Origin of the sequence: Cytobacillus oceanisediminis 2691 (genome assembly GCF_007678455.1) — a bacterium.
Taxonomy (GTDB): domain Bacteria; phylum Bacillota; class Bacilli; order Bacillales; family Cytobacillaceae; genus Mesobacillus; species Mesobacillus oceanisediminis_A.
On the sequence record NZ_VEEP01000001.1, the window covers coordinates 1 to 56,872 of the forward strand.

Consider the following 56,872-nt stretch of genomic DNA (forward strand, 5'->3'; position numbering starts at 1 on the left):
AGGTTGATAGGTCAGAGGTGGAAGCGCGGTGACGTGTGGAGCTGACTGATACTAATCGTTCGAGGACTTAACCAAATACGAAAAGCGTAGGCGACTGTACAGCCTCGACAAGCGCTGGAGGGCCAGCAGTTGAAGTCGTTCTTTGACTTCGGCGGATGGACCGAAGCGACTCGAGAGGCTAGGAGCCGGAGCTGGACAATGATCATTCGATTCTCTTGAATTCTTCTTACACATTATCTAGTTTTGAGGGAATAAAGATTTTTACGTAGTGAAATATCTTTAAAATTTCTCTTGCAAAATGCACTAAAGACAGTATAATAGATATTGTCTTGAAAAAATGTCTGGTGGCGATGGCGAGAAGGTCACACCCGTTCCCATACCGAACACGGAAGTTAAGCTTCTCAGCGCCGATGGTAGTTGGGGGTTTCCCCCTGTGAGAGTAGGACGCCGCCGGGCAAGATGCATTTTACATCTTGTTTCAAAGATACGGATCGTGTATCCAGGTCGGAGAAATCATTACTATTCCGCAGTAGCTCAGTGGTAGAGCACTCGGCTGTTAACCGAGCGGTCGTAGGTTCGAATCCTACCTGCGGAGCCAATTTGGAGAGCTGTCCGAGAGGTCGAAGGAGCACGATTGGAAATCGTGTAGACGGTCAACGCTGTCTCAAGGGTTCGAATCCCTTGCTCTCCGCCATAGAAACTTAAATAAACGGCCCCTTGGTCAAGCGGTTAAGACACCGCCCTTTCACGGCGGTAACACGGGTTCGAATCCCGTAGGGGTCACCATTTTCTTTAATAAGTAACATAACAATGGAGGATTAGCTCAGCTGGGAGAGCATCTGCCTTACAAGCAGAGGGTCGGCGGTTCGATCCCGTCATCCTCCACCATAAGTTTTTTGATGCATTATTACCGTCGCGGGGTGGAGCAGTCCGGTAGCTCGTCGGGCTCATAACCCGAAGGTCGCAGGTTCAAATCCTGCCCCCGCAATCATGAAGTGCTTTTCAAGTTAATCACTTGAAAAGATTTTGGTCCCGTGGTGTAGCGGTTAACATGCCTGCCTGTCACGCAGGAGATCGCCGGTTCGATCCCGGTCGGGACCGCCAGTATATGGCTCAGTAGCTCAGTCGGTAGAGCAAAGGACTGAAAATCCTTGTGTCGGCGGTTCGATTCCGTCCTGAGCCACCATTTAAAATTTCCTGGTTAATCAGGAAATTGAGTAAATGGGTTTTTTAACATCGGAAATGATGTTATAATGGAGGGGTAGCGAAGTGGCTAAACGCGGCGGACTGTAAATCCGCTCCCTCAGGGTTCGGCGGTTCGAATCCGTCCCCCTCCACCATTTATCATAGGGGTATAGTTTAAAGGTAGAACGAAGGTCTCCAAAACCTTTGGTGTGGGTTCGATTCCTACTACCCCTGCCAATTTTATAATGGCGATTGTGGCGAAGTGGTTAACGCATCGGATTGTGGTTCCGACATTCGTGGGTTCGATTCCCATCAGTCGCCCCATTTCAAATCACATATTCAATCAGTATTGAATATAATATATTGGGCTATAGCCAAGCGGTAAGGCAACGGACTTTGACTCCGTCATGCGTTGGTTCGAATCCAGCTAGCCCAGCCATTTGCGGAAGTAGTTCAGTGGTAGAATACAACCTTGCCAAGGTTGGGGTCGCGGGTTCGAATCCCGTCTTCCGCTCCAATATAATATGGCGGCATAGCCAAGTGGTAAGGCAAAGGTCTGCAAAACCTTTATTCACCGGTTCAAATCCGGTTGCCGCCTCCACTAATTATTTAGTGGTATTGCAGTATTTGAAATCTTCATATGCCGGTGTGGCGGAATTGGCAGACGCGCACGACTCAAAATCGTGTTCCTTCTGGAGTGTCGGTTCGACCCCGACCACCGGTACCATCTTTATTTTAAACAGGATCTCCTGTTTTCTTTATTTTCATAAGATATGTATGCGGGTGTAGTTTACTGGTAAAACCTCAGCCTTCCAAGCTGATGTAGTGGGTTCGATTCCCATCACCCGCTCCATACATACGTGACTAACGCAGCATTTCGTTTCTTGAAAACGACGTGCTGCGTTTTTTAATTTTTTTTGCAGATTTATGATTGATCGGGGATCTCTGGCATGCAGGGAAGGACAGAGATTGTATTAAAAAGGGGATGCATCAGCATCCCACGAGTTTAAATGTACCAGTTCCTCCATGAATCTGGGTGAACATATTCATGAGTGATTCGGTCATCTTCTCCATTTCTGTTGACGGAGAAGAAGGCCTTAAATAGACAATCTGCAACGCATTTCTTGTTTCTTCTGTCACTGCGGTCCTTTCAGAATCGACAAAAGGGCTTCCGAACGGTCCTTTATCGTCTGCAGATATGATCAAGTTAGCAAGATTATTAGTTCTGCCATTCAGACCTCCGTACTCTTCATTTTCTTCGCCAACTTTAATTGTGATATTCCCCTGCAGTTTGTCACTGTCGTAAATACCAATTGGAATTTGATATTCAAGCGAGAAGAAATTATTCAGATCTATCGCACTATGTATGGTTTGAAGGTAATTCTGCTTAGAGATCCTTCGGTAAAGGGCTTCGGCCGAATGTCTATATCGGTTAGGATCCTTCCCCGTTGCTTTGAAGATTCCTCGCCACTCTTTGATTCCTTCAAGCTCCGTAACGTTTTTTTCCAAAAGGTCAAAGTATATTGATTCCTGGAAGAGCTGCAGTCTGCCTTTCAACATTTGAGGAGACTCGCCTACTTGTATGTTCTTATACTCGATCATTCCGATTGTGAATCCGGGATTGAGATTGCATATCATCCTGGAAACTTGAATTTCCATTGATTCCACCTCCAAATCTGCTTTAAAATAGTTTATCATAAAAGAGATTTGCTTTTAAATTTATGGGATTCATATATAGATATCAAAATAGGAAGGGGGTATCCGCAATGGATATGGCAAGTTTGAAGAAGGAGATCATAGCTTACAGCAAAACGATCGGCATCGATAAAATTGGTTTTGCAGCACCATCGACCTTTGAAGAGATGAAGGTCCGGTTATACATGCAGCAGCAACTTCACTATCAATCAGGATTTGAAGAAAAGGATATTGAAAAGAGAACGGAGCCTGCCCTGATTTTTGATCGTCCTAAATCAATCATTTCGATTGCTCTCGCCTATCCTTCAAAAATGAAAACGAAAGTGATCAGCAAGAAGGGGGAAAGGCGGGGAATCTTCTGTCGGGCGTCATGGGGGACTGATTACCACGCGGTCCTGAGGGACAGGCTGAAAAAACTCGAGGAATTTATTGCTTTGAAAGTTCCTGAAGCCCGCTTCAAATCGATGGTCGATACGGGTGAACTGGTGGACAGGGCAGTTGCGGAACGAGCGGGCATCGGCTGGAGCGGCAAAAACTGTTCGATTATCACACCCGAGTTTGGATCATACGTCTATCTAGGCGAAATGATTACGAATATACCGTTTGAGCCTGACCATCCCATGGAGGATCGTTGTGGCAGCTGTAACAAGTGTGTGGATGTCTGTCCTACAGGTGCGCTGGTACAGGGCGGTCAGCTGGATGCGCAAAAATGTATTGCTTTTGTGACTCAAACTAAGGGGTTTTTAGCGGATGAGTTTCGGGATAAGCTGGGCAACCGATTATATGGCTGTGATACTTGCCAGACAGTTTGCCCAGAAAACAAAGGGAAGGATTTTCATTTCCATGAAGAAATGGAGCCAGACCCTGAAATTGCAAAGCCGTTGCTGAAACCTTTATTGACCATCAGCAACCGGGAGTTTAAAGAAAAATTCGGACATGTTTCAGGTTCATGGCGCGGAAAGAAGCCTATCCAGCGTAATGCGATTATTGCCCTGGCTCATTTTAAGGATGATACAGCGATACCGGAGTTGATAATGGTCCTGAAGGAGGATCCAAGACCTGTTCTCAGAGGAACGGCAGCATGGGCGCTTGGCAAAATTGGCGGACACGACGCGTTGGACGCATTGCAGCATGCTTCTTCTTTTGAGAAGGATGAAGAAGTATTGCAGGAAATCAGTAAAGGCTTGGATTTTTTTAATGAAAAGGAACAGTCTGATATCCCAATTTAGGACAGAATGGATTTTTAATAATCCATTCTTTTTTTATGCCTTAAATCCCTTGCTCCTTCATAAACATGATAGGTGAAGGGAGAGATGAGTATGCGTAAACAACTGCAGGAGCTGCTGGAACAGCGAGTCCTTCAATGTGTATCCATGCCTCGCAATCAATTGCATGAGTGTGCGGGCATTGAGTTAAAAAAGCAGAGCTTTGCAAACAGGTCTGCTGAGATTGTAAAAGCAAAGGCAGATGGCAGGATCAAGCAAAGATTTGAAGATAATGAGAATGCATCTGTTTTATATGATGTTCACTTTCAGTATTTGATCAAGCAAAGAGGTTTATTTTACATGGAGGAAGAAGTGGAAAAGAGGCGGGCCGAATTCTACAAAGGGATCCTGGTGAACGACGAGAAGTTGAATGAAAATGAACCCACGGAGAAAATTGAAGAGGCTTTGCCTGTCTTTTCGCATGAGGTGGACGGACAGGAGAGGAAGGGCTTCAGATATGATAGGTTAAAGGCTGTCCAGTATGCTGAACGCTGGTGGAATGACTATAATCCCGCATATAAGAAGTTCGAAGTGGATTGTACCAATTATATATCGCAGTGTCTGCATGTTGGCGGGGCACCGATGAGAGGCTATCCAAACCGAAGCAATGGCTGGTGGATGCAGAATAATAACTGGAGCTTCAGCTGGTCGGTTGCTAATGCGTTGCGCTGGCATATTCCTGGTTCAAAGTTTGGGCTAAGGGGCAGAGAGGTGAGCAGTGCTGAAAAGCTGAAGCTCGGCGATGTGATCTGCTACGATTTCCAGGGAGATGGACGATTCGATCATACGACCATTGTAACCGGGCATGACGCGGACGGAATGCCGCTTGTCAACGCCCATACGTATAACTCCCGAATGAGGTACTGGGCATATGAGGATTCGACGGCCTATACCCCGAATATAAAGTATAAGTTCCTTATGATTACTGATGACCGTGATGAGTGAATAGAAGGGCCGTTTCTTTTGCTGTGAAGGAGTGTAATGGTATAATAGCTGTAGTTTTGATTAGAGGTGAAAGTCATGGCATTGCATGTTGTATTATACCAGCCGCTCATTCCAGCCAACACTGGCAATATCGCGCGCACATGCGCTGGTACCGATACCGAGCTTCACTTGATCAGGCCGTTGGGATTTTCAACGGATGATAAGATGCTGAAGCGTGCCGGGTTGGATTATTGGGAACACGTAAAGATCCATTACTATGATTCGCTGGATGATTTTTATCAGCAAAACGAGGGCGGAGAATTTTTTTATGTGACCAAGTTTGGCAAGAAGGCGCATTCTGCTTTTGATTATAGTGCAACCGATCAGGAGTACTTCTTTATTTTTGGCCGGGAAACAACCGGACTTCCTAAAGAAGTGATTGAAAACAATATGGACAGATGCCTGAGGCTGCCTATGAATGAAAATATTCGTTCATTAAATCTGTCCAATACAGCCGCTATCCTGATTTATGAGGCATTGAGGCAGCAGGATTATCGCGATTTGCGCAAATATTAGGAGGCCTTTTCAGGTCTCCTTTTTGGCATTGCCATTATATTAAAGGAGATGAGAGAAGAATGAACCAGGTAATCGAAACCATTTTAAACCATCGCTCAGTAAGGAGCTTTAGGGATCAGACGCTGGACCGGGAACAGATAGAAGCGATTGTAAAAAGCGCACAGGCAGCTTCTACTTCCAGCTTCGTCCAGGCTTATTCGATTATTGGCGTGACGGACCAGGAGAATAAGGACAGGCTGTCTGAAATTGCCGGGAATCAGGCATATGTTGCAGCTAATGGCCATTTCTTTGTGTTTTGTGCGGACCTTCATCGCCATAAGGTCTTGGCTGAGATGGAGAATGTTGATTTGAATGATTCAATTGAGAGTACGGAGAAATTCATGGTTGCATTGATCGATGCGGCCCTGGCTGCGCAGAATGCTGCAATTGCTGCTGAGTCAATGGGTCTTGGTATTTGCTATATCGGCGGAATCCGCAATGACCTGGAAGCAGTAAAAGAAGTTTTAAAGACGCCTGAACATGTTATTCCTCTGTTTGGCATGGCAGTAGGTTATCCTGATAAGGAGACGGATTTAAAGCCTCGTCTTGCAATGGAACATGTCTATATGGAAAATGAGTATCAGCAGGACCAGAGCTTGTTTGAGAAACAGCTGCAGGATTATAATGAAACGACCTCGCAATACTACCGTGAAAGAACGGGTGGGAAACGTGAGGACACCTGGACTGGCCAAATGGCCAAGATGCTAGGCCGTAAATCGCGGATGTATATGAAGGAATTCGTGGAAAAACAGAATTTGAAAAAAAAATAATGATTAAAAAGTAAAAAAGCTGCCAATCGGCAGCTTTTTATTTTTTGGTGATCCCCGGCTTATCATCGTAACCTGAAGTGAAGATTGCAGATAAGAATGCAACTGTGACGCCCAGAATTAGAATTAGTTTCATGTATGTAAGCCTCCCTTTTACTGGATTTTGTCCATATAGAATTTATTATAGCCTATTATCTTCGAACTGTGAAGGAGAGGCTCTTAGTTTTTGCATCAGGAATTAAAAAGGACAATCAGGATGGACCAACGATTACGCATGTTCAAATTGTTTGCTGCATAGAATTTATTAATCGTCTCTTGATAACGCTACATGGGGAGGTCCATATGGATATTTTAAAAAAGATTGAAATGTATCGCCAGGATGAAGAGAAGCTTAAGTGGGAAGGGACGTTCAGGGAATATCTTGAAATTGTAAAGGAACAGCCTTGGGTTGCTCAATCGGCACATTCGCGTGTATATAATATGATCAAAGACGCAGGAATTGAAAACGAAAAAGGAAAAAAAAGGTATTCCTTCTTTAGTTCCCAATTGTTTGGTCTTGAAGAGGCACTGGAAAGGCTTGTTGAAGAGTATTTTCATCCGGCGGCTAAAAGGCTGGATGTGAGGAAGCGGATCCTGCTGTTGATGGGCCCGGTAAGCGGCGGAAAATCCACCCTGGTCACCATGCTGAAAAGAGGGTTGGAGGCATACTCGCATACTGATAGAGGGGCGATCTACGCAATTAAGGGATGCCCTATGCATGAAGATCCGCTGCATATGATCCCGCATCATCTCCGCAAGGATTTTTATGATGAATATGGCATCAGGATTGAAGGCAATCTGTCGCCGCTTAATATGATGAGGCTTGACCAGGAGTATGGCGGCAGGATTGAAGATGTCATCGTTGAGAGAGTCTTCTTCTCAGAAGACAAAAGAACAGGGATTGGCACATTCAGCCCTTCTGATCCTAAATCACAGGATATCGCGGATTTAACCGGAAGCATTGATTTCTCCACGATTGCCGAGTATGGTTCTGAATCCGATCCGCGGGCATATCGCTTTGATGGTGAACTGAATAAAGCGAACCGGGGCATGATGGAGTTCCAGGAAATGCTGAAGTGTGACGAGAAATTCCTCTGGCATTTGCTGAGCCTGACGCAGGAAGGCAATTTTAAAGCGGGAAGATTCGCATTGATCAGTGCGGATGAATTGATTGTTGCCCATACCAATGAAACGGAATACCGTTCATTCATTTCGAATAAAAAGAACGAAGCGCTACATTCACGTATAATTGTTATGCCGATACCGTACAACTTAAAAGTGTCCGAAGAAGAGAAAATTTATGACAAGATGATCAGGGAAAGCGATGTGAACGATGTCCATATCGCGCCGCATACCCTAAGGGTTGCTGCAATGTTCACGATCCTTACACGCCTGAAGGATCCGAAAAAAGGTGATATTGACCTGATAAAGAAAATGAGGCTGTACGACGGTGAAAGTGTAGAGGGTTATAACCGGGCAGATGTTGAGGAATTGAAAAAAGAGCACCAGGATGAGGGGATGAGCGGAATTGATCCTCGCTATGTTATCAATCGGATTTCCTCCACAATTATCAGGAAAGAAGTCAAAACGATCAATGCACTGGATGTATTACGGTCATTGAAAGAGGGACTTGACCAGCACCCTTCGATCACTGCAGAAACAAGGGAACGTTATCTGAATTATATTTCCCTTGCCCGGAAAGAGTATGATGATATCGCCAAGAAGGAAGTTCAAAAAGCATTCGTGTACTCATATGAAGAATCAGCTAAAACCCTTATGGATAATTACCTTGATAATGTTGAGGCCTATTGCAATAAGGCGAAGCTTCGCGATCCGCTCACTGGAGAGGAAATCAATCCGGATGAGAAGCTGATGCGTTCGATCGAGGAACAGATTGGCATTTCCGAAAATGCGAAGAAAGCGTTCCGTGAAGAGATTTTAATCAGAATTTCTGCTTATGCGCGTAAAGGCAAGCGGTTTGATTATAATTCCCATGATCGCCTGCGTGAAGCGATCCAGAAAAAGCTGTTTGCTGATCTGAAGGATGTTGTGAAAATCACGACTTCCACGAAAACTCCTGATGAGACCCAGCTGAAGAAAATCAATAATGTTGTCGCAAGGCTAATTGATGAGCATGGCTACAACTCCACTTCCGCCAACGAATTGCTGCGGTATGTTGGAAGCTTATTAAATAGGTAGACAGCGGGGGCCTGCAGATTGCAGGTCCTTTTCAACTTGGGTTAAGAGTTTATTTAGCATCCATAGAGGGAATAGTACAGGCAAGAGGTGATAAAGATGGCAAAAGAAGAAGTACAAAAAGACTTAGCAAAAAACTATGTCCCTAAAAACAGTTCCATGGCCCGCAATGAAGATGAAATGGAAAATCTGGGCAAGCAAATGGAACATCGCCGCAGTGGCGAAGTTTTAAAAGAGGAATATGATAAAGTACCAGATCCAATTCAATTTGATAAAGCGAATGAAAAGAAATAACCTTTGCGGATAATGCAAAGGTTATTTTTTTGCCAAAAAAAGGTGAGCGTGTTATTGCGATATATAGTGCCTAACCTCAGCCCCTAAAAATAAATTCAATATGTAAAATGGGCTTGTCCTGCACTAGGAGAAAGCGGTAATTGTCAAAATTATTTGTAAATTATTTTGTCTTCTTGCATAAGATAGAGTAATTACATCTCCCCTGTGGTTTACGGCCATCGGGATATTGTATGAAAGTAGTTTGTATTATGTTACTCAAAATGAAAATTTCAAAGGAGGGGTTGAAAATGACCGATGAAAGCAGTCACCAGTTTGTGATTTCCCAGGAAGATTGGTCCCTCCACCGCAAAGGACATGATGACCAACAGCGCCATCAGGAAAAGGTGCAGGAAGCAATCAAGAGCAATCTGCCTGATTTGATCACAGAAGAGAACATTATCATGTCCAACGGCAGGGATGTCGTAAAGATTCCGATAAGGTCACTGGATGAGTACAAAATCCGTTATAACTATGATAAGAACAAACATGTAGGCCAGGGCAACGGAGATTCAAAGATTGGGGATGTTGTCGCCCGGGATGGCTCAGGCCAACAGCAGGGACCAGGCAAAGGCCAGGGTGCAGGAGACCAGGCCGGGGAAGATTATTACGAAGCAGAAGTATCGATGATGGAGATTGAGGAGGCCCTATTCAAGGAGTTGGAGCTTCCGAACCTCAAGAAGAAGGAAGAACAGGAACATCTTGTCGAAAACATCGAATTCAATGACATCAGGAAGACAGGGCTCATGGGGAATATTGATAAGAAGCGCACAATGATGTCAGCTTATAAACGAAATGCGATGACCGGAAAACCAGCTTTCCATCCAATCTACAAGGAGGATCTGAAGTTTAAGACCTGGAATGAGGTTGTGAAGCCAGACTCGAAGGCTGTAGTGCTTGCGATGATGGATACGAGCGGAAGTATGGGACTTTGGGAAAAATATATGGCGAGAAGCTTTTTCTTCTGGATGACCCGTTTCCTTCGCTCTAAATATGAAACAGTCGAAATTGAATTCATTGCACATCATACCGAAGCAAAGGTCGTAACCGAGGAAGATTTTTTCTCAAAAGGAGAAAGCGGCGGTACAATTTGTTCGTCCGCCTATCGAAAAGCTTTAGAACTTATAGAATTGAAGTACAATCCAAGCAAGTTCAATATTTATCCATTCCACTTTTCCGATGGTGATAACCTGACCTCCGACAATGCCCGCTGTGTAAAATTAGTTGAAGAACTGATGAAGGTCTCCAATATGTTTGGCTATGGAGAAGTCAATCAGTACAACCGCCACTCGACCCTAATGTCCGCGTATAAAAACATTAAAGATGAACATTTCAGATACTATATCCTCAAGCAAAAAGCCGATGTATTCCATGCCATGAAGAGCTTTTTCAAACAAGAAGAAAATAAAATGTACGCTTAAACAAAAATCGGCAGGGTAGAATCCCTGCCGATTTTTCCTATTATCCTCTTAAACTGTTACTTTTCGATGCCTATTGCCTGGCTGCCCATTTGAATCCATGCTTGTTCAAATGCTTTGCGTGAAACAGTCTTGTAGCCTGTAACATCAAGAGGGTCGTTGATGTATAAGTAATTTTCGTCATAGCCGACGATTAATACACTGTGTTCTCTGTATGTAATCTTGACATCACCGGTATTGGTTTTCCAGGTTGTGAACTCGGATTCTGGCAATGGGGCAAACGTCGAATTAATGATGACCCAGACCGGCGAACCGCTGTCAAGCAGCTCAGTTACTGCCTTAAACGGCTGTCCAGTCACATCCTTGACCTTTCCTGGAAGGAAGGTTTCTGCAAGGTTGGCGACTGGTCCATGATAAACACCGTAACCAGATTTGCTGAATGTATAAATATCGCCAACAAATCCATCATACGGGTTGCCTCTGACATAATTCGCGTCACGGAAGGGAATTTTATGTATTTTCTGGGCTAAAGTCATCTTATCCACTGCAATTCCTTCATATTGCAGCAGCATGGACAAACTGGTTACTTCACACCCTCGCTGCAATTCGGGGAGCTGGCTCACGTGTGGGACCCCGTCAATGAGGATTTTTTCTTCTTTATTCGTAAAATTTTTAAGAAGTGTTTTATTTTCGATATTCTTGTTCACGAGATGGGCTTTAGTCCTGGTAATTTTGGGTGCTTCTTCTGTTTTAGCCTCTGCTGTAGGGTTTTCAATCGATCGGATCTTCTCGCCACCGAGGAAGGTAACAAGGAAAATGACTCCTATTGACAATGTCCTGAAAAAGATTTTTTTATTCAACAAATCGTCTCCTTACAACATCTCTATATCAATCTTATACAACTTTCGACATGGATTCAATAGACTAATAGATTGTAAATGGATAATTTGTGGAAAATAAATAAAATTGTGCTTCCAGAACCATAAATTTCTGTTTTCAACAGGCGGATACAAAAAGGAATTTTTAGATTGCAACTTTTAAAAGTCTTTAAACCCACATTTTTATGGCTGTATCAGGCCATACTAACTTTGTTATGAGTCAATCTTTTTAAAAAAACCTAAAGTTATGTTAGGGTATTAAAGTGTCATTTTTATTGAAAGGAGTTTTATGATGAAAAAGGATTCATCAGTATTTTTCATATCGGCCGGGATTTTGCTTCTGATGGTCCTGTTCGGTGTATTTGTACCAGATAAGCTTGAATCAGTAACAGCCAATATTCAGGCTTTCATAACTGATTCTTTAGGATGGTATTATTTAATCCTTGTATCTTTAATTGTTATTGTGTGTCTTTATTTCCTCATTAGCCCACTGGGGAAAATCAGGCTTGGCAGGCAGGACGACCGTCCGGAATTTTCGACGCTGAGCTGGTATGCGATGCTGTTCAGTGCCGGGATGGGGATCGGACTGGTTTTCTGGGGAACTGCTGAGCCAATAAGCCATTTTATGGTATCAACACCGACGGGATCGGAACCGGGATCGAATCAGGCTATCCGTGATTCAATGAGATTCACATTTTTCCATTGGGGCATCCATGCCTGGGCCATTTACGGAATTGTCGCCTTAGTTCTTGCTTATTTCAATTTCCGCCATGGTAAGCCTGGACTGATCAGTGCCACACTTGGACCAATTCTAGGTGAACGCACTGAAGGGACCGCAGGAAAAGTAGTCGATGTAATTTCTGTCGTCGCGACAGTTATTGGTGTGGCAACAACTTTAGGATTTGGAGCTGTACAAATTAACGGGGGGCTTTCTTACCTGTTTGGAATTCCTGCTAGTTTCTTGACCCAATTACTAATTGTCCTGATTGTCACCATTTTATTCATGATTTCAGCATGGTCAGGATTAGGGAAAGGGATTAAGATCCTGAGCAATGTTAATATGCTTTTGGCAGGTCTATTGCTGTTAGCCATGCTGATTCTTGGACCAACTCAATTTATCCTGAATCTATTCACCAATACTATTGGTACCTATCTTCAGAACCTTCCTTCAATGAGCTTCCGTATTTCACCGCTGAATGAAGATGTGCGTTCATGGATAAACGGATGGACCATTTTCTATTGGGCTTGGTGGATTGCATGGGCGCCATTTGTAGGGATTTTTATAGCTCGAGTTTCTAAAGGCCGTACGATAAGGGAGTTTGTTTTTGGAGTTCTTCTTGTACCTTCCCTGATTGGCTTCCTATGGTTTTCCGCATTTGGGGGTTCTGCGATTAAATTGGAGCAGGAGGGGATTGCAAAAATCTCTGAGCTGGCGACCGAAGAAGCATTATTTGGCGTATTCGCGAATTACCCAATGAGTTCATTGTTATCTATTCTTGCAATGATTCTGATTGGTACTTTCTTCATCACTTCAGCGGATTCAGGGACATTTGTTTTAGGCATGATGACAACTAATGGGTCCCTGACACCAGGCAACCGAATCAAATTCATTTGGGGAATCATGCTAGCGGCAATATCCCTAGTACTGCTATACTCTGGCGGATTACAGGCACTGCAAAATACAATGATCGTCGCTGCGCTGCCATTCTCCATCATCATGGCGATGATGGCCTTAAGTCTAATAAAAGCATTAAACAAAGAGGCAAGAGAGCTAGGAATCGGGAAAATCCCTAAGCGAAAGCAGTAAATGATCAAGGCTCTTGGCATAATTGAAAAGCAGCAATCAATTTGAAAAAAGGCATTCTTCCATTATGAGGAGGATGCCTTTTTGTGGTTTAATATTATTAGTTGTTGATTAATACGTTCAAAAAGATTAATCATATGTAAAGATAAGGAGATTTATGAACATTTTGTTCTTTTTAAAATTGTAAATGTTTTCATTTGGATTTTTTGTTAAAATGAAGGTATTGAATTTATGTCATTTCCAAAGGTGATCAGAATGGAAAAAGAAAAATTATTGAAGATAATCGAGGCTGCAAAGCTATATTATCTACTGGATTATAACCAGAATGATATCGCAAAAGAATTGGGAGTGTCGCGACCGACAGTTTCGAGGTTCCTTCAGATAGCGAAGCAGGAGGGGATTGTCGACATCAAGATCATGGATCCGACTGAGGATGTCGAGAATCTGTCATTGCAGCTTGAACAAAAGTTTGGGCTCAAAAAGGCGATTGTTACCCATATTCCCCAATATGATGACACTGTCATCAAAACATATCTTGGGGAGAAGGCGGCTTCTTTTTTGAATGAAGTGGTTGAGCATGATGATATCATTGGTGTAACGTGGGGAACGACGCTTTACCACGTGGCTCTGGAACTGAAACAGAAGCCGTGTAAGAATGTCAAGGTAGTCCAGTTGAAAGGCGGTGTCAGCCATTCTGAAACGAATACATATGCGAATGAAATCCTGTATTTGTTCGGCAAGGCCTTCAACAGTGCACCACACCACCTGCCGCTCCCGGCAATCGTCGACCATGTCGTAGTGAAGCAGGCAATGGAGGCGGACAGGCATATCAAAAAAATCCTCGAAATGGGGAAGCAGTCCAACATCGCCGTCTATACAATCGGGCCGATTAAATCCGAATCTCTATTGTTCCAGTTAGGCTATTTTACAGAAGAGGACCTGCAAGTCATCTATTCTAAAGCCGTAGGGGATATTTGTTCCCGATTCTTCGATAAGGACGGCCAGGTATGTAACGAAAATCTCAATGCGAGAACATTGGGGATCGAGCTGGAAGAGTTAAAAAAGAAAAAGTATTCTATTTTAGTGGCAGGAGGAGCCCATAAAATTGAAGGTATTTATGGTGCTTTAAAAGGGAATTATACAAATGTGCTTGTAACAGACCAGTTCACAGCAAAGTTCCTGTTGGATAAATAAAGGTTTAATAGTTGTACTTAATGAGAAAAGCCATAAGGTACAATCAGATACCCGATAGGTTTTCGGCCTTGAGGGTATTTTTGTCGAAAAAATGAAAAGGTATTATTTTCATTTTACATTTGTTCAAAAACATATTTACAAAAGTTCTTTAGGTCTGATATATTTGCTATAGAAAGTTTAAGTTAAACAAATGTAAACGTTTTAAAGAAATTTTTTTCAAACTATTTGTAAACGGTAACAAATAACACAACAAGAGGTGGGTCAAAATGAATATCTTATGGGGCTTGATGGGAATAGCTGTTGTTCTGGGAATTGCATTCATTTTCTCAAATAACAAGAAATCCATCAATTTGCGCACAATCATTGGTGGAATGGCAATTCAATTCATCTTCGCTTTCGCTGTACTGAAGTGGGAAACAGGGAAGCTGCTATTGAAAAAACTCTCGCTTGCTGTCAATGAAATCGTCAATTATACAGACGCTGGCGTGCAATTCTTGTTTGGCGGCTTGTTCCAGGCCGAAAATATTGGGTTTGTATTCGCTTTTCAAGTATTAACTGTCGTCATTTTCTTCTCTTCTTTGATTTCTGTTCTTTACTATCTGGGAATCATGCAATTAATCATCAAGTTCCTGGGCGGAGGACTTTCTAAATTACTGGGAACGAGCAAAGCTGAATCACTTTCAGCAGCAGCAAACATTTTTGTTGGACAGACTGAGGCACCACTTGTCATTAAGCCATACATTGCTAAAATGACTCAATCTGAACTTTTTGCAGTAATGGTAGGTGGACTAGCTTCCGTTGCGGGCTCTGTTTTAATTGGTTATTCTTTATTGGGTGTTCCTTTGGAATACTTGCTTGCAGCAAGTTTCATGGCTGCTCCGGCAGGGTTGGTATTGGCTAAAATCATGATTCCAGAAACAGAGAAATCTGAAACATCTGATGAGCTAAGGATGGAAAAAGACACAGAATCAGCGAACGTCATCGATGCTGCGGCCAGAGGTGCAAGTACAGGTCTTCAATTAGCTTTGAATATTGGTGCAATGTTGCTTGCGTTCATCGCATTGATTGCATTAATCAACGGTATTATTGGATTCTTAGGAGGATTCTTCGGTGCCGATAATCTAACACTTGAAACGATTCTTGGCTTTGTATTTGCTCCGCTTGCTTTCGCTATTGGTGTTCCTTGGGATGAAGCAGTTAAAGCTGGCGGATTCATTGGACAAAAATTGATCTTGAATGAATTTGTAGCTTATTCATCATTTGCGCCGCAAATCGATCAATTATCTGCTAAAACAGTAGCAATCATCAGTTTCGCGCTATGTGGATTCGCAAACGTATCTTCCATGGGAATCCTGCTTGGCGGACTTGGAAGCCTTGCCCCAAATCGCCGTGCTGACATCGCGAAAATGGGTGTACGATCAATCATTGCTGGTATGCTTGCGTCATTATTGAGTGCAGCAATGGCAGGTATGTTGTTATAATAAATGACTGAAAAGAGAGGGACCTGGTCCTTCTCTTTTTTTGCTTTGAGTTATAATAGAAGAAAACCGAACGGAAAGCTGTGATGATGAATGTGTTTAATTTTATTTGCCTATAAAGCGCATCCAAAATATAAGCTGATTGTCGCTGCAAACAGGGATGAATCATACAACCGTGCCACTGCTCCAGCGGCTTTTTGGGAGGATGCACCGGAGTTGCTTGCCGGACGCGACCTTGAAAAAATGGGTACCTGGATGGGAGTGACCACTTCAGGAAAATTTGCCGCCTTGACTAATTACCGGGACCCAAGTGAACAGACTGCTGGAAAAAGAACCCGCGGGGAACTTGTGGCTGATTATCTGAGGGGAATGGACAATCCCGAAAATTATCTTCAGAAAATGGCACAAAGGCGTCTCGAATATCCTGGTTATAATCTATTGGCAGGTGATCTTGATGAACTTTATTACTATTCGAATCGTGGAAACCACCACCCTGTTGAAATTCAGCCAGGTATCCATGGAGTAAGCAACCATCTGCTTAATACCGACTGGCCTAAAGTGGAAAAAGGTAAAGCAGGATTGAAGAAAATCGTATCGGAAGACACTTCTGACCTGGGAGACAGCTTATTTAGCCTTTTGGAAAATGCAGACCCTGCACCTGACCATATATTGCCTTCAACTGGAGTTTCACTAGAATGGGAACGTTTGCTGTCACCAATGTTCATAAAAAGTGAAGGATACGGAACGAGAAGCTCGACTGTCATTTTAATGAATGATGAAAAAATCTATTTTAACGAACGGGTTTTCTCAGAAGATCAGCGGACAAACCAGGAATTTTTAATAACACTATAAAGAAAAACAGACAGCCACAATCATGGTTGTCTGTTTTTATGAAAGCCTATTTCCGTACAAGGAAAAACAGACTCCGTTTTTATGGAAAGCAGGACCTGATGAAGAAAGAGCCTTTATTGAGCGAAGCTTTTAGCTGCTATATATTCCATCTTTAAATTGTCTATAATTTTCCGGACGGGAAGGATTTCTTTTATTTCACCAACCCTGGCACCTGCAAATACGAGGCCATTTTCTACATCCCCTGCAACTGAGGTAAGCAGCGAGTCAAGTGTGCAAAATTGGTAGGAGCAATTTTTCAGGCAATCACGGCATTTTTTGATCCGGAGTTTATCTGAAGTAGTAATAAGCCTTGTAAAATGATTTGCGATTGCCCGCCCTTGCAAGCCTACAGTTGTTTTTACCAGCTGCAGGTCTTTTTCTGCAGCCGAGATGTACTTTTCCTTAAAGCTTTGCGGAGCGTCACATTCCTCGCTGGCCACGAACCTTGTGCCCATTTGGACCCCAGAAGCTCCAAGTGATAATGCCCTGGCGATATCAGCACCAGTCAATATTCCTCCGGCAGCAATTACCGGGATGGACACAGCCTCAACAATCTCGGGGAGTATTTCAAATAATGGCCTGTCTGTCCCCAGATGCCCGCCGGCCTCAAATCCCTCCACAACCACGGCAGATGCACCCAGACGTTCCGAGATTTTAGCTAACTTCGCCGAAGAGACAATCGAAATGACAGGGATGCCAGCTTGTTTGCCCCAGGAATACATATCCCTTGATATCCCTGCTCCAGATATGATGAAATCCACTTTTTCATCTAATGCAGCCTTCATTTTTTCAGCGAAATCATTCATTGCAAATAATACATTTACGCCAATGTATCCCTTCCTATCTGTTAGCTCGCGCGCCTTCCTGATATGTGACCGTAATTCCTCGGTCGAAATCCCTGTTCCGGAAATGATGCCAATCCCGCCTGCGTTAGCTACCGCTGAAGCTAATCCGCTCAGTGAAATTCCTACCCCCATTCCTCCTTGCATGATTGGAACACTTGTAACCATATGGCCGATTTTAAGTTCTGGCAAATTCATGCTTATACCCCTTTCTGACTATATTCACTTGCAGTTTAGCATGGTGAAGTATAAAAAGAAGTGATTTTTAGCACTAGGTATTAAGTTTAGGTATAATAATTAAGTAATAATTTATTTTATAAAAAAAGACACAGAAAAAATTCTGCGTCTAATTACTTACTTAGAGTTTAATTAAAAATCGAAATTATCAGGATCCGGTCCTACACGCTCGTCTTTGTTCAAGCTGTTCAGACGGTCCATATCTTCGGTGTATAGTTCAAAGTCAAAGATATCTGCATTTTCGATAATGCGATGCTCCTTGATGGATTTTGGAATGGTCACCACGCCATTTTGCAAATCCCAGCGAAGGATGATTTGTGCCGGTGATTTTCCATGCTTTTCAGCAATTTCGACAATCGTCGGTTCCGATAAGAGTTCACCCTGTTTCAATGGAGACCAAGCTTCCATCTGAATACCTTCGGCTTTACAGAATTCCAGAAGCTCCGTCTGGGCAAGATGTGGATGATATTCAACCTGGTTAACCATTGGCTTAATTTCTGCATCCGCCATCAAATCTTTTAGATGATGGACGTGGAAGTTACTGACACCAATCGCGCGGACACGGCCGTCTTTATAAAGCTTTTCAAGAGCTTTCCAAGTTTCCTTGTATTTTCCCGCAACCGGCCAGTGAATCAGGTAAAGATCAAGATAATCAAGGCCCAGCTTCTCCAAGCTTGTCTCGAAAGCTTGAAGAGTGGATTCATAACCTTGCTCCGAATTCCACACCTTTGTCGTGATAAACAACTCTTCACGAGCAACTCCCGCTTCTTTAAGTGCCTGTCCTACGCCTTCCTCATTCTTGTAAACCGCAGCAGTATCGATGCTTTTATAGCCATTCTTAAGGGCAGCTTTTACAGACTCAACAACTTCTGAGCCTTCCTTCACCTTGAACACGCCAAGACCAAACCAAGGCATCTTGACACCGTTATGTAATGTAGTTGTATCCTGGAGATTTTTTGGCATCCCATGCGCCTCCTCTTCATTTTAATACTTTCCTATCTTCTCACATTTTGAGATTTCTAAAAAGCAATTGCATCCGAAGGGACGGTTTGCAGGGAACCGTGATAATCAGAGATGTACTGCCCTTTTTTTAGGCAGGTTAGGAGGAGGCACAGGGAGAGCTGTTAAGAACCGCTCGGTATTTTGACAGGTTGGGGGCGACAGCAGGAAAAGCAGTCAAGAAAGCGTCGTTATTTTGACAGGTTCAGGGTGGTAGCAGGAAAAGCTGTCAAGAACCGGCCGTTATTTTGACAGGTTGGGGGCGACAGCAGGAAAAGCAGTCAAGAAAACGTCATTATTTTGACAGGTTCAGGGTGATGGAGGTAAAAGCTGTCAAGAAAACGTCGTTATTTTGACAGGTTCAGGGTGATAGCAGGAAAAGCAGTCAAGAAAGTGTGGTTATTTTGACAGGTTCGGAGTGAGAGCGGTAAAAGCAGTCAAGAAAGCGTCGTTATTTTGACAGGTTGAGGGTGATGGCGGTAAAAGCTGTCAAGAAAACGTCGTTATTTTGACAGGTTCAGGGTGATAGCAGGAAAAGCAGTCAAGAAAGTGTGGTTATTTTGACAGGTTCAGGGTGATGGCGGTAAAAGCAGTCAAGAAAGCGTCGTTATTTTGACAGGTTGAGGGTGATAGCAGGAAAAGCTGTCAAGAAAGAGTGGTTATTTTGACAGGTTCAGGGTGATAGCAGTAAAAGCTGTCAAGAACCGATCATTATTTTGACAGGTTCAGGGTGATAGCAGTAAAAGCTGTCAAGAAAGCGTGGTTATTTTGACAGGTTCAGGGTGATGGAGGTAAAAGCTGTCAAGAAAACGTCATTATTTTGACAGGTTCAGGGTGATAGCAGGAAAAGCAGTCAAGAAAGTGTGGTTATTTTGACAGGTTCGGAGTGAGAGCGGTAAAAGCAGTCAAGAAAGCGTCGTTATTTTGACAGGTTGAGGGTGATGGCGGTAAAAGCTGTCAAGAAAACGTCGTTATTTTGACAGGTTCAGGGTGATAGCAGGAAAAGCAGTCAAGAAAGCGTGGTTATTTTGACAGGTTCAGGGTGATAGCAGGAAAAGCAGTCAAGAAAGCGACGTTATTTTGACAGGTTGAGGGTGATAGAGGTAAAAGCTGTCAAGAAAGCGCCGTTATTTTGACAGGTTGGGGACGATAGCAGGAAAAGCTGTCAAGAACCGGCCGTTATTTTGACAACTTTAAAACAAATGCCATACAAGCTGTCAAAAACCCTTTTCATTTCTCGGCCATAACTCAAAAATCTGCGGGCAGGAGTCTTTCGTTTTTAAAAATGGGGTAAATTCACTCTATAAGCCATGCAGTGTTTTTATCAGAAGGAGGGAAAGGCCATGATCATTAAAGTGTTGGGAACTGGTTGCAAAAAATCCAAGGTCCTTGAGGAAAATATTAATTTAGCGATCGATGAAGCTGGGGTGGCGGCTATTGTTGAAAAGGTTGAAGATGGGAAAGAAATCGAAAAGTATGCAGTAGATTGTACCCCCGCTGTGGTCATTGATCAAAATGTAGTCTCGGCGGGCAAACAGTTGACAGCGGAGGAAATTAAGAAATTATTCTAAAACAATCATGCCTTCTTCACGGCCTGATTGTTTTCAAGAAATGCCTTTGTTGCCCATAGTGAAATGAGCAGGATAAGTTCAAAACCGTTGGTCGCCGCATCGCTTTCCAATGGAAAGGGGACAGCACTTCCAATTCCCATTAGGATGACACCGATAGCCATCCATTTCCACTTCCTTTTTTTCCATAAGATGATGCCGGCAATAAGCAAGGCGGCAGTAACGCCAATGATCATGATTGGCGGACCATGGGAGCCTGATGAATCATAGCTTAACACTCCATATGAGCGATCTGGCTCCAGTTCGAGGCCTACCGTATTTTGAACAAGCTCAGAGATGACCATTGACAGTGTGAGGAATCCCGCAAAGAGCAACCCGCCTCGCCCTTTTAACCATGCGATGGCGATGGCCTCGCTGGCTGCAGCCCAGGAAAAAATAATCAGTAATGGGGTGAAAAGGGCATGAAACCAAAAACGCAAAAGATTCATGGTCTTTAAAAAAGAGCCTTCGCCGATCAAGCTTCCAAACGCAAGAATCAGATTGTCATACACCAGTCCGAACGTAACGAGCAAAAGTACATTCATCCACCTGAGAATTCCGAATTTGATTGAAGCTTTTAAACCCCAAAGGAATAAAATTAAGTAGATGAGGGAATATAATGCGTAGATATAAGGGTCCATGGAACATGTTCCTCCCAGTCGAGTTTGTACCATTGTTCCCGTTGGGTCATCTGTAAAAACATGTGTCAATGTTATTAACTTTTTTATAGTTTCTAACAAATAAATCGTATTCTTAAAAATTACTAATAGTTTTATAAGTGAACTTCATATATCATGGGAATTGTAAGCATATTCATCGATATTTTTGACGGAGAACAGGAGAAAACATGACGACATTAAATAACATTGCATGGGTAACCGACAGTACAGCTTCACTATCTGAAGAGTTCATAAAAGAAAACCATATATATGTTGTACCTTTAAGCATTATTTTTGGCGAAGAATCCTATTTGGAGGGCGTTGATATTACAGCAGAGGATTTTTATCCAAAGCTTGCCGCATCAAAGGTCCTGCCGAAAACATCGCAGCCCGCGATCGGAGAGTTTGTGGAACTTTATCAGAAACTCAAGGAGCAATACAAACATGCGATTGCGATTCACGCATCAAGTGCCCTTACAGGAACTTACCAATCTTCAGTAGCCGCTTCCAGCATGGTGGAATTCAAGGTTGATGTCATCGATTCTAAAATTGGGTCCTTTCCATTAGGACGCATGGTTGAAAAGGGGATTGAGCTTCAAAATGAAGGCAAGTCATACGATGAAATCGTTTCCTATTTAAGGACGCTGCCTGACAAGGCCAATCTGTATATGGCACCGGGAAGCCTGGAGCAGCTGCACAAAGGCGGCCGCCTGTCGACTACACAGGTGATTATCGGGAGCTTGATTAAACTGAAGCTGATCGTCAGGTTTGATGATGGAAAGGTTGTTCTTTTTGATAAAATCAGGACAGAAAAAAAGGTGAAGGAGCGCTTGTTCCAAATTTTTGATGAGGCATCTGGCAATGTAAAGGAAGCCAGTGTCATTCATGGAAATGTGCCACAATTGGCAAACGAATGGCAGGCAGAACTGCAGCAGCGTTTCCCAAATATATCTTTTACCACTACTACCTTCAGTCCTGTTGCCGGAACACATACCGGGCAGGGCACGATCGGATTGGCATGGGTGAATGAATAGGATCTAAAAAAGGGAACCAGCCTACGCAGGGCTGATTCCCTTTTTTTAAAAAGAAAGCCTGCAACTTTAAAAGCTGCGGGCTTTTCGTTTGCTATACATAAATAAAATAACCGACAAACAGGAATCCAAGAACATACATAATCGGGTGGACATCTCTGGATTTGCCCATGCCAAGCATCATTAATGGATAAAGAATGAAGCCGAGCGCAATCCCTGTTGCGACACTGAAAGTGAGCGGCATCATAATGATGGTCACGAAAGCCGGAATGATGACAGCCAGGTTATTCCAGTTAATCTTGCTGATTTCAGTTGCCATCAGCGCACCTACGATAATCAATGCTGGTGCGGTGACTTCCGGAGTGATCACGGATAGTACAGGTGAGAAAAACAAGGCTGCGCCAAAACATGCAGCAATGATGACGGAAGTGAATCCGGTGCGGCCCCCGACCGCGATTCCTGCTGAAGATTCCACGAATGATGCGGTTGTTGAAGTGCCGAGTACAGCACCAGCAACCGCCGAGCCAGCATCTGCAAGCAGGGCACGGCCTGCATTCGGGATTTTATTATCCTTCATCAATCCCGCCTGGCTTGCTACTGCAATCAATGCACCCGCCGTATCGAAGAATGCAACGAACAGGAAGGTGAAAATGACGGCAAGCACATCCGGTGAGAAAATATCCCCTAAGTGGTTGAAGACAACGCCGAAAGTAGGAGAAATGTCTGGAACAGTGCCGACAACGGCGTCAGGTTTTTCAATCAAGCCAGTAAAGATCCCGATGATCGTGGCAATGACCATTCCGTAAAAAATACCTCCGCTGACCCCGCGGACCATCATGATCACACTGATGATGAAACCGAACAAAGCAAGCAATACCGGCCCCGATGTAAGGTTGCCAATCGACACAAATGTCGCTTCGCTGCCAACTATGATTCCAGCATTTTTCAGGCCGATGAAGGCAACGAAAAAGCCGATTCCCGCTGCGATGGCATGCTTCAGGTCCTGTGGAATGACATTGATGATCTTTTCACGGATTTTAAGAAGGCTGAGGATAACGAACAGGACACCCGCAACAAAGACGCCGGTAAGGGCGACCTCCCATTCAACACCCATCCCTATGCTGACGCTAAAAGTGAAAAAAGAATTCAAGCCCATGCTTGGAGCGATTCCGATCGGAAAATTGGCAAGCAGTCCTATGAGCAAAGAGCCAATGATGGCAGAAAGCGCGGTCGCTGTAAAAACGGCACCCTTGTCCATGCCGGCCTGGCTTAGGATCATCGGATTGACGACAAGAATATACGCCATCGATAAGAATGTCGTAATCCCGGCAAGTGACTCTTGTTTATAACTGGTGTTTCGTTCTGCAAACTGGAAAAAGTTTTTCATATGTGCTGTCCTCCTGGTTGTTTATTTGAGAAAATAAAAAACTCCGGCAGTGCATGCTGCCGGAGTACCACAAAGGACAAAACAAATGCCAAAAAAGAGTGGCAAATATCTAAGTCCCTTGTAGTCACGCCTTTTACGGTAGCATGGTAGAAACGTCCGAGCCATATTCTCGAACATATACAAGGAAAAATGATGGATTTAAATAATAATAGAGATAGTATCAGTTATTTTTTTCTAGGTCAATTGGATTCCAGGAAGTTTATCTATTTGATTTTTTCTGATTATTAGCAGATGACATTAAATGTTCTGGAAGTTGGCTGTTAAATTTAGATGCTGGTTTCCAAGTCGCGGAATGATAGTGGAAATTAGCGGAATTATATGGCTGTTTCGCGAAATTGCAGGTGGATTTTGCGGGAAATTAATTCGGTTTCGTGGAATTGCATTATTTTCACATATAAATCATTCATTCCTGGGACCTGGTTGAAATTGCTGTAATAGAGTAATCCTTGGCAGGGTATCGAAAGTCCCGCTATTATGGAGTTTTGACAACTTTTTGAATGAAATATGTGAATAAAAAATGAACTAATTAGCAAAACACCCCTGATTGGATGACAACTTACTATAATGATAGTGTAATCCAAACGGAGGTGCCAATAATGAACGTAACGACGATTATTGAGTTGGAAAATCGCGAAGTGGAAAAGATGGCTGGCGCAAAACTGGTTTTTACTCAGGAGCAAATTGACGCAAATATCGTGGAGACATGTGTAGATTGTTTTAAATATGAAGGATCAGATGAATGCCTGGATACGGACGATGCAATGCAGAGGGTATTTGAAACATTGAAAGCTGACGGATTGATTCCTGAAGCAGTGCAGGATTTTTCCTATGAAATGCCTTCATGTGAAAGGTTGAGAAAAGAAGTATACGAAGAACAGGACATGCCGCAAAAGGTAGTCCTCAGTTTCGCAATATAAAGAAAGATAAAAAAGGAGTTCATAATGAACTCCTTTTTTATCGAAAACGTGACTTTTGTCAAAGAGAAGATAAAAGTAGGCTTATATAATAGTAAATGAAAACGCTTTCAATAGAAGAAGGAGGTGGAGCCGTGAAACGAGGTGCGGATATAACCATTATTACCGGCCATTTTGGCAGCGGCAAAACCGAGATATCGATCAATCTGGCGTTAGAAGCAGCAAAGGAGAGGACGAGAGTCGCAGTCGCCGATCTTGATATTGTCAATCCTTATTATCGTGCAAGGGATGCCAGGGCTATTTTTTCAGAAAAAGGGATTGAATTGATTGCACCTGCTGAAAGGCTTGCTGCTGCGGACTTGCCGATTGTTCCTGGCGATTTAAGCAGGGTGATTTATGATCCGTCGTATAAGCTGATTGTCGATGCAGGCGGGGATAAGGATGGGGCGACAGCACTGGGTCAATTTTACAACGATTGGAAAGAGATGAAGCTAGAGGTACTCTTTGTCCTGAATGCCAACCGGCCTTATGTAAGTACTCTGGAAGGTGCAATGGATACCTTGAAGAAAATTGAAAAAGCTTCAAGATTGAAGATCACCGGCATCATCAATAATTCAAATGTTGGAAATGATACCACGGTTCAGGATGTGTCGAAAGGCTTGAAACTGAGTATGGCTCTATCGGATCAGCTTGGAATTCCGATGTTGTACGCGGTAGTGCCGCAGCATTTAGCAACTGAAGCATTAGAAGAAGTCGATATTGAGGCGGCAGCACCAGTGAAGGTGATCTCCAGGTATCTGAGATTGCCGTGGGAAATGTAAAGGAGGCAAAAGCAGTGGAGAAGAGAGTTGTTTTTAACAAAGAGACTTGCAAATCGTGTAAGTTGTGCGTGAATGCTTGTCCGACAAATGTGATCTATCTGGCTGATTACTTGAATGAAAAGGGATACCGGCCAGCCGTCGTCACTGATCAGGAAAACTGTATCAGCTGCGGGAAATGCGCGCAAATGTGTCCGGATTCCGTGATCACTGTATATAGGCCTGAGAAGGTTCGCAAATCTGTGTAACAAAGGAGAGATGACAATGGGGAAAGTACTGATGAAGGGTAATGAGGTGATCGCCGAAGCTGCTGTCCATGCGGGCTGCAAGTATTTTTTCGGTTATCCGATTACCCCGCAGAGTGAGCTTGTAGCCTATATGGCCAGAAGGCTGCCCGAGGTTGGCGGGTTATTTTTACAGGCGGAAAGTGAAGTGGCTGCGATAAATATGGTGTATGGTGCGGCAGGAACCGGAGTTCGCGTGATGACGTCTTCTTCAAGCCCGGGCTTTAGCCTTAAGCAGGAAGGAATCTCCTATCTTGTTGGGGCTGAGCTTCCGGCGCTGATCGTGAATGTTATGCGGGGCGGCCCTGGGCTTGGGAACATCCAGCCGGCTCAATCGGATTATTTCCAGGTAACAAAGGGCGGAGGACATGGCGACTATCATACACCAGTCCTGGCGCCATCTACTCTCCAGGAAATCATAGACCTGACGGAAGCAGCATTTGATATTGCCGACCGCTATCGGACGCCTGTTATCCTGCTTGGGGATGGCATGCTTGGACAGATGATGGAGCCTGTCGAGTTCAAGGAGCTAAAAGAAAGGGAACCGGAGCAGAAGGAATGGGCAACGACAGGAACCCGCGGGGACGGCAAGCCGAGGGTCATCACTTCACTAGAATTAAATGCTGATGCCCTGGAAAAACGCAATAAACATCTTCAGAAAAAATTTGCGCTGATTCAGCAAAATGAAGTCAGATATGAGACGTATGAAACAGAGGATGCAGAATATATCGTAACGGCTTATGGAACCGCCGCAAGGATTGCCATGAATGCAATCAACAAAGCGCGTAAAGACGGACTGAAAATCGGCATGATCCGCCCAATTACACTATGGCCATTCCCTGAATTGCCGTTTGTTGAGACCCGCGACCGGGTGAAGGGCTTTCTTTCGGTTGAGATGAGTGCCGGACAGATGGTCGAGGATGTCAGGCTGGCTGTCGAGGGCAAAGCTCCTGTTTCATTTTTCGGCCGGACTGGCGGGGTAGTGCCGACGCAGGAAGAAATCTATGATCAGATCATCAAGCTGGCCGGGGGTGTTGTGGTATGACGATGAAAACGGTGTTCGAGAAAACAGCGGGGCTGACGGATACCCAGACCCATTACTGTCCTGGCTGTACGCATGGAATCATCCACAGGATGGTAGGAGAAGTGCTGGAAGAAATGGGCATCCTCGAGGATACGGTCGGAGTAGCATCGGTTGGATGTTCGGTGCTGTCTTACGAATATTTCAATTGTGATATGACACAGGCAGCGCATGGCCGGGCTCCCGCTGTAGCGACCGGGATCAAGCGCGTCCTCCCAGACCGATTTGTTTTTACCTACCAGGGGGATGGCGACCTGGCTTCGATTGGGATTGCCGAAGCGGTCCATGCAGCAGCACGGGGGGAAAACATTACCGTCATCTTCGTCAACAACGCGATTTATGGGATGACAGGCGGACAAATGGCGCCGACCACACTGGTTGGCCAGAAAACGGCGACAACTCCATTTGGCCGGAATGCGAGCATTCAGGGACTGCCGATCAGGGTTAGTGAAATGCTGGCAACATTGGATGGCACAGCTTATATCGAAAGGGTTTCCTCGCACGATGTCCCGAATATCCTAAAAGCAAAGAAAGCGATCCGCAAAGCATTCGAAACACAGAAGCAGGGGCTTGGCTTCTCGATGGTCGAGGTACTTTCAAGCTGTCCAACGAACTGGGGGCTGGATCCGAATGAATCACTAGATTGGATCAAGGACAATATGGTGCCTGCTTATCCTCCCGGTGTATATAAGGATGTCCAGAAGGGGGATGTTCGCTGATGGAAGAAATTCTGATTGCCGGCTTTGGCGGCCAGGGGGTCATGTCGATGGGCCAATTGATTGCCTATGCCGGAATGACAGAGGGCAAGTTTGTATCATGGCTTCCTTCTTACGGACCTGAGCAGCGAGGGGGTACCGCAAACTGTGCAGTAGTTGTCAGTGAGCAGCAGGTTGGTTCGCCGCTGGTTTCTAGCCCGACAACAGCCATTGTCCTGAACAATCCTTCTTATGAAAAATTCGAGCCAGTTGTAAGGGCTGGAGGATTACTCATAGTAAACTCCTCATTAATTTCAAAAAGAACGGAAAGAACCGATATCATGGTGTTGAATATCAACGCAACAGAGAAGGCCAATGAACTTGGCAACCCGAAAGTCGCCAATATGATTCTTCTTGGCGCATTTTTAGAAGAAACGGGAATCCTTCCAGATGAATCGATCTTGGAAGCGTTGAAAAAAGTGCTTGCGCCGGAAAAACATTCCCTATTGGATATTAATCGGCGAGCGCTCGAACTCGGGCGTTCATTGACGAAGATAAGTGCCTCTTGATGGATGGCTCGGGATAGAATGATTCTCGTGGGTTAGTCGGTTTTGAGAGGGGAATGAGGTTTTAATTGTAATATGTGCCCGAAAACTGTGCAATCCGCGGATGACGGTCACATAAAAGAGAAATATGTGCCCGAAAACTGTGCAATCCGCGGATAACGGTCACATAAAAGAGAAATATGTGCTCGAAAACTGTGCAGTCCACGGATGACGGTCACATAAAAGAGAAATATGTGCCCGAAAACTGTACAGTCCGCGGATGACGGTCACATAAAAGAGAAATATGTGCTCGAAAACTGTGCAGTCCACGGATAACGGTCACATAAAAGAAGAATATGTGCCCGAAAAGAGAGCGAAGCCAGAATTCCGGTCACAAAAATAGCAGTCACGCTAAAACCTGTTCCCGGAATCGAAAAGCCATCTTAATTTCCGGGCAACACTTACCTGACCGGCAAATAGAATGTCGCAAGTTTAAATTCAAAACCGCTGCCAGTTCTCCACAGGCAGCGGTTTTAACAATGTAAGTTATTCTTCATCTAAAAGTTCGAGAATGAATGGAACGGCTGCCTGGAGTGAAGGGGCTTTTTTGTCTGCACTTGTATCTTCCGAGCCAATAAAGACGGTTTTGCAGCCTGCTTTTTTGCCGGCTTCAATATCGCGTTCGTGGTCGCCAACCATGACGCTTCCTTCCAGGTTGATCTCATGCCTGCTGGCGAGGTCGAGAAGCATGCCGGCGTTCGGTTTTCGGCACTCGCAACCGGCTTTTGGCTTGTGAGGGCAGTAGGCAACCTCCTTGATGTGGCCACCATGTTCCTTAATCATCTCAATCATGGTGTCATGAATTTCGTGTAGACGTTTTTCTTTTAAAAATCCCAGACCGACGCCACCCTGGTTTGTGACAACAAAAATTTCATAACCAGCTTTGCTCAGTTCCGCAACGGCTTCGGCTGCACCTTCAAGGAGGTACAGGTCTTCCGGGGAGTTGACGAATTTTACCCGGTGAGATAGTACTTCATTTAGGACACCGTCCCTGTCCAAGAATATCGCTTTTTTTTTCATTTTGACCCTCCATTGTTCACAAATGTTTTTTCGGCCTTCTGGTGACGGGAAACATAGCTGTTACCGGTAATCCAGAACCGCCATGGATAGTCTCTCGCTTCTCCGGAATTATCGATGCCGATTCTTTTGCCTGATGAAATGCTATCTGGTAAGGACCCCGGTGCGATGTAAAGTGGTTCCTTCGTTAAGTGATGTCCGTAATCTGACATAGTGATCCCGAGCGCTTTTGTCAGCTTCCCTGGACCATTGGTGAGATTGGCTGATTCCGGCATGCCCCGTCGCTTGACCATTAAATCCAGACCTGATAATGGTTCCACTCCACGGATTAACACAGCTTCTGGATTGCCTGCCTTTCCACTGACAACATTGAATAGGGTGTGGGTGTGCATGACATACGTATAGGCCAATCCAGCCCCATGGAACATGATTTCAGTCCTCGGTGTCCTGCGATTATTATAGCTGTGTGCCGCTTGATCCATAGGGCCGATATAGGCTTCCGTCTCGACAATGATGCCGGCGGCTGTCCCTTCTTCGGTTTCTTTTACCAGGATGCAGCCCAGCAGGGAAGCAGCCAAGTCTAGGGTCGGCTGCTGAAAGAAGTCTTTTTCCAGCGGGCTCGAAAAATTGAATTGTTCCTCCATAAAATCTCCTCACTAATTATTTTTACCTTTATACCCTGCAAGAGGGAGAAACAAAAATATCTGGCGGAAAAAATAGCAGTAAAGGCCAAGATGGTTTATAGTAATTTTAAAGCTATTACAGATTTAGTTTTTTAAAAGGGAGTATAGATTATGTGGAAAAAATGGTTAATGATTGGAGTGGCTGCAGCAGTCATCTTCCTTCTTATTCCTTACAGCTTGCCGCTCATTTTTGCCTTCCTGACCGCAGTCATGTTAGAAGGAGCGGTTCAGTGGATCATAAAAAGATTTTCTTTTCAGCGACTCCAAGCTGTGATCGCTGTGTTCCTCGGATTTGTTCTCCTGTTGGGAGTGATTGGATATAATCTTGTCTCAATTATCGCACACCAGGCAGTATCATTATCGGAAAAGACGCCAACCTTTGTAAGGGATATTTACCGGACAGCGATTTTGCCATTAATGCATAAATGGGAATTCTACTCGCAAAATTTCCCGGTGGAAGTAATTACGCAAATTGAGCAAACAATCGAAAAAAATATTAATGCACTCGATTCCTTTCTTCAGCAAGCCGTTGCAGGCATTATCAATTTGCTTGCGGCAATCCCTGGATTCATGATTGAATTCCTTGTATATTTAATTGCGTTATTCTTGTTCAGTCTTGAACTTCCTAAGCTGAAATTGAAACTTGAGTCCCACTTGAAGGAACAGACCCGGCAAAAGGTTTTTCTAGTCGGCAGCCAGTTAAACAAGGCGGGAATCGGATTTTTAAAAGCGCAGATCATCCTGAGTTTTGTCACCTTTGTAATGGCTATGGCTGGCATGAGTATACTTGGGGTGAAGTATACCGGCCTCCTGTCACTGTTAATTGTGGCAGTTGATATCCTGCCGATCCTCGGGACAGGTTCGGTGCTGGTTCCCTGGGCTGTCATCGCGATTCTTCAGGATAATAATTTTCTCGGGATCGGGTTGATCATCCTGTTCTTAGTCATCACGGTTGTCCGGAGGGTGATAGAGCCCAAGATTTATTCTTCCAGCCTTGGGATTTCTCCGCTTGCTTCTTTGATCAGCATGTATATCGGCCTGAAACTGCTGGGGATAGCGGGTATTTTCGCCGGCCCGATCATTGTGATTATCTATGAAACCTTAAGAAAAGCAAATGTGATCAGACTGAATTTCAAGATTTAATGTTTGGGCCGGATTCTTGGATAGCATGATATGATTACGCATAAATTATATTTGTTATCATCAAGGAGGGACTCAAAATGAATGTTGGCCGAGCAAAGGAAATTGTTGAATCAGCTGATTTGATCAATGTGACATATGATGGATCTCCCGTCATTATCCAGCATGTTGACGAGAAAACAAAGATGGCAAGGGTTTATTCAAAATCTGAACCGGAATTGGAAAAAGACGTGCCAGTCCTTAACCTGATAGAAGACTAAAAAACGGGAGATGATTATATCTCCCGTTTTTCCGTATCATATAGTGGCAAATCAATCTTAAATATAGTTCCTTGTTCCAATTTGCTTTTTACCTCGATCCTGCCGTTCATTTCATCAATGATTTTATAAACCACCATCATGCCGAGTCCAGTGCCTTTTTCAGCCTTGGTGGAAAAATAGGGTTCTCCAAGCCTGGATAGCTGCTGCGGGGTCATGCCGCATCCTGTATCTTTTATGGAGATGGTGGCTTGCTTGCCCTCCGTCCTGCAGCCGATCTCAAGATCCCCGCCATTGGGCATAGCTTCTATGCCATTTTTTATGATATTCAATATACACTGATGGAATTTTGAAGCTTCACCGGAAACAAACATTCCCTCCATAAGGTCCCTTTTTATGCTGACCGAGAAATGATTAGCGTAAGGAATGATGAGTTCCATTGCTTTTTCAATCTCTTCCTTCACACAAATTGATGAAGCTATCCCGGATTGCGGTTTGGCAAAACTTAGGTAATCCTTTATGATTGTCTCTGCCCGATCAAGTTCATCGATGGCAGTATTCAGATAATAAAGCCGTTTCTCTTCCTCTATGGAGGGATCCTTCAGCATCTGTAAAAATCCTCTGGTTACGGTCAGCGGATTGCGGACCTCATGACTGACACTAGCAGCCAGCTGAGAAACGACTTCAATTTTATCCGATTTGATTACAGCATTATGTAAAACAAGATTTTGCTTCATAATTTCAATATAGTAAACAATAATAAATATCCCCACTGTCAGAGTTACGCCGTATATGACCATAAACTGAATGTCATTAGGGTCTTTAAACACAGCTGCTTTCATCAGGAAAATGAGGAGGGTATAGGAAATAGCAACAGCCACTACCGTGTAAAGCTTTTTAGCAAGAGGGAAACTCCGGAATTTTAAAGATATGTATGATGTAAAAACGGTAATGGTCAGCATATTGAAAAAATTGACCCATACACCATCGCCGCCAAAGGGAAACCTGGCCAGGGCAACGATTACGAAAAGCAGGATGCTTACAATTGGACCGCCATACAGGCCTCCGACAACTACAGGAATCAACCGTAAGTCAAAAATGAAATCAGGGTTGTTTATCAGCGTAAAAGTCATGCAAAAAACGATCTGGCTTCCTGCCAACAAGACTATCAACAGTTTGTCGAGCCTTTGATATAATGCTTTAAACTTATTGATGATAATGTATTGGAAAACAAAAGTAGTGATCAGGATGAAGATTAGATTCAATACTAGAACTGTTAAAAGGTTCATATTTTAATCCCCAGTCATCAAGTGAGCACAAGCCCCATTTTAAAGACAAATTATTCGGATATATTTCTTTTACTTTAACATAAAAAGCAATAAAGTGAGGATTTTTAATTAGCTTGCTCTATTTTATGTTTAATGGACTTTTAGTGAGAAATTAGGTAAGGATGGTCTTCCCTAAAGATTAAATAGGCTAAATATTGGCTTGGCTGGACTTTTGGAATATATAATACCGTTAAGAGTATGGTTTAGGAGGGCAAGGAAATGTCAAAAAGTGCATTAACACTATTCACTCGTCCCATGTGAACAGACTGCCAGGAGGCGAAGGAGTTTCTTTCGCATAACCAAGTACCTTATGAAGAAATCAATGTGCAGGATGAACCTGAAAAGGAAAAGAAACTTAAAGATATGACTGGGACTGTAATAGTTCCAGCATTCATTTTTACAAACTCAAAGCTATGGTTCTTTAAAAACAAAAAAGTTCTGATCGGATTTGAAAATAACAGGAGCAAAATAGAAAAACTGGTTGAAAATTTGAAGTAGAGGACAGACAGAGATGTAGAGGGTGTTCCCTGGGATTCAGGCGGGCATCCTTTTTTAATTTTTTGCGATGCATGTAACCTATGACACAGTCATAAAGTATACTGTATAAAAATTTAGGAAAAGGAGGAGAAGATTTTAATTCCGAGTTGACTTATCAGAATACATGTATTATATTATTCGAGATTGATAACATAGGAGGGGAAATGAGTGACTACTGGATTAGTGATTTTAAATATTGCAATCATGCTGGGTATTATAGCTATTCTTTTTTACTTGCAAAAAAAGCATGTATCTTTTTCTAAAAGGGTATTCATTGCGCTCGGAATTGGAATTATCTTCGGTTTCGCACTGCAATTAATCTATGGGGCAGGTTCGGAAATCATCACCAAGAGTGCCGACTGGTTTTCTATCGTTGGCAGCGGATATGTGAAATTCCTGCAGATGGTTGTCATGCCGCTCGTGTTCATATCAATTCTTACGGCTTTTACTAAGCTGAAACTGACCAATAATATTGGCAAGATCAGCACGCTGATCCTTGGACTTCTGGTCGGTACCACGGCTGTTGCGGCAGCTGTGGGGATTGCCACGGCTGTCGGCTTCGATCTCGAAGCGGTCCAAATCACGCAGGGAGATGCTGAACAGGCGCGTGCAGCTGCACTGGAGGAGACATATGGCGGGATTGAGGGGCGGACAATGCCGCAGCAAATTCTCGATCTCCTGCCGGCCAATCCATTCCTGGACTTCACAGGAGCAAGGCCAACTTCTACAATATCTGTCGTGATTTTCGCTGCATTCCTGGGGATCGCCTTCCTTGGAGTCAGAAGGAAGTCTCCGGACCAGGCAGAGCTGTTCGCTAAGATAGTGGATGCTTTCTATGCAGTCATCATGAGGGTCGTGACACTGATTCTGAGGCTGACTCCGTATGGTGTTCTTGCGATCATGACCAAGACAGTTGCCTTAAGTGATTTCGATGCAATCCTCAAATTGGGTAAGTTCGTAGCCGCTTCTTATGTCGCGCTTGCCATCATGTTCATCATCCACTTGCTATTATTGACGATTGCTGGATTGAATCCGGTCACTTATGTTAAGAAAGCATTTCCTGTGCTTGCGTTTGCCTTCACTTCAAGGACGAGTGCAGGGGCGCTGCCATTGAATATCAAAACCCAGCGCTCACTTGGTGTTCCAGAGGGAATCGCGAACTTTGCAGGATCGTTTGGCCTATCAATCGGCCAAAACGGCTGTGCCGGAATTTATCCTGCTATGCTGGCAGTCATGATTGCGCCGACAGTAGGAATCGATCCATTGTCACCATCATTCCTGGCGACAGTGATTATAATTGTGGCAATCAGTTCCTTTGGGGTAGCCGGTGTTGGAGGAGGAGCCACATTCGCTGCATTGCTTGTGCTCTCTGCATTGAATCTGCCAGTCGGTCTTGCCGGCTTGCTGATTTCAATTGAGCCATTGATTGATATGGGCCGCACAGCGGTAAATGTCAGCGGATCGATGACATCAGGCATATTGACTAGCAGGATTACAAAAGAAATCGATTCTACTGTCTATACAGATATGAATCAGAAAATTGAAGCGGAAGCTTAATAATGCAAAAAAGCCAGCCAAGTAAGTTTTTGGCTGGCTTTTTTATTGTGATTACATTGCGATCAACGGAAAAGATTTTTAAGTCATCTTTTCACAAAAAAATCAGTAAACGATCCTTCGCTTAATCACGCACAACGATGTCATAAATCCTGCACAGGTTATGGTGAGCAGAGAAAAAATGAATTTTTCCATCCCAATCACCTTCAGTCCTGACAAAACCACTACTCCATCAATTATGAAAATCATGAATCCGACATTAAGAGGGAAAAATTTATGAATCAATTGGGCAAATAAATCCGTTCCTCCGGTGCTCGTTTCATAACGAAGCATCAAGCCGATTCCACAGCCTACCAAAATACCTCCCATGAATGCACTTGGCAAAATGCCTAAGTGTATTGCGCGTTTCACTGGTACGAATAAATCAATGAACAAGCTTGACGCCAACAAACCATACAAGCTATGAAAAAAGTATTTTCGTTCCAGTATCCATGCCAATAAGAATAGAGGTATGCTCAGGAGGATCATCGTGAGACCTGCAGGAAAACCGTAAAAATAATGAATGATCAACCCAATCCCGATCATACCGCCATCCAGGAGATGGTGGGGTACCAAAAATCCATTCACTCCTACTCCAAGCAACAAGCTTCCCACTATCACAGCAAGAATTTTTCCTGTCATCCCTATCACCAGCCTTGTCCGTCTCACCTTATTTTTATTGTGAAAAGACATGCCTTAGAACAGTCGATAAAAAAAGAACCCGCCAATGGCAGGTTCTATCTTCGATTAAATTTGCAAGTTTTTCCTTAGTGAGGCAGGAACGCAAGCTGGTAAAAGAACAAGACTGCGAAAACATAAAGCAGTGGGTGGACCTCACGCCATCTTCCTCTGACAACTTTCAGAAGAGGATAGGAAATGAAGCCAAGTGCGATTCCTGTAGCAATGCTTGATGTTAGCGGCATGCTAAGGATGATCAGAAAAGCTGGGAATGCTTCATCAAGTTCATCCCATGTGATCTTAGAGATGCTTCCCATCATCAGGCTGCCGACAATGATTAATGCCGGAGCAGTTATAGCCGACAATCCGGAAACTGCGCTTACAAGCGGTCCGAAGAAAGCAGCAAGAATGAACAGGCCAGCAACTGTCAGTGAAGTTAGTCCTGTACGTCCGCCTGCTGCCACACCTGAAGACGATTCAATGTAAGCTGTCGTCGGGCTTGTCCCGAACATAGCCCCAGCTGCAGTAGCAATCGAGTCGGACAGCAGTGCTTCCCGGGCGCGCGGCATGGAATTCCCTTTCATCAATCCTGCTTGATGAGCCACACCGATCATTGTACCTGTCGTATCAAAAATAGTCACAAGGATGAACGAAAACACGACAGCATATAAGCTGTTTTGGATTACATCCATCAAAGCTGTCCATGGATTAAGGACAATCATTCCCTCGGGCAGGGAAGGCATCGCCATGAAACCTTCATTAAAGTTCAGTTGTCCAGTGAAAAAGGCAATGAGGGCTGTGGCAACCATTCCAAGGAAAAGTGCACCATTGATGTTCAGTACCATCAAGATAAGCGTAATGGCAAGTCCAACCAAAGCAAGCAGTGCGGAAGGTGAATGAAGATCACCAAGTGCAACCAGGTTTGTCGGATGTGCCGTGATGATCCCTGTCAGGCGCAAGCCGATAAAAGCAATGAACAGGCCGATTCCGGCAGTGATTCCATGCTTGAGGTTGACAGGGATTGCTTCAATCAATTTTTCGCGGAAAGATGTCAGCGAAAGGATAACAAAGATTAAACCTGCGATAAATACAGCCGCGAAAGCCGTTTCATACGTAATATTTTGATGGTTGCCGACAACGGAATAGGCAAAATAAGCATTCAGGCCCATGCCTGGAGCGATGGCAATAGGATAATTAGCAAATAAGGCCATCCATAAAGTACCGATGACTGCAGCGATGATGGTCGCCGTGAAAACCTGTTCAAAGGGAACACCAGCATCAGCAAGTATGATCGGATTGACGACTACGATATAAACCATCGTGAAGAAGGTTGTTAACCCAGCCATCATTTCAGTTTTTATGGTTGTGTTGTTCTCTTTTAATTTAAACATGAGTTCCTCCAAAATACGAACGTTTTTTAGACACAATAAATATAATATTCGTTTTTAGTGAGTTTTACAAGGGTGAATTTAAAGAAATGGAGAGAATTTGTGATAGGGTAATGCAGTAAAAAATGTAAAATGCCCATATTGCTTGTATTGTACCCTTATATAGCCGTTTCCTTTCACTAATGGGCCATAGAGAGGGGGAAGCGTTAAAAAAGAAAAGAATCCTTATGCGTGTGCTGCTATTACACAAAGCCACTTTTCATAAGGGTTTTATTTGGTACAAATAAAAAAAGACCGCAGACAATTGCCTTTTTAGGGTATGTCTGCAGTCTTGCATGGCATCTGCTTATGGTTCAACCTGGTGCTCAATTTAAAATAGTCCCTGGTCAGCCATAATCCGCCAAGGTAAAGGGCAAGTGCAAAATAGGCTGGGAAGAGATGAATAAAATCAAGATAGCCGATATAAAAATGGGTGAGGATTCCTGCTGAAAAAGCCGGGATGCCACCGATCAAAAAAGTTCTCCATACCCAGGCAGCCCCCTCGTGGAATCCCCATAAAGCCAGGGTCAGCACCAATAATCCTACGCTGAAAAGTGAGCTGCCGAAGCCTGCTCGATCATGCGCGATGACCGGGATCAACTTTTCGTTCAATGCATTAAGCTGATCAGGAGTCATGCAAATGTATTGTAGATCGGTATCAACAAATACTGATGTCGTCCCGATAGTGGAAATAATGACTCCTCCCAGGACAAACGAGAAGCCAAGGATCACAAATAATAGCTGTCCAAACAATGCTTTTTTCCAGGCAATATGGTTTGTTCGATTTTTCGAGGATGGCGGCCCATTCGCACCTCGCGTCTTTGTGTAGCCAATTAGATAAACAGGGAGCAGAATCAGCCAAAACAATCCATGCAGCCAGTCGAAGTAACCGAATCCGAGGAATAGCAAAATCCCGAGGAATCCTGTAATTGACCCTATATTAAAAGCTTTCCTCGTCCAATGTATGCCATGACTGATGCCATAGCGGGCAAGCTGCATGTAAATAAACCCGCCGGAAATCATCGTTCCCGCCAGGGTCATCCGGTCATGGGACATGAATTTATACAGGTTAGAGTTATAAGCAATCAATTCAACCCTGCTCATTTGCATAAAAGCTTCATCATAGAAAAGGAGTACCTTCGTCAAACTATAAAAAAGGACAATGGAACCACCAAGTAAAATAAACAGTCCGAAAAGCCAATGCCATGCCCATCCCGGATGATCTTTTTCTTCTTTGCGGGTATCAAGCATCGCTTCCTGGATTCTTTTTGGCAGGCCAGGACCTGATGCGATATAGCCTCCAGACAGAAAGACAAGTTCTGCTCCTGCTCTGAAAAGTTCAAGGGCATCAGCAGGTTCGGCAACTCCTCCCGAAGTCACGACAGGAAGTGCAATTTCTTTTTTTATCATCGATAAAGCACGGGTCATACCGCTGATTTGCTGTAATGCCAGAACCTGTTTGCCTGATCTCAGGGCGCGGTCTTCCTCAATCATGATTCCATGAGCAAAGGCACTGGCTTCCTTAAGTTTCGAAAGAGTTTCCGGAACAACGGTATGTCTGACTGCTATAAGAATTGGTCTGTTATCCAACAAAGCTTTTATTTGTGACAGATTATCCGGGCTTTTTAAGGAGTCGATTTCTATTACAAATGCATCCCCAACTCCTTTGAAATGCCTGGCAATCGTCTCTGGTTCTTCCAGTCGGATCAGAACTGGAACACTTAATTGCTTCTTTTTCAGAGTGTCGATTGTGGCTGCAAGTCCAATCGTCTGCAGGTTTTCTGGCAGGATCAGAGCATCTTCTGATGAATCCAGTGATGCATCGACAACATGATCCCGTGGTAAAACGGTAACAGGGCCAACTTCGATTGTTCCAAACCCAAGCGTTTGGAATGCTTGAGTCCCTGTTAATTTTGGGTCGATTTTTCCGCTTAATCCAACAGGGCTTTCGAATTCAAGTCCAAAAAGATTGCGGGATAATTTTCCTGAAGGACTCATATGGCCGAGAAACTCTATGAATGATTTTCCTCCAGGGATACTGGCAATCGTCGACATTCCCCTGTGAATGAATTCCCTGCCCGCATTTCCGGGAAACCTTGATAACCATGGTTTAAATAGCGTGTGATAGGACCAATCAGGCATAATGTCCTCCTGAATTTCAGACTTTTCTTCTATTTTAACGCAAACGGGCATTTTAGTGGCAGGAGGATTAGGATATTTTCAAGCGTACTTATCGTTGCTTACGAAGACGATTGACCTAAAATAACATTAGAATTGAGTTACAACGAATGCAAAGTTTCTTTAAATGTTCCGCATAAAAACTAAAGCTTCTAGCTAAAATAGTGGAGAAAATGGATTGTGGAGGTAGGGAAATGGATTTGAACCGCGTAAAGCAAATTTTATCGTCATCTGCAGAAATCGATGTCGTCTATAATGGTGCATCTGTCTGGATTGATCATTTAAATGAAGATGGACGGACCGCGACTGTTCATCTGCGGGGACCACTGGAAGAGAGAACAACCGTGGAGATTTCCGAACTGCAGGAAAGGTCATAATGTAAATGGATTACGAGAAAGTTATTTACCGCCGGTATGCAAAAAATTGTACGGCGGTTTTTTACTATGGCACAATGTATATAATACCTATAGTGGTTTATCTGCTAGTGTTTTAAGGTATTTTAAAATCGAAAGGAGAGATGAAGTATGTTCCATCATACAATTGAAGTGGACAAGTCATTGAATGAAGCGGTATCGGCACTTGAAGCAAGCCTGAAAAATGAGAAGTTTGGAGTCCTTTGGTCTCTGAATATGAAGGAAACACTGGCTGGTAAAGGTGTAGAGCTTGACGGAGACTATATTATCCTTGAAGTATGCAATCCACATGAAGCCAAAAGAGTGCTGGAGAAAAATCCGCTCGTGAGTTATTTCCTTCCATGTAAAATTGTTGTTTATAAAGAAAACGGTGCAACCAAGGTGGGGCTTCCGAAACCAACAGAGTTAATTAAACTTGTTGAAAATGAGGACTTGCAAGCCATCGCGTCAGATATTGAGAAAAGGCTGATCGGCGCTATCGACAGCATTAAATAATGACCTAAATAAGAAGCCCAGGGCAGTTGCCCTGGGCTTTTTTCATCAACACAGAAACTCATTAAAAGATAGCATTTAAGATAAAGTACGAGATAGCTGCTACAGTAGCCGAAATTGGCAGGGTAATAACCCATGTAATAATCATGCGCTGTGCTGTAGTCCATTTAACGCCCTTTACCCTATGTGCAGTTCCCACTCCAAGAATGGAAGATGAAATGACATGGGTTGTACTAACTGGCAAGTGGATATAAGTCGCTCCAAATATAATCAGCGCACCTGTCAAATCAGCTGCTACGCCGTTCACTGGACGGATTTTCATGATATTTCCGCCGACTGTCTTAATGATCTTCCAGCCACCGATTGAGGTACCAAGACCCATGGCTAGCGCACAGGAGAACTGTACCCATAGCGGGATATCATTTGTAGTCAGGTAGTTGTTTGCAATCAAGGCCATTGTGATGATACCCATAGCCTTTTGCGCATCATTCGTTCCGTGTGTAAATGACTGCAATGCTGCTGTTGCAACCTGGAAATAACGGAAATTACGGTTCGTCTTTGCAAGATTGTTATTCCTAAACAAGACTTTAAAAATACTATAAACTATAAATCCAATTGCAAAGGCTAAAAGTGGTGAAATAATCAACGCCTGAAGAATTTTCAGGAATCCACCATAATTCAATGCACTAAATCCAGATGCTGCAATCGCCGCACCAGCAATAGAACCGATAATTGCATGCGAAGAACTGCTCGGGATCCCATAGTACCATGTCAACAGATTCCAGAAAATCGCGGCAATCAAAGCAGCTAAAATCACGATTGATCCATTTTCAAGTGTGAAAGGATCAACAATATCCTTTGTAATTGTTTTGGCTACACCAGTAAAAGTCATGGCGCCGACAAAGTTCATGATGGCAGCCAGTAGAATCGCATGGCGAGGCTTAAGGGCTTTCGTTGATACGGAAGTGGCGATCGCATTTGCTGTGTCGTGAAAACCATTGATGAAGTCAAATGCAAGAGCCCCGATAACAATCAATACTGTTACTATAAAAACTACATCCATTTTTCAGGCTCCTTACGCGTTTTTCATAACGATGCTTTCAAGAGTGTTTGCAACATCCTGACAGCTGTCTGCGATCTCTTCAAGGCCTTCATATATTTCCTTGTACTGAATGATTCTGATTGGATCTTTTTCCACCGAGAATAGGTGTTTAATGGACTGGCGAAGGACGCCGTCACATTTTGATTCAAGATCCTTAATGCGAATGGCATGTTCTCTTATTTGTTTAAGTTTTTTTGTTGTCAACAGCTGAACGGCTTGTTCAATTTCAAATGCAGCACTCTTGATGGCTGCTACGAACTGCATCATGAATTCATCTGCTTTCGTGATCGAATACATATCAAACAGGTTCGCGCATTGTTCCATCCCATCAAGAACATCATCCATTGACATAGAGAGGGCAAGAATGTCTTCTCTTTCGATAGGAGTGATGAACGCATTATTCAGTTCCATGATGACTTCATGGATGTAATTATCACCTTTCGTCTCCATATCCTTCATTTTTTCAGTGAAGATTTTTAGATCGCTGGCATTGTTGAGTTTATAATCAGCAAAATATTCACTGCTTTCTTTCAGATTCACGGAAATATCCGTAAGCAAGATTGCAAACTTGTCCTTTTTTCTGAAAACCATTATGGTCCCCCCACTATTATCCAAAATAAATTTTTGAAGCGAAATCTATTTTAGCTTAAAGATGTCGAAATAAGAAGATGTTTGCGAAAAAATTACATGAATTTAATAAAGAACATGTTTCTTTTTTTACAATCTTAACAAAGGATTAATGATGATTTCCTTGTTTAATCATCCTCTAAACATTTTTTCAGGGGGAAAAGCCCATTTTTCAAAAGTGATTTGTCCGGCTGTTTAGGACAAATTTTAGCCGGGAAATTAGATATTGAGAGAAGATGAAGATTTCGGCCATTGAGCCGTTTATATAGATTTAGCGGCTGCTTTTCGGCAGCCGCTTTGATTTGTAATCCATTTTGATGAGGGATAAAATGGATAAAAAGGAGGGGGTTTCATGAAGAGCATTTTTGACAAAGTCAAATTACATAATGGAGTGGAAATGCCTGTACTGGGTCTTGGTGTATACAAAGTAGAGGAAGGGACACAAATCGAAGAAACGATTCATTCAGCACTGGATTACGGATACCGGCTGATTGATACAGCTTCTTTTTACCAAAATGAAGACGGTGTAGGAAGAGCCATCCGGAACAGCAGCATCCCAAGAGAAGAATTGTTCATTACCACGAAGGTCTGGAATTCTGAACAGGGATATGACAATACGTTGCGAGCATTTGATGAAAGTATGGAGAGGCTGGGCCTGGAGTATCTGGATTTGTATCTGGTACACTGGCCAGTAAAAGGAATGTATTTGCAAACATGGCGTGCGCTCGAAAAACTTTATAAGGAGGGCAGGGTAAAGGCTATTGGTGTCAGCAATTTTAAGATACATCATTTGCAGGATCTCCTAAGCCACTGTGTTGAAAGGCCAGTAATCAATCAAGTTGAGCTTCATCCACTGCTGGCGCAGACGGAACTTCGGAATTTCTGCCGTCAAAATGAAATTAAGGTGGAAGCATGGTCGCCATTATCCAGGGGAAGATTCCTGGATGAACCTGTATTGGGAAGCATCTCCGACCGTCATGGAAAGACCCCCGCTCAGGTTATTTTAAGGTGGCACCTGCAGCATGAAATTATTCCGATCCCCAAATCGGTCACGACGTCAAGGCTGAAAGAAAATGCGGAGGTATTCGATTTCAAGCTTAGTCAACAAGAAATGGCAGAGATTGATGGCCTCAACAAAGATCAGCGGTTTGGAGCTGATCCTGACCACATCGATTTTTAATATAAGCTAAAAGCGGACTGAATTTTTATCAGTCCGTTTTTTATTTTCTAAAATGGATACACTAAAAACAGAGATAAAACCCAACGAAAAGTTTTAAATAGGATTTGGAAATTGAAGGTTTTAAAACAATCGGAGGGTGGTAATGTAGGTGTACAAGCAGAAGACAACATGATTCAACATCTTAGATTTACTGCTTGTCTGCTGCAGAATCTCATGTTTAACATCACTGTTAAAGAGGTAAAATAAAATTAGAGCAAGCTGGTAAGCTCCCGGGAAGCAATCTTCACCAGCACAGCCTGATTTTAAAAACACTGCAGCATGAAAAATGGGTGCATGAACACCTGGCACTACTACTTTACATTACATTCACATCATAAGGAGGAAGAACAATTATGTTAAGTTTTCTTTGGGCATTAATTATCGGTGGTATTATTGGATGGATAGCAGGACTAATCCTTGGAAGAGATATTCCAGGCGGAGTCATTGGTAACATCATCGCAGGTTTTGTAGGTGCTTGGATTGGACAAGCAATCCTGGGTGACTGGGGACCTGTAGTAGCTGACTTTGCGATTGTTCCAGCGTTGATCGGTGCCATCGCACTAGTATTCATCGTCAGCCTTGTAATGAAGAGCATGCGCAGAGCTGACTAATAAAAGGTAAATGAGCCCTTCCGAAATCGGAAGGGCTTTTTTGTGTGGAGTAGGTAGCGATCAAAGTCGTTCTTTGTTGCCACCAAAATATCAAATTTCATATGGATCAATATTAATAAAAATCGGTTCCTCGTCGATAAAAGGAGCATGACATATTATTTTTTCCTGTGTAAACGGGTGGGTGAATTCCATCTTTACTGCATGCAGCGCCTGCCGGTGGAAGGCATCACTTCCCCCATACAGCTCGTCTCCAGCCAGCGGGTGTCCAATGGAGCTGAAGTGGACACGGATTTGATGGGTTCGGCCTGTATCCAATGAACACTGGATGAGGGTAAGGTCTCTCTGTTTAAGTTTTTCCAAAACTTTATAATGGGTAATCGCTTGCTGGCCTGTATCGGATACACGCCTTCTAGTTGGGTGGTGGCGGTCTCGCCCAATTGGTTTATCAATTGTTCCTTTTTTCTGCCTGATGATTCCATCTGCCAGTGCCAAATAGGTTCTTTTGATTGAATGTTCCTCAAGCATCTTATCAAGGATGGCGGCAATCAGGGGATTTTTCGCAAAAAGGACAGCACCAGTGGTATCCCTGTCAAGTCTATGAATATGGCGCGGTCGGTTGACCTCGCCACTTGCCTGCATATGGAATGCAGCAGCGTTAGCAAGTGTGCCGGTCTGACCATCTGCATTTGGATGGGTGTCCATTCCCGCGGGCTTATTGAAGACAATTAGGTGATCATCTTCATAAATGATGTCAACATTCAAATACTGGGGGATGAAAGTCGATTCTTCCTCAGTAAAAAGCTTGAGGCTTAGTCGCTCATTCTTACTCAGAGGGAGTGTCCAATCAGGCACCTGTCCATTTAGTAAGACGCTCTTTTCCATCCGGAAGGTATGGACCAGCTTTTTCGGTGCCTTCCAAAAGTCCTTGAAAAGAGTTTCGAGTGTGTATTTTTCCCATTCTCCGGGAACCGTGATTTCAAACCAGTTGCCTTTATTGTTTGTCTGAATCATCATAATCTCCTTATTTGTGTATGTAAAATAAGATTCCATTTTACCTTAGGTTTTGTCAACTTTTACCGCCTGCATGGGCATAATTACCACCCAGTTAATTGGAATGGATATGTTATTCTAGGAATATATATTACGATTAGATTACAAAGGGTTAAAAAGGTGGGTCGATCATTGAAAATTGTTTATGCGTCTACACCCGGACAGGAAGAAAAAGTGGTAGAGCTTGCGAATTATTTTTACTCTGATATTTTTCCATTATACTTCACGGATGAAGACATACATGAATTCGAAAGGCTGGAAGTGTTACATACAAGGCCGGAACAGTTCGAGAGATTCAGTACACTCGGAGACGCTTTCCAGGTCATTACAAGTATGCAGACGTTGATCTCGATCCTGGAGTCTGGCCATATTCCCGAAAAATATCAGTCCATGTTCCGTAAAAATGTCCAGATCTTGACGGACTACGGAATTTGCTTCCCTTTCAATTACAGTCAGTTCTCTGAATCAAAACATGTCCATCTAGAGTATATCAGTACTTATGCCAAAGCTGCCAACAGACTCTTGTTATAAGAAGAAAACGCCTGCGAATCGCAGGCGTTTTTCGTTATTTCAGAGTGTACTCATTGAACCAATCTTTAAAAGTGGCTTCTTCCTGATAGCCGACGATCCGGTTAACTTCTTTTCCATCCTTGTATTGGACAATGGTTGGAGTCGATTCGATTCCGTAATCATTCCAGCCTTGTTCGAATTCGAGAAGGTTGTATTGTACTAAATCAACATCCATATCCTTTGCCAGAGGTGCGACCACTGGTGTTGTACGGACGCAGTGAGGGCATGTTGGGCTGAAAAAATAAACCGTAACATCTTCTCCAGCTTCAAGCTTCTTATCAAGTTCATCAGGCAGGATGATGTTTTGATAATTTGGGTCATCCAGCTGTTTGACGGTTTCGGGATGAAGCGTATCCTTGCCATATGGATTGCCTTCAGATTTTTCCTCATTTTGCGCTTTATTGACAAAGAATAAAGCTGCGAACAATCCTATGATAATAACCAAAAAAATGATAACCTTTTTCAACTTAAGCTTCCTCCTTCGATTTCTTCCAAATAACCAGGCTTACAGAAAAAATAATGATGAATGCGGTCAAAGCCAGGAATGGGATGGTGATAAAACCCAACCAGTTGATGTACTGGCCTGTACAAGGCACTCTTCCGCAGGTAACAGCATTATCCGCCATGAATGGAACTTTTTGCATTGAATAATGGTAAAGCGATATCAGTCCTCCGACAGCGGCCATGATCATTGTATAAAAAGAGATCTTATAATCCTTCTTCACAACAGCTATCCCAAGAATCAAGGCAAAAGGATACATCAGGATCCTCTGGTACCAGCATAGCAGGCAGGGCTCATACTGACGGATTTCCGAAAAATATAGACTGCCAAACATCGCAATGATGGATGTGGCCCATGCTGTAAATAATAAGGTTTCCCTTGAATCTTTTTTAGGCTTTTCCAAGCTAATCTCCCCTAAGCTATGTAATTTCTATTTAAACATTCTCTATAAAAGAAACAACTATCTCTCATTACATCTTAAGGAATGTAATAAAATATTTCAATTAACATTATGTGAAATAATTTTTCCCAATAGATCAGGAGAAGCTACATATAGAGTATTATATTTTGTTGATTGCGGGTATAGGGATATGATGAAGTGATTTTTTACATATATGCAAGACGATTAAGAAAGGGTGCATCAATATATGACTGAACTGGATTTGTCCAAATTTGAAAAAAGAATGATTATCCGTAATACAAAGCAAGAGGATATTGAAGAAATCATTAAAATGCAAAATAGCTGCTTTCCTGGGATGGACCCCTGGAAACGTGAGCAGCTGGAAAGCCATCTTGAAATTTTCCCTGAAGGCCAGTTCGTGGCGGAATATGACGGAAAGGTGGTCGGGTCGTGTTCCAGCCTGATCATCAACTTCGACGAATACGATGACCGCCACAGTTGGGACGACATCACGGATGAAGGGTATATCACCAACCATAACCCCGATGGCTATAATTTGTATGGAATTGAGGTAATGACCCATCCTGAATTCAGGAGGATGAAGGTGGGCTACCGTCTGTATGAGGCAAGAAAAGACCTCGCGCGGCAGATGAACCTGAAGAGTATCATCATCGGCGGCAGAATCCCGAATTACCATCTGCATGCGGAAGAAATGTCACCTCGGGAATATGTTAGGCAGGTCGCATCGCATAAAATTTATGATCCTGTTCTCTCATTCCAGCTAAGGAATGACTTCATATTAATGAGGATCAATCCGAATTATTTGCCTGACGATCTTCAGTCAAACAAATATGCAACATTGATGGAATGGAATAATGTCGACTACCATCCGAAATCGAAGCGCTTTTTTAAAACAAGCAACCCGGTCCGCATTTGCGTGGTCCAATATATGATGAGGCAAATTTCATCCTTCGATGACTTTGCACACCAGGTTGAATACTTTACCGATGTCGCTTCCGATGCCGGTTCGGATTTTGCGGTGTTCCCGGAACTCTTTACAACACAGCTCATGTCATTCATGAATGAAAAATCACCGTCGCTCGCTGTCCGCAAAGTGGCGGAATTCACGGAACAATATATTGAACTTTTTACAGATCTGGCGGTACGGTACAATGTCAATATCATTGGAGGCTCCCATTTTGTAAAAGAAGAAGATGAGGAAATTTATAATATTTCCTATCTGTTCCGCCGCGATGGAACAATCGACAAGCAGTATAAGCTCCATATTACGCCGAATGAACGAAGATGGTGGGGCATCAGCCGTGGTGATGAGTTGAAAGTCTTCGATACAGACTGCGGCAAAATCGCAATCCAGATCTGTTATGATATCGAGTTTCCTGAGCTGGCAAGGATCGCCACCGATATGGGGGCCAAAATTATCTTCACTCCATTCTGTACAGAAGATCGCCAGGGATACCTTCGTGTCCGTTACTGTGCCCAGGCCAGAGCGGTCGAAAACCAGGTCTACACAGTCATTTCCGGAACTGTCGGGAACCTGCCGCAAACAGAAAACATGGATATCCAATATGCCCAATCCGGGATTTTTGCGCCATCCGACTTTGAATTTGCAAGGGACGGGATCGTCGGCGAAACGAACCCGAACATCGAAATGGTGATGATTGGGGATGTCGACCTCGAAATCCTCCGCCGCCAGCGCCAGGACGGAACAGTAAGGCAGCTGAAAGACCGCAGGCACGATATATACAGGATTAAATATAAGAAGTAGAAGCTGGCCATGCTGCAGCACCTGGGGAAAAACACATAATTCCTCAGGTGCTTTTCCATGGGATTGGGGCAGTATCCCGGTAATCATCCTTTATTTGCATTTTACACCTTGGAAAATCAAGTAACTGGGAGTCACCAATAAAGCGTCTTGGTGCTCTGAAAAGCCAGAAACAAGAAAAATAGGTCACCAATAGAGCGGATTGGTGACCTGAAATCCAGAAACTGAAAAAATAGGTCACCAATAAGCGGTCTTGGTGTCTGGATTTCTCAGGCCATCAATAAGGGTTCTTGATGTCTTAAAAATCCAGAAACTAGAAAAACAGGTCTCCAATACGCACTATTGGAGCAACAGAAATCCAAAATATGGATAATCAGGTCACCAATACGCCCTATTGGAGCACCGAAACTCCATAAAATGGATAATCGCATTACCAATAAGCCCTATTGGATCAACGAATCTCCATAAAATGGAAAATCGTGTCACCAATAAACCCTATTGGAGCAACGAAATCCATAATATGGATAATAGTGTCACCAATACGCCCTATTGGAGCACCGAAACTCCATAAAATGGATAATCGCATTACCAATACGCTCTTTTGGAGCACCGAAACTCCATAAAATGGATAATCGCATTACCAATAAGCCCTATTGGATCAACGAATCTCCATAAAATGGAAAATCGTGTCACCAATAAACCCTATTGGAGCAACAAAATCCATAATATGGATAATAGTGTCACCAATACGCCCTATTGGAGCACCGAAACTCCATAAAATGGATAATCGCATTACCAATACGCTCTTTTGGAGCACCGAAACTCCATAAAATGGATAATCGCATTACCAATACGCCCTATTGGAGCAACTAAAATCCATTATATGGATAATAATGTCACCAATAAGCCCTATTGGATCAACGAACCTCCATAAAATGGATAATCGTGTCACCAATAACGGTGCTCTAAAATCCCAGTAACAGAAAAAACGTATCACCAATATAACGTCTAGGAAACCTGAATACAGAAAACAGAACGAGATCGCCTATATCCAAGTGGAATTCTAAGAAATAATTCCAAAACAATTTAACAAGTTGTCACAAAAGTTATCTAAGATGCCCTATCTTGTTTTATAATTAGCTGTAAGATTTAAATCTTATTTTTTCGGGAGGTCATTCGATGGATTGGAAGATGAATGCTGACAAGTGGCTTGGTTTTGCTGGATTGGATCCGGAGCTTAAAACCGAACTTGATTCATTAAAGAAAAACGAGAAGCATTTAGAGGAAGTATTTTATAAAAATCTTGAGTTTGGGACTGGCGGTATGCGCGGGGAAATTGGGGCCGGGACCAATCGTATGAACATATACACTGTGCGCAAAGCGTCGGCTGGACTGGCGGCATACATAGAAGAACATGGGGCTGAGGCGAAGCAGCGCGGTGTCGCGATCGCTTATGATTCCCGCCATAAATCACCGGAATTCGCGATGGAAGCTGCAAAGACTTTAGCTACGCGCGGTATCCAGACATATGTATTTGAAGAGTTGAGACCGACTCCGGAGCTGTCTTTTGCTGTCCGATACTTGCATGCATACGCAGGAATTGTGATTACAGCTAGCCATAATCCGCCTGAATACAATGGATATAAGGTCTATGGTCCGGACGGTGGGCAGCTGCCGCCTGACAGTGCTGACGAAGTCATTGGCAAAGTGAATGAAATTGAAAATGAATTGTCAATCGAGGTACTGGATGAGCAGGAGCTGAAGGAAAAGGGCTTGATCAAGATGATTGGGCCAGAAGTGGACAGGGCTTATCTAGAAAAGCTGATGACCATTTCCGAAAATCCTACATTATCGGATGAAACCAATATAAAAGTGGTTTTCACCCCATTGCATGGAACCGCCAATATGCCGGTGCGAAATATACTGACGAATCTTAAGTACCAGAATGTAGTAGTGGTAAAGGAGCAGGAGCTTCCAGATCCTGAATTTTCGACAGTGAAAAGTCCGAATCCTGAAGAGCATGCAGCATTTGAACTGGCAATCCGTGAAGGGAAGAAAATCGATGCTGATGTGCTGATCGCAACCGATCCTGATGCTGACCGCCTTGGAATTGCTGTCAAAGATGCTGACGGCGAGTATACTGTGCTCACAGGGAATCAGACAGGAGCCTTGCTGCTGCACTATATTCTTACACAGAAAAAGGAAAAAGGTACTCTCCAGGCCAATGGAATCGTGTTAAAAACAATCGTGACGTCCGAACTTGGACGTGAAATTGCTTCATCTTTCGGACTTGAAACCCTCGATGTCCTTACTGGCTTCAAGTTCATTGCTGAAAAAATCAAACAATATGAAGAGACGGGAGAATATAAGTTCCTGTTCGGATATGAAGAAAGCTACGGATATCTGATCGGTGACTTTGCCCGTGATAAAGACGCCGTCCAGGCTGCAATGCTGGCGGTTGAAGTGTGTGCGTATTATAAAAAGAAGGGTATGTCTTTGTACGATGCGCTGTTAAGTGTTTTCGAAGAGTATGGTTTTTATCAGGAAGGGCTTCGTTCCCTTACGCTAAAAGGCAAAGAAGGAGCCGAGCTGATCCAGAAAACACTTGGGGTCTTCCGCCAGGAACCGCTTAAGAATCTGGGTGAATTGAAAGTAACGGCAGTGGAAGATTATTTAACAGGTGTAAGAGTGAATGAAAATAACGAGGAAGAAAAGATCCAGCTTCCTTCTTCAAACGTCATCAAATACTATCTTGAGGATGGCACTTGGATGTGCCTTCGCCCATCTGGAACTGAGCCGAAAATCAAGTTCTATTTTGGTGTGAATGACAAGAGTCTTGCAGAAAGCAAGCAGAAGCTCCAAAAAATCGAACAGGATTTCATGCAGGTTGTAGAAGAGAAAATGGAAGCAGCAAAAACCAGGAAGTAAGGGAGTACGGAATCCGGGTTGGCACGATCAACCCGGGAATGGTTGACACCTATTTCGCAGACTCCAAACAGGATATTCCTGAAAAAAACGACTGGCTGAAAGTGGAGGACATTGCCAATGCTGTCGTCTATATGGCTTCAGCACCGAAGCATATGCTGATCGATGAAATCGTCATCCATCTACTGGTACAGAATTATCCGATTGCTTAAAATTAAAACCAATCCGAAGAGAGGAGTCTCTCTTCGGATTTTTTTGCTTTTACGACTTTTGTCTGAGTGAGTTTCAGACTTTTTTAGAAAGCGCCATTTTCCGAATAGAGATATAATAAATAGAAACGGGGGGATTTGCATGTCAGGAAATAAAGCTGATTCTAATGTCGGCATTCTGAAGGAAATTGCAGAAGTACTGAACGAGGGGACAGAGCTTAATCGTGTCCTGGCGGAGGTTCTAAGCAGGCTTTTACATATTACCGGCTTGGAGACGGGCTGGATATTTCTAATTGACGGACAGGGTGAATATCAGCTGGCTGCAAAGTCCAACCTGCCGCCTGCATTATCCCGGAATGATTTCATGCCAATGTGCGAGGGCGGCTGCTGGTGTGTGGACCGCTATAATGATGGAAGACTGAATAAAGCAACGAATATATTTGAATGTAAAAGGCTTGAAGATGCGATCAATAATAAAACAGGCGATACGAATGGATTGACGCATCATGCGACGGTTCCATTGCGGGCGGGAGATGAGAAGTTCGGGGTTATGAACGTCGGCTCGCCTCATAAAACACATTTTAAAAAAGAAGAGCTTGCCTTGCTTGAAGCGGTCGCATTCCAAATCGGTACTGCCATAAAACGAATAAAACTTGCTCAGCAGGAGCAGGAGCTTGCGCTGGCAGCTGAGCGTAACCGGCTGGCAAGGGATCTGCATGATTCGGTGAACCAGCTTCTTTTTTCTTTAAGCCTGACGGCAAGGGCTGGCATTGAAATGGCGGGTACCACCGAACTGAAAGAGACTTTTTCATACATACAGGACCTGGCTCAGGAAGCACAGGGGGAAATGCGGGCGCTGATCTGGCAACTGCGTCCCCGCGGCCTAGAGAACGGAATCATATGCGCGCTAGCCGGTTATGCAGAGATGCTGGATTTAAGTTTGGACACAACAGTATCGGGAGTTGCAAGTCTGCCAGGAAAAGTGGAAGAAGCACTCTGGAGAATTGGTCAGGAAGCCTTGGCCAACTGCAAAAAACATGCTGGGACTAATCAAGTTGAATTGTCGCTTAACACGGCAACCGAACTGGTGGAAATGAGGATCAAGGATGATGGATGCGGTTTTAATTTCGATCCGGAAAAAGAGCTGCCTTCACTTGGTTTGAAAAGTATGCAAACTCGTGCTTCTTCACTTGGAGGCCTGGTTGAAATCAAAAGTAAACATGGGGAAGGAACCTCTGTTATCATAAGGATTCCTATTTAAAAGGAGGAACCGTGAATGGCAATTAAAGTGCTGATTGCAGATGACCATCATGTCGTCAGGAGAGGCCTGGCTTTCTTCCTAAGGACACAGGAGCAGCTTGAAATCATTGGGGAGGCAGGTAATGGGAAGGAAGCAGTTGAGCTTGCGGAGAAACTGAATCCTGATATTATCCTAATGGATTTAATCATGCCTGAACTGAACGGTATTGAGGCGACAAAAATCATTAAAGCAAAAAATCCTGATATTAAGATCATGATGCTGACCAGCTATTCCGACCAGGAACATGTCATACCTGCAATCGAGGCTGGAGCATCGGGATATCAGCTAAAAGACATTCAGCCGGATGAACTCGTCAAGTCGATCATCAGGATGGTGGAAGGCGAAAGCCAGCTGCATCCAAAAGCAACTTCACTCGTTTTGAAGCATCTTTCCGGCAATAACCGAACTATTAGAAGACCGCTTGATGAGCTGACCAAACGGGAGCTTGAGGTGCTGAAGGAAATAGCCAGCGGAAAAAGCAACAAAGAAATCGCAGCTGCCTTATATATTACAGAAAAAACTGTAAAGACCCATGTATCCAATGTCCTGGCAAAATTGGAACTGGCAGACCGTACCCAGGCGGCTTTGTATGCAGTCAGGAATCGCCTTGTGGATCAGGAACCTCCTTCGGCCTAGCAGAAACTTCCTGATGGATAACAGCATAAAAAAGAACAAACACGGCACCTTAATATAGGTGGCCGTGTTATTTTTTGGTGGAATTCTCAGTTTAAATCGAGCCGGTTACAGCGGTTTCCAGGCAGTCGTCGCCGGCGGCTTCATTTGCGTGGTCGATGTATCTTAGCAGTGAATACAGGCTTTTTTCAATGACGGTATAATCTTTTTCAAAGTTATAAGCGTGGAGAAAATGCTCAATTTTCTTAGCCAGGAATTGATCCTCGGTCCTGACCATCAGGATGAGCAGGTTATCCCATTGGGACCGATGCGTGTAATATAGTGCGCGGTCATAATCCGTTTTGTTCATTGTCAATCCTCCTTATGAGGAGTTGATAATATTATATGGAGTTGAGTGCGGAACTTCCTCAGAAAATGTTGGACGCCTTTGTTTACAGGGTTTTTTAATATTTACCTGTATATTCGGCCATTAGATGAACTCTGGGTACTTAAGGGAAAAAAACAGCGAAAAGGGGCGTTATAAATGAAAAAGTTTCTTTTATCATTAACAGTAACCATGCTTATGTCCATCGGCTCCCTAAGTATAGATAGTGGTGCGCAAAGGCCTGATTATGAAAAATATGGCCGGATCGCTACCGCCGTGATCAAAGAAGATTTTCCCGGTGAGGAGGTCCAGGATTATAAGTATATGGGCCGAAAGCAAATTGATGATCGGCAGGTGCTGGACTCCTTCCAGTACAAAGTAAATGTAAACGGGAAACCAGTTTTTATGACCGTACAAATCACACATGATTTGAAAAACAACCGATTAGTAAGCCTTAGCGTAACTGAACAGCAACAGCAGTAAAGTTTTTAACCTGTTCATCTTTCTCCTTTTTTTCTCATACATTGTTGTAAGAGGTGAAAGGGGGAGAGATGGTGTCGGAAGAACAGAAGTCTCTAGAATATGCCATTTCTGAAATTACTGAGATTGCAAAGGGATTTGGGCTGGATTTTTATCCGATGCGATATGAAATTTGTCCTGCCGAAATCATCTATACATTTGGGGCATACGGGATGCCAACGAGATTTTCACATTGGAGCTTCGGAAAACAGTTCCATAAAATGAAGCTTCATTATGATTTGGGGCTATCGAAGATTTATGAATTGGTAATCAATTCGAATCCCTGTTATGCTTTCCTGCTTGATTCGAATTCGCTGATCCAGAACAAATTAATTGTTGCCCATGTACTCGCTCATTGCGATTTTTTCAAAAATAATGTACGTTTCCAGAATACGAAAAGGGATATGGTTGAGAGCATGGCAGCGACCGCGGAACGGATCCGCAAATATGAAATCGAGCATGGGAAACAAGCAGTTGAGTCATTTCTGGATGCTGTATTGGCGATTGAAGAGCATATCGATCCTTCATTAATGAGGCCAAAGCTCGCATGGTCAATCGAAGACGATGACGGTGATGATGAACCAGTAACTGCAGCCAGTCCATATGATGATCTTTGGGATCTTGATACAAAAAATGCACAGCCCAAAGAAGCTAACAAGAAAAAGAAATTCCCGCCAAGGCCGGAGAAAGATCTTCTTTTATTCATCGAAAGCTACAGCCGGGAGTTGGCTGACTGGCAAAGGGATATCCTGACGATGATGCGTGAGGAAATGCTCTATTTTTGGCCGCAGCTGGAGACGAAAATCATGAACGAGGGATGGGCATCTTACTGGCACCAACGGATTCTCCGAGAGATGGACCTGACCAGCGGGGAGTCAATCGAGTTCGCCAAATTGAATGCTGGTGTTGTTCAGCCATCGAAGACAGGAATCAACCCATATTATCTTGGTATTAAAATGTTTGAAGATATAGAAGAGCGGTATGATAATCCAACTGAGGAAATGAAACGACGAGGTGTCAAACCAGGATCAGGAAGGGAAAAAATGTTCGAAGTCCGTGAGATTGAATCGGATATATCATTTTTACGCAATTACCTGACCAAGGATCTTGTCATGCGAGAGGATATGTATCTTTTCCAAAAGCAGGGCAGGGAATACAAAGTCGTAGACAAAGCCTGGGAACAAGTCCGTGACCAGCTTGTAGGGATGAGAGTGAATGGCGGGTTCCCTTATCTGACTGTGACAGATGGTGATTACCTTAAAAACGGTGAGCTATATATAACGCATGGCTTCGAAGGAATAGAATTGGACATTAAATACCTTGAAAAAGTTCTCCCGTATATCCATCAGCTATGGGGCCGAAAGTGTCATATTGAAACGATTGTCGAAGGCAGGGCCATGCTTTACACGTATGATGGAAAAGGGGTCCACCGCAAATATTTATAAGTCCAGGACAGAACCGCTGATACCAGCGGTTTTTTTATGTGTAAAAAACATAATAATAAGGTAAATAAAATAGACAAGCTTATTGTTGAACCAATTTTGCAATTGAGTCATAATAATATATATGAGCATATATTCATATATGTAAAGGAGGGTCTGACAAATGGGTCATAATCATTCGCATGGTCACAGTCATGGCCATAGTCATTCAAACAATAAAAAGGCATTGTTCTGGTCTTTCCTTTTAATCTCAGCGTTCATGATTGTAGAAGTAATCGGAGGCATCCTTACAAACAGTCTGGCACTTCTTTCCGATGCCGGCCACATGCTTTCTGATGCGGCAGCACTTGGGTTAAGTTTATTTGCGATGAAGCTTGGTGAAAAAAAAGCTACACACTCCAAGACATACGGATTCAAACGTTTTGAAATTATCGCAGCTGCCCTCAACGGTCTGACTTTGATCATCATCTCGGTTTATATCTTTGTCGAAGCATACCATCGCCTGGCCAATCCTCCTGAAGTGCAGAGTCTGGGAATGCTGACCATTTCTGTTATTGGTTTGCTGGTCAATATTGTTGCGGCATGGATTTTAATGCGTGGTGACAAAGATGAGAATTTGAACATCAGGAGTGCTTTTCTTCATGTAATAGGTGACATGCTAGGCTCAGTTGGCGCAATCGTTGCAGCATTGCTCATCTACTTTTTTGGCTGGGGACTTGCGGATCCAATCGCAAGTGTCGCAGTAGCGATCCTGATCATCATCAGCGGCTTCAGGGTTACGAAGGATAGCTTTCATGTACTGATGGAAGGCACCCCAGAACAGATTAAAGTGCATGAAGTGAAAGAAGAAATCATGAAGATTCCAGAAGTAAAGGATGTGCACGATGTCCATGTTTGGTCGATCACATCAGGGGTTTTCATGCTTAGCGGCCATATTGCCGTCAAAGGGGAAGGAGCACATGACCGTGTACTCAAGGCAGCGCAGACACTTCTGCATGACCGTTTTAGCATCGACCATAGCACACTTCAGGTCGAAGCGGAGGAACACGGATGTCCATGTGCGCATGGGCCTTGTAATTAGACTTTTTAAAAAAATGCCAGCCAATCAACTTCAATGATGGCTGGCATGTTCTATGCTTTGCTGCAGCAGGTCAATGACATGTTCGTCGTCATGGGTGTAATAAAGGGTTGTACCCTCTCTCCTGAATTTGACGAGCCTGAGGTTTTTTAAAAAACGCAATTGATGTGAGACAGTTGATTGCAGTAATGACAGTTTTTCGGCAATTTCATTGACTGAATGTTCTCCCTGGAACAGCAGGTGAAGAATCCTCAGACGAGTCGGATCGGATAAGGCCTTGAATGTTTGCGACACCATGAATAGAGTTTCCTCATCCAGTTCAGCAGTTTCCTTTTTCTTTCCTTCCACTTGCATCAGCCTCCCACCTTCATTATACCGTATCCAGGGGCTGATGGAATCGCGGCAGTTAAAATCTGCTTTAGCTCTTCTGCTGGATAAAGAATCCATCAGACTCGGACCATTCAGCGAAATAGACCTCATCCAGCTTTTGTATTCCTTCCTCAGTCAGTTTTTGATTGAGCCATTTCTCATCCTTCCCAATATTTCTAAGACCTTTCAATACTGGCTTTCCTTCATCAACGACAGTTTCAGCGATTTCCGTTCTCGGAGCGTGTACATCAAGCCCTGCGTATGTCGGGGGTTGTGCTTGAGGCTTTAACAGGACGCTGATGTTTCCACTTGTTTCGAGTATGACATCCTTCACATCATTCATTGAAAAAACGCCTTTAAGCCGTAACAGGGATTTTAATTGCTCCATTTCAAGCTCAGCATTATTCAGGTTTTTAATCTGGATATCCCCATTCTTGACAAGAGATTCTGCCTGTCCTTTCAGGATTGGCCGAAGTTTATCAGATTTCTGGGTTGTTTTTTCAACAACGAAAATTAACAGTCCCCAGA

General features: G+C 43.5%; 54 protein-coding genes, 15 tRNA genes, 1 rRNA gene, 2 pseudogenes and 1 riboswitch (1 of these 73 cut by a window edge). Of the genes and pseudogenes, 52 read left to right on the plus strand and 20 right to left on the minus strand.

Translation table 11 applies throughout. The annotated features are described in order from the left end of the window. The first annotated feature begins 340 nt into the window (after window positions 1-340). The 16 genes from rrf (at window position 341) to FS736_RS00085 (ending at window position 2,038) form a co-directional block, all read left to right on the plus strand. A 5S ribosomal RNA gene (gene rrf / locus FS736_RS00010) occupies window positions 341-456 on the plus strand. Window positions 457-523: 67 nt separating this feature from the next. Then, a tRNA-Asn gene (locus tag FS736_RS00015) sits at window positions 524-598 on the plus strand. 4 nt (window positions 599-602) lie between these two features. Then, window positions 603-694 (plus strand) — tRNA-Ser (locus FS736_RS00020). Between the two features lie 17 nt (window positions 695-711). After that, window positions 712-786, plus strand: a tRNA-Glu gene (locus FS736_RS00025). A gap of 26 nt (window positions 787-812) precedes the next feature. Further along, window positions 813-888: transfer RNA gene (locus FS736_RS00030), tRNA-Val, on the plus strand. A gap of 26 nt (window positions 889-914) precedes the next feature. After that, window positions 915-988: transfer RNA gene (locus FS736_RS00035), tRNA-Met, on the plus strand. A 40-nt stretch (window positions 989-1,028) separates the two neighbouring features. Continuing rightward, window positions 1,029-1,104, plus strand: a tRNA-Asp gene (locus FS736_RS00040). A 6-nt stretch (window positions 1,105-1,110) separates the two neighbouring features. After that, a tRNA-Phe gene (locus FS736_RS00045) sits at window positions 1,111-1,186 on the plus strand. A gap of 69 nt (window positions 1,187-1,255) precedes the next feature. Further along, window positions 1,256-1,340, plus strand: a tRNA-Tyr gene (locus tag FS736_RS00050). A gap of 8 nt (window positions 1,341-1,348) precedes the next feature. Beyond that, window positions 1,349-1,422, plus strand: a tRNA-Trp gene (locus tag FS736_RS00055). A gap of 11 nt (window positions 1,423-1,433) precedes the next feature. Then, a tRNA-His gene (locus FS736_RS00060) sits at window positions 1,434-1,509 on the plus strand. 40 nt (window positions 1,510-1,549) lie between these two features. Further along, window positions 1,550-1,624 (plus strand) — tRNA-Gln (locus FS736_RS00065). 3 nt (window positions 1,625-1,627) lie between these two features. After that, window positions 1,628-1,702 (plus strand) — tRNA-Gly (locus FS736_RS00070). 9 nt (window positions 1,703-1,711) lie between these two features. Further along, window positions 1,712-1,786, plus strand: a tRNA-Cys gene (locus FS736_RS00075). Window positions 1,787-1,827: 41 nt separating this feature from the next. Beyond that, window positions 1,828-1,912: transfer RNA gene (locus FS736_RS00080), tRNA-Leu, on the plus strand. A gap of 52 nt (window positions 1,913-1,964) precedes the next feature. Then, window positions 1,965-2,038 (plus strand) — tRNA-Gly (locus FS736_RS00085). Window positions 2,039-2,175: 137 nt separating this feature from the next. Here the strand turns inward: FS736_RS00085 and FS736_RS00090 are convergent. Beyond that, window positions 2,176-2,844 carry a B3/B4 domain-containing protein gene (locus FS736_RS00090; protein ID WP_144474275.1) on the minus strand — a complete coding sequence of 223 codons (669 nt, stop codon included), beginning with the start codon at window positions 2,842-2,844 and terminating at the stop codon, window positions 2,176-2,178. 107 nt (window positions 2,845-2,951) lie between these two features. Here FS736_RS00090 and queG point away from each other — a divergent pair, with 107 nt between their 5' ends. The 7 genes from queG to yhbH all read left to right on the plus strand — a co-directional run bounded on the left by queG (window position 2,952) and on the right by yhbH (window position 10,437). Next, window positions 2,952-4,109 (plus strand): tRNA epoxyqueuosine(34) reductase QueG, encoded by a 1,158-nt coding sequence (gene queG, locus FS736_RS00095; protein WP_144474277.1) that lies wholly within the window; start codon window positions 2,952-2,954, stop codon window positions 4,107-4,109. Window positions 4,110-4,199: 90 nt separating this feature from the next. Beyond that, window positions 4,200-5,090: an amidase domain-containing protein gene (locus FS736_RS00100; protein WP_144474279.1), complete on the plus strand. Its 891-nt coding sequence runs from the start codon at window positions 4,200-4,202 to the stop codon at window positions 5,088-5,090. Between the two features lie 75 nt (window positions 5,091-5,165). Then, window positions 5,166-5,645: a tRNA (uridine(34)/cytosine(34)/5-carboxymethylaminomethyluridine(34)-2'-O)-methyltransferase TrmL gene (gene trmL / locus FS736_RS00105; protein ID WP_144474281.1), complete on the plus strand. Its 480-nt coding sequence runs from the start codon at window positions 5,166-5,168 to the stop codon at window positions 5,643-5,645. A gap of 59 nt (window positions 5,646-5,704) precedes the next feature. Next, complete coding sequence (gene nfsA, locus FS736_RS00110; RefSeq protein ID WP_144474283.1) at window positions 5,705-6,454, plus strand: oxygen-insensitive NADPH nitroreductase; 750 nt, start codon at window positions 5,705-5,707, stop codon at window positions 6,452-6,454. 339 nt (window positions 6,455-6,793) lie between these two features. Next, complete coding sequence (locus FS736_RS00115; RefSeq protein WP_144474285.1) at window positions 6,794-8,689, plus strand: PrkA family serine protein kinase; 1,896 nt, start codon at window positions 6,794-6,796, stop codon at window positions 8,687-8,689. Between the two features lie 96 nt (window positions 8,690-8,785). Then, the gene (locus FS736_RS00120) at window positions 8,786-8,980 is read left to right on the plus strand and encodes a hypothetical protein (RefSeq protein ID WP_144474287.1); all 195 of its coding nucleotides are present in this window, start codon (window positions 8,786-8,788) and stop codon (window positions 8,978-8,980) included. 287 nt (window positions 8,981-9,267) lie between these two features. Next, window positions 9,268-10,437, plus strand: a complete 1,170-nt coding sequence (yhbH, locus tag FS736_RS00125) for a sporulation protein YhbH (RefSeq protein WP_144474289.1) — start codon at window positions 9,268-9,270, stop codon at window positions 10,435-10,437. 56 nt (window positions 10,438-10,493) lie between these two features. Here yhbH and FS736_RS00130 read toward each other — a convergent pair whose 3' ends face one another. Next, window positions 10,494-11,294: a C39 family peptidase gene (locus tag FS736_RS00130; RefSeq protein ID WP_251544645.1), complete on the minus strand. Its 801-nt coding sequence runs from the start codon at window positions 11,292-11,294 to the stop codon at window positions 10,494-10,496. A 310-nt stretch (window positions 11,295-11,604) separates the two neighbouring features. On the opposite strand from FS736_RS00130, the gene FS736_RS00135 reads away from it, so the two are divergent. The 4 genes from FS736_RS00135 (at window position 11,605) to FS736_RS00150 (ending at window position 16,640) form a co-directional block, all read left to right on the plus strand. After that, entirely contained in the window at window positions 11,605-13,119 is a 1,515-nt protein-coding gene (locus FS736_RS00135) for a glycine betaine uptake BCCT transporter (RefSeq protein WP_144474964.1), read from the plus strand. A gap of 252 nt (window positions 13,120-13,371) precedes the next feature. Then, the gene (locus tag FS736_RS00140) at window positions 13,372-14,310 is read left to right on the plus strand and encodes a sugar-binding transcriptional regulator (RefSeq protein WP_144474291.1); all 939 of its coding nucleotides are present in this window, start codon (window positions 13,372-13,374) and stop codon (window positions 14,308-14,310) included. A 266-nt stretch (window positions 14,311-14,576) separates the two neighbouring features. Beyond that, a complete protein-coding gene (locus FS736_RS00145) occupies window positions 14,577-15,791 on the plus strand; it encodes a NupC/NupG family nucleoside CNT transporter (protein ID WP_144474293.1) in 1,215 nt (404 codons plus the stop codon). Between the two features lie 90 nt (window positions 15,792-15,881). Next, window positions 15,882-16,640, plus strand: a complete 759-nt coding sequence (locus tag FS736_RS00150; protein WP_144474295.1) for an NRDE family protein — start codon at window positions 15,882-15,884, stop codon at window positions 16,638-16,640. Window positions 16,641-16,753: 113 nt separating this feature from the next. On the opposite strand, the gene FS736_RS00155 is transcribed toward FS736_RS00150, so the two are convergent. Both FS736_RS00155 and FS736_RS00160 read right to left on the minus strand, forming a co-directional pair. Then, window positions 16,754-17,719 carry an NAD(P)H-dependent flavin oxidoreductase gene (locus tag FS736_RS00155; protein ID WP_144474297.1) on the minus strand — a complete coding sequence of 322 codons (966 nt, stop codon included), beginning with the start codon at window positions 17,717-17,719 and terminating at the stop codon, window positions 16,754-16,756. 171 nt (window positions 17,720-17,890) lie between these two features. Further along, a complete protein-coding gene (locus FS736_RS00160; protein WP_144474299.1) occupies window positions 17,891-18,721 on the minus strand; it encodes an aldo/keto reductase in 831 nt (276 codons plus the stop codon). Window positions 18,722-20,100: 1,379 nt separating this feature from the next. Here FS736_RS00160 and FS736_RS00165 point away from each other — a divergent pair. Next, window positions 20,101-20,328 (plus strand): thioredoxin family protein, encoded by a 228-nt coding sequence (locus FS736_RS00165; RefSeq protein WP_144474301.1) that lies wholly within the window; start codon window positions 20,101-20,103, stop codon window positions 20,326-20,328. A gap of 5 nt (window positions 20,329-20,333) precedes the next feature. On the opposite strand, the gene FS736_RS00170 is transcribed toward FS736_RS00165, so the two are convergent. Then, complete coding sequence (locus FS736_RS00170; protein WP_144474303.1) at window positions 20,334-20,909, minus strand: hypothetical protein; 576 nt, start codon at window positions 20,907-20,909, stop codon at window positions 20,334-20,336. A gap of 302 nt (window positions 20,910-21,211) precedes the next feature. Between FS736_RS00170 and FS736_RS00175 the strand changes: the two genes are divergently transcribed. After that, window positions 21,212-22,057, plus strand: coding sequence for a DegV family protein (locus tag FS736_RS00175; RefSeq protein ID WP_144474305.1), 846 nt, complete (start codon window positions 21,212-21,214; stop codon window positions 22,055-22,057). A gap of 91 nt (window positions 22,058-22,148) precedes the next feature. On the opposite strand, the gene FS736_RS00180 is transcribed toward FS736_RS00175, so the two are convergent. Then, on the minus strand, window positions 22,149-23,441 hold the full coding sequence (locus FS736_RS00180; protein ID WP_144474307.1) for an NCS2 family permease: 1,293 nt from the start codon (window positions 23,439-23,441) through the stop codon (window positions 22,149-22,151). Between the two features lie 101 nt (window positions 23,442-23,542). Then, window positions 23,543-23,644, minus strand: a riboswitch (purine riboswitch). Between the two features lie 453 nt (window positions 23,645-24,097). Here FS736_RS00180 and FS736_RS00185 point away from each other — a divergent pair. From FS736_RS00185 to FS736_RS00210, 6 genes are all read left to right on the plus strand, one after another. Continuing rightward, window positions 24,098-24,418: a hypothetical protein gene (locus FS736_RS00185; protein ID WP_144474309.1), complete on the plus strand. Its 321-nt coding sequence runs from the start codon at window positions 24,098-24,100 to the stop codon at window positions 24,416-24,418. A gap of 131 nt (window positions 24,419-24,549) precedes the next feature. Further along, on the plus strand, window positions 24,550-25,236 hold the full coding sequence (locus FS736_RS00190) for a nucleotide-binding protein (protein ID WP_186326618.1): 687 nt from the start codon (window positions 24,550-24,552) through the stop codon (window positions 25,234-25,236). A 14-nt stretch (window positions 25,237-25,250) separates the two neighbouring features. Then, window positions 25,251-25,481: a 4Fe-4S binding protein gene (locus FS736_RS00195; RefSeq protein WP_144474313.1), complete on the plus strand. Its 231-nt coding sequence runs from the start codon at window positions 25,251-25,253 to the stop codon at window positions 25,479-25,481. A gap of 16 nt (window positions 25,482-25,497) precedes the next feature. Then, window positions 25,498-26,562: a 3-methyl-2-oxobutanoate dehydrogenase subunit VorB gene (locus tag FS736_RS00200; RefSeq protein WP_144474315.1), complete on the plus strand. Its 1,065-nt coding sequence runs from the start codon at window positions 25,498-25,500 to the stop codon at window positions 26,560-26,562. Beyond that, entirely contained in the window at window positions 26,559-27,317 is a 759-nt protein-coding gene (locus FS736_RS00205) for a thiamine pyrophosphate-dependent enzyme (RefSeq protein WP_260983494.1), read from the plus strand. Before FS736_RS00200 ends, FS736_RS00205 begins: the two co-directional genes overlap by 4 nt. After that, window positions 27,317-27,862 (plus strand): 2-oxoacid:acceptor oxidoreductase family protein, encoded by a 546-nt coding sequence (locus FS736_RS00210; protein WP_260983495.1) that lies wholly within the window; start codon window positions 27,317-27,319, stop codon window positions 27,860-27,862. Before FS736_RS00205 ends, FS736_RS00210 begins: the two co-directional genes overlap by 1 nt. A 522-nt stretch (window positions 27,863-28,384) precedes the next feature. Here FS736_RS00210 and FS736_RS00215 read toward each other — a convergent pair. Together FS736_RS00215 and FS736_RS00220 are read right to left on the minus strand one after the other, a co-directional pair. Next, window positions 28,385-28,918: a D-glycero-alpha-D-manno-heptose-1,7-bisphosphate 7-phosphatase gene (locus tag FS736_RS00215; protein ID WP_144474319.1), complete on the minus strand. Its 534-nt coding sequence runs from the start codon at window positions 28,916-28,918 to the stop codon at window positions 28,385-28,387. Next, the gene (locus FS736_RS00220) at window positions 28,915-29,559 is read right to left on the minus strand and encodes a DNA-3-methyladenine glycosylase (RefSeq protein ID WP_144474321.1); all 645 of its coding nucleotides are present in this window, start codon (window positions 29,557-29,559) and stop codon (window positions 28,915-28,917) included. Before FS736_RS00220 ends, FS736_RS00215 begins: the two co-directional genes overlap by 4 nt. Window positions 29,560-29,709: 150 nt before the next feature. On the opposite strand from FS736_RS00220, the gene ytvI reads away from it, so the two are divergent. Both ytvI and FS736_RS00230 read left to right on the plus strand, forming a co-directional pair. Then, window positions 29,710-30,741, plus strand: a complete 1,032-nt coding sequence (gene ytvI / locus FS736_RS00225; RefSeq protein ID WP_144474323.1) for a sporulation integral membrane protein YtvI — start codon at window positions 29,710-29,712, stop codon at window positions 30,739-30,741. A 77-nt stretch (window positions 30,742-30,818) separates the two neighbouring features. Then, on the plus strand, window positions 30,819-30,998 hold the full coding sequence (locus FS736_RS00230) for an H-type small acid-soluble spore protein (RefSeq protein WP_144474325.1): 180 nt from the start codon (window positions 30,819-30,821) through the stop codon (window positions 30,996-30,998). Window positions 30,999-31,012: 14 nt separating this feature from the next. Here FS736_RS00230 and FS736_RS00235 read toward each other — a convergent pair whose 3' ends face one another. Continuing rightward, on the minus strand, window positions 31,013-32,284 hold the full coding sequence (locus FS736_RS00235; RefSeq protein WP_144474327.1) for an ATP-binding protein: 1,272 nt from the start codon (window positions 32,282-32,284) through the stop codon (window positions 31,013-31,015). Window positions 32,285-32,599: 315 nt separating this feature from the next. Here FS736_RS00235 and FS736_RS00240 point away from each other — a divergent pair. Both FS736_RS00240 and FS736_RS00245 read left to right on the plus strand, forming a co-directional pair. Continuing rightward, a pseudogene (locus FS736_RS00240) lies at window positions 32,600-32,821 on the plus strand (glutaredoxin family protein); the annotation flags it as partial. A gap of 243 nt (window positions 32,822-33,064) precedes the next feature. Next, window positions 33,065-34,417 (plus strand): L-cystine transporter, encoded by a 1,353-nt coding sequence (locus FS736_RS00245; protein ID WP_285848137.1) that lies wholly within the window; start codon window positions 33,065-33,067, stop codon window positions 34,415-34,417. Window positions 34,418-34,519: 102 nt separating this feature from the next. On the opposite strand, the gene FS736_RS00250 is transcribed toward FS736_RS00245, so the two are convergent. From FS736_RS00250 to FS736_RS00260, 3 genes are all read right to left on the minus strand, one after another. Next, window positions 34,520-35,095 carry a YitT family protein gene (locus FS736_RS00250; protein WP_144474333.1) on the minus strand — a complete coding sequence of 192 codons (576 nt, stop codon included), beginning with the start codon at window positions 35,093-35,095 and terminating at the stop codon, window positions 34,520-34,522. Window positions 35,096-35,220: 125 nt separating this feature from the next. Then, window positions 35,221-36,522 (minus strand): NCS2 family permease, encoded by a 1,302-nt coding sequence (locus tag FS736_RS00255; protein ID WP_144474335.1) that lies wholly within the window; start codon window positions 36,520-36,522, stop codon window positions 35,221-35,223. Window positions 36,523-36,831: 309 nt separating this feature from the next. Beyond that, complete coding sequence (locus FS736_RS00260; RefSeq protein ID WP_144474337.1) at window positions 36,832-38,700, minus strand: dihydroorotate dehydrogenase; 1,869 nt, start codon at window positions 38,698-38,700, stop codon at window positions 36,832-36,834. A 230-nt stretch (window positions 38,701-38,930) separates the two neighbouring features. Here FS736_RS00260 and FS736_RS00265 point away from each other — a divergent pair, with 230 nt between their 5' ends. Next, complete coding sequence (locus FS736_RS00265; RefSeq protein WP_144474339.1) at window positions 38,931-39,113, plus strand: H-type small acid-soluble spore protein; 183 nt, start codon at window positions 38,931-38,933, stop codon at window positions 39,111-39,113. A gap of 147 nt (window positions 39,114-39,260) precedes the next feature. Continuing rightward, window positions 39,261-39,644, plus strand: a complete 384-nt coding sequence (locus FS736_RS00270) for a DUF302 domain-containing protein (RefSeq protein WP_144474341.1) — start codon at window positions 39,261-39,263, stop codon at window positions 39,642-39,644. Between the two features lie 61 nt (window positions 39,645-39,705). On the opposite strand, the gene FS736_RS00275 is transcribed toward FS736_RS00270, so the two are convergent. Both FS736_RS00275 and FS736_RS00280 read right to left on the minus strand, forming a co-directional pair. After that, a complete protein-coding gene (locus FS736_RS00275; protein ID WP_144474343.1) occupies window positions 39,706-40,704 on the minus strand; it encodes an inorganic phosphate transporter in 999 nt (332 codons plus the stop codon). A gap of 12 nt (window positions 40,705-40,716) precedes the next feature. Next, entirely contained in the window at window positions 40,717-41,334 is a 618-nt protein-coding gene (locus FS736_RS00280) for a DUF47 domain-containing protein (protein ID WP_144474345.1), read from the minus strand. A gap of 388 nt (window positions 41,335-41,722) precedes the next feature. On the opposite strand from FS736_RS00280, the gene FS736_RS00285 reads away from it, so the two are divergent. Both FS736_RS00285 and FS736_RS00290 read left to right on the plus strand, forming a co-directional pair. After that, on the plus strand, window positions 41,723-42,550 hold the full coding sequence (locus tag FS736_RS00285) for an aldo/keto reductase (protein WP_144474347.1): 828 nt from the start codon (window positions 41,723-41,725) through the stop codon (window positions 42,548-42,550). Window positions 42,551-42,942: 392 nt separating this feature from the next. Next, a complete protein-coding gene (locus FS736_RS00290) occupies window positions 42,943-43,200 on the plus strand; it encodes a GlsB/YeaQ/YmgE family stress response membrane protein (protein WP_144474349.1) in 258 nt (85 codons plus the stop codon). A gap of 90 nt (window positions 43,201-43,290) precedes the next feature. Here the strand turns inward: FS736_RS00290 and FS736_RS00295 are convergent, their stop codons facing one another. Further along, on the minus strand, window positions 43,291-44,211 hold the full coding sequence (locus FS736_RS00295) for an RluA family pseudouridine synthase (RefSeq protein WP_144474966.1): 921 nt from the start codon (window positions 44,209-44,211) through the stop codon (window positions 43,291-43,293). Between the two features lie 171 nt (window positions 44,212-44,382). Between FS736_RS00295 and FS736_RS00300 the strand changes: the two genes are divergently transcribed. Beyond that, entirely contained in the window at window positions 44,383-44,781 is a 399-nt protein-coding gene (locus tag FS736_RS00300; RefSeq protein WP_144474351.1) for a YhcU family protein, read from the plus strand. 34 nt (window positions 44,782-44,815) lie between these two features. On the opposite strand, the gene FS736_RS00305 is transcribed toward FS736_RS00300, so the two are convergent. Beyond that, window positions 44,816-45,286: a thioredoxin family protein gene (locus tag FS736_RS00305; protein WP_144474353.1), complete on the minus strand. Its 471-nt coding sequence runs from the start codon at window positions 45,284-45,286 to the stop codon at window positions 44,816-44,818. Window position 45,287: 1 nt separating this feature from the next. Next, the gene (locus FS736_RS00310) at window positions 45,288-45,725 is read right to left on the minus strand and encodes a disulfide oxidoreductase (protein WP_144474355.1); all 438 of its coding nucleotides are present in this window, start codon (window positions 45,723-45,725) and stop codon (window positions 45,288-45,290) included. A 244-nt stretch (window positions 45,726-45,969) separates the two neighbouring features. On the opposite strand from FS736_RS00310, the gene FS736_RS00315 reads away from it, so the two are divergent. The 5 genes and pseudogenes from FS736_RS00315 (at window position 45,970) to FS736_RS00335 (ending at window position 52,575) form a co-directional block, all read left to right on the plus strand. Continuing rightward, window positions 45,970-47,508, plus strand: a complete 1,539-nt coding sequence (locus FS736_RS00315) for a bifunctional GNAT family N-acetyltransferase/carbon-nitrogen hydrolase family protein (RefSeq protein ID WP_144474357.1) — start codon at window positions 45,970-45,972, stop codon at window positions 47,506-47,508. A 1,176-nt stretch (window positions 47,509-48,684) separates the two neighbouring features. Further along, complete coding sequence (locus FS736_RS00320) at window positions 48,685-50,433, plus strand: phospho-sugar mutase (RefSeq protein WP_144474359.1); 1,749 nt, start codon at window positions 48,685-48,687, stop codon at window positions 50,431-50,433. Continuing rightward, window positions 50,424-50,642: pseudogene (locus FS736_RS00325) on the plus strand (SDR family oxidoreductase); the annotation flags it as partial. The gene FS736_RS00320 and the pseudogene FS736_RS00325, both read left to right, overlap by 10 nt. 139 nt (window positions 50,643-50,781) lie before the next feature. Next, window positions 50,782-51,900, plus strand: coding sequence for a GAF domain-containing sensor histidine kinase (locus tag FS736_RS00330; protein WP_144474361.1), 1,119 nt, complete (start codon window positions 50,782-50,784; stop codon window positions 51,898-51,900). A gap of 15 nt (window positions 51,901-51,915) precedes the next feature. Then, window positions 51,916-52,575 (plus strand): response regulator, encoded by a 660-nt coding sequence (locus FS736_RS00335; RefSeq protein ID WP_144474363.1) that lies wholly within the window; start codon window positions 51,916-51,918, stop codon window positions 52,573-52,575. 91 nt (window positions 52,576-52,666) lie between these two features. Here FS736_RS00335 and FS736_RS00340 read toward each other — a convergent pair whose 3' ends face one another. Beyond that, complete coding sequence (locus FS736_RS00340) at window positions 52,667-52,921, minus strand: YhdB family protein (protein WP_144474365.1); 255 nt, start codon at window positions 52,919-52,921, stop codon at window positions 52,667-52,669. Between the two features lie 174 nt (window positions 52,922-53,095). Between FS736_RS00340 and FS736_RS00345 the strand changes: the two genes are divergently transcribed. From FS736_RS00345 to FS736_RS00355, 3 genes are all read left to right on the plus strand, one after another. Beyond that, on the plus strand, window positions 53,096-53,419 hold the full coding sequence (locus FS736_RS00345; protein ID WP_144474367.1) for a DUF3889 domain-containing protein: 324 nt from the start codon (window positions 53,096-53,098) through the stop codon (window positions 53,417-53,419). 68 nt (window positions 53,420-53,487) lie between these two features. Further along, on the plus strand, window positions 53,488-54,900 hold the full coding sequence (locus FS736_RS00350) for a SpoVR family protein (RefSeq protein ID WP_144474369.1): 1,413 nt from the start codon (window positions 53,488-53,490) through the stop codon (window positions 54,898-54,900). 160 nt (window positions 54,901-55,060) lie between these two features. Beyond that, entirely contained in the window at window positions 55,061-55,978 is a 918-nt protein-coding gene (locus FS736_RS00355) for a cation diffusion facilitator family transporter (protein ID WP_144474371.1), read from the plus strand. Between the two features lie 30 nt (window positions 55,979-56,008). On the opposite strand, the gene FS736_RS00360 is transcribed toward FS736_RS00355, so the two are convergent. Then, window positions 56,009-56,329 carry an ArsR/SmtB family transcription factor gene (locus tag FS736_RS00360; protein ID WP_144474373.1) on the minus strand — a complete coding sequence of 107 codons (321 nt, stop codon included), beginning with the start codon at window positions 56,327-56,329 and terminating at the stop codon, window positions 56,009-56,011. Between the two features lie 64 nt (window positions 56,330-56,393). Then, on the minus strand, window positions 56,394-56,872 hold the 3' portion of the coding sequence (locus FS736_RS00365; protein ID WP_186326619.1) for a DUF421 domain-containing protein. The gene runs 202 nt beyond the window's last position; only the last 479 of its 681 coding nucleotides appear in the window; the start codon falls outside the window, past its right edge; the stop codon is at window positions 56,394-56,396.

Bases quoted from the DNA above. Each gene is read 5' to 3' on its own strand.
- FS736_RS00360 (WP_144474373.1), bottom strand. From the start codon at position 56,329: ATGCAAGTGGAAGGAAAGAAAAAGGAAACTGCTGAACTGGATGAGGAA.
- ytvI (WP_144474323.1), top strand. From the start codon at position 29,710: ATGTGGAAAAAATGGTTAATGATTGGAGTGGCTGCAGCAGTCATCTTC.
- FS736_RS00335 (WP_144474363.1), top strand. From the start codon at position 51,916: ATGGCAATTAAAGTGCTGATTGCAGATGACCATCATGTCGTCAGGAGA.
- FS736_RS00165 (WP_144474301.1), top strand. From the start codon at position 20,101: ATGATCATTAAAGTGTTGGGAACTGGTTGCAAAAAATCCAAGGTCCTT.
- FS736_RS00090 (WP_144474275.1), bottom strand. From the start codon at position 2,844: ATGGAAATTCAAGTTTCCAGGATGATATGCAATCTCAATCCCGGATTC.
- FS736_RS00155 (WP_144474297.1), bottom strand. From the start codon at position 17,719: ATGAATTTGCCAGAACTTAAAATCGGCCATATGGTTACAAGTGTTCCA.
- FS736_RS00140 (WP_144474291.1), top strand. From the start codon at position 13,372: ATGGAAAAAGAAAAATTATTGAAGATAATCGAGGCTGCAAAGCTATAT.
- FS736_RS00220 (WP_144474321.1), bottom strand. From the start codon at position 29,559: ATGGAGGAACAATTCAATTTTTCGAGCCCGCTGGAAAAAGACTTCTTT.
- FS736_RS00230 (WP_144474325.1), top strand. From the start codon at position 30,819: ATGAATGTTGGCCGAGCAAAGGAAATTGTTGAATCAGCTGATTTGATC.
- FS736_RS00185 (WP_144474309.1), top strand. From the start codon at position 24,098: ATGAACGTAACGACGATTATTGAGTTGGAAAATCGCGAAGTGGAAAAG.
- FS736_RS00200 (WP_144474315.1), top strand. From the start codon at position 25,498: ATGGGGAAAGTACTGATGAAGGGTAATGAGGTGATCGCCGAAGCTGCT.
- FS736_RS00245 (WP_285848137.1), top strand. From the start codon at position 33,065: ATGCTGGGTATTATAGCTATTCTTTTTTACTTGCAAAAAAAGCATGTA.
- FS736_RS00255 (WP_144474335.1), bottom strand. From the start codon at position 36,522: ATGTTTAAATTAAAAGAGAACAACACAACCATAAAAACTGAAATGATG.
- FS736_RS00135 (WP_144474964.1), top strand. From the start codon at position 11,605: ATGAAAAAGGATTCATCAGTATTTTTCATATCGGCCGGGATTTTGCTT.
- FS736_RS00175 (WP_144474305.1), top strand. From the start codon at position 21,212: ATGACGACATTAAATAACATTGCATGGGTAACCGACAGTACAGCTTCA.
- FS736_RS00210 (WP_260983495.1), top strand. From the start codon at position 27,317: ATGGAAGAAATTCTGATTGCCGGCTTTGGCGGCCAGGGGGTCATGTCG.
- FS736_RS00295 (WP_144474966.1), bottom strand. From the start codon at position 44,211: ATGATTCAGACAAACAATAAAGGCAACTGGTTTGAAATCACGGTTCCC.
- FS736_RS00275 (WP_144474343.1), bottom strand. From the start codon at position 40,704: ATGGATGTAGTTTTTATAGTAACAGTATTGATTGTTATCGGGGCTCTT.
- FS736_RS00340 (WP_144474365.1), bottom strand. From the start codon at position 52,921: ATGAACAAAACGGATTATGACCGCGCACTATATTACACGCATCGGTCC.
- nfsA (WP_144474283.1), top strand. From the start codon at position 5,705: ATGAACCAGGTAATCGAAACCATTTTAAACCATCGCTCAGTAAGGAGC.
- FS736_RS00285 (WP_144474347.1), top strand. From the start codon at position 41,723: ATGAAGAGCATTTTTGACAAAGTCAAATTACATAATGGAGTGGAAATG.
- trmL (WP_144474281.1), top strand. From the start codon at position 5,166: ATGGCATTGCATGTTGTATTATACCAGCCGCTCATTCCAGCCAACACT.
- FS736_RS00100 (WP_144474279.1), top strand. From the start codon at position 4,200: ATGCGTAAACAACTGCAGGAGCTGCTGGAACAGCGAGTCCTTCAATGT.
- FS736_RS00350 (WP_144474369.1), top strand. From the start codon at position 53,488: ATGGTGTCGGAAGAACAGAAGTCTCTAGAATATGCCATTTCTGAAATT.
- FS736_RS00280 (WP_144474345.1), bottom strand. From the start codon at position 41,334: ATGGTTTTCAGAAAAAAGGACAAGTTTGCAATCTTGCTTACGGATATT.
- FS736_RS00345 (WP_144474367.1), top strand. From the start codon at position 53,096: ATGAAAAAGTTTCTTTTATCATTAACAGTAACCATGCTTATGTCCATC.
- FS736_RS00250 (WP_144474333.1), bottom strand. From the start codon at position 35,095: ATGACAGGAAAAATTCTTGCTGTGATAGTGGGAAGCTTGTTGCTTGGA.
- yhbH (WP_144474289.1), top strand. From the start codon at position 9,268: ATGACCGATGAAAGCAGTCACCAGTTTGTGATTTCCCAGGAAGATTGG.
- FS736_RS00215 (WP_144474319.1), bottom strand. From the start codon at position 28,918: ATGAAAAAAAAAGCGATATTCTTGGACAGGGACGGTGTCCTAAATGAA.
- FS736_RS00265 (WP_144474339.1), top strand. From the start codon at position 38,931: ATGGATTTGAACCGCGTAAAGCAAATTTTATCGTCATCTGCAGAAATC.
- queG (WP_144474277.1), top strand. From the start codon at position 2,952: ATGGATATGGCAAGTTTGAAGAAGGAGATCATAGCTTACAGCAAAACG.
- FS736_RS00320 (WP_144474359.1), top strand. From the start codon at position 48,685: ATGGATTGGAAGATGAATGCTGACAAGTGGCTTGGTTTTGCTGGATTG.
- FS736_RS00270 (WP_144474341.1), top strand. From the start codon at position 39,261: ATGTTCCATCATACAATTGAAGTGGACAAGTCATTGAATGAAGCGGTA.
- FS736_RS00355 (WP_144474371.1), top strand. From the start codon at position 55,061: ATGGGTCATAATCATTCGCATGGTCACAGTCATGGCCATAGTCATTCA.
- FS736_RS00145 (WP_144474293.1), top strand. From the start codon at position 14,577: ATGAATATCTTATGGGGCTTGATGGGAATAGCTGTTGTTCTGGGAATT.
- FS736_RS00170 (WP_144474303.1), bottom strand. From the start codon at position 20,909: ATGAATGTACTTTTGCTCGTTACGTTCGGACTGGTGTATGACAATCTG.
- FS736_RS00150 (WP_144474295.1), top strand. From the start codon at position 15,882: ATGTGTTTAATTTTATTTGCCTATAAAGCGCATCCAAAATATAAGCTG.
- FS736_RS00160 (WP_144474299.1), bottom strand. From the start codon at position 18,721: ATGCCAAAAAATCTCCAGGATACAACTACATTACATAACGGTGTCAAG.
- FS736_RS00290 (WP_144474349.1), top strand. From the start codon at position 42,943: ATGTTAAGTTTTCTTTGGGCATTAATTATCGGTGGTATTATTGGATGG.
- FS736_RS00260 (WP_144474337.1), bottom strand. From the start codon at position 38,700: ATGCCTGATTGGTCCTATCACACGCTATTTAAACCATGGTTATCAAGG.
- FS736_RS00330 (WP_144474361.1), top strand. From the start codon at position 50,782: ATGTCAGGAAATAAAGCTGATTCTAATGTCGGCATTCTGAAGGAAATT.
- FS736_RS00180 (WP_144474307.1), bottom strand. From the start codon at position 23,441: ATGAAAAACTTTTTCCAGTTTGCAGAACGAAACACCAGTTATAAACAA.
- FS736_RS00315 (WP_144474357.1), top strand. From the start codon at position 45,970: ATGACTGAACTGGATTTGTCCAAATTTGAAAAAAGAATGATTATCCGT.
- FS736_RS00205 (WP_260983494.1), top strand. From the start codon at position 26,559: ATGACGATGAAAACGGTGTTCGAGAAAACAGCGGGGCTGACGGATACC.
- FS736_RS00235 (WP_144474327.1), bottom strand. From the start codon at position 32,284: ATGAACCTTTTAACAGTTCTAGTATTGAATCTAATCTTCATCCTGATC.
- FS736_RS00115 (WP_144474285.1), top strand. From the start codon at position 6,794: ATGGATATTTTAAAAAAGATTGAAATGTATCGCCAGGATGAAGAGAAG.
- FS736_RS00120 (WP_144474287.1), top strand. From the start codon at position 8,786: ATGGCAAAAGAAGAAGTACAAAAAGACTTAGCAAAAAACTATGTCCCT.